The organism is Sediminicoccus sp. KRV36, from assembly GCF_023243115.1.
Classification (GTDB): domain Bacteria; phylum Pseudomonadota; class Alphaproteobacteria; order Acetobacterales; family Acetobacteraceae; genus Roseococcus.
The window spans coordinates 4,602,010-4,656,190 of sequence record NZ_CP085081.1 but is presented as its reverse complement, the minus strand read 5'-3'; the positions used below and the strand labels follow the sequence as shown (position 1 = coordinate 4,656,190).

The 54,181-nt window shown below is 65.6% G+C and carries 55 protein-coding genes, 1 pseudogene and 1 riboswitch (2 of these 57 running past the window's edge); of the genes and pseudogenes, 25 read left to right on the top strand and 31 right to left on the bottom strand.

Annotated features, from left to right (window positions below; genetic code table 11):
• From LHU95_RS22165 to LHU95_RS22150, 4 genes are all read right to left on the bottom strand, one after another.
• A protein-coding gene (locus LHU95_RS22165; protein WP_248709125.1) for a M81 family metallopeptidase crosses the window boundary here: on the bottom strand, positions 1-1,281 show its 5' portion. 231 nt of this gene lie to the left of the window's left edge; only the first 1,281 of its 1,512 coding nucleotides appear in the window; it begins with the start codon at positions 1,279-1,281; its stop codon lies off the left edge, out of view.
• Between the two features lie 569 nt (positions 1,282-1,850).
• Entirely contained in the window at positions 1,851-2,252 is a 402-nt protein-coding gene (locus LHU95_RS22160; RefSeq protein WP_248709124.1) for a DUF1398 family protein, read from the bottom strand.
• A gap of 19 nt (positions 2,253-2,271) precedes the next feature.
• Positions 2,272-2,781 (bottom strand): MarR family transcriptional regulator, encoded by a 510-nt coding sequence (locus LHU95_RS22155; RefSeq protein ID WP_248709123.1) that lies wholly within the window; start codon positions 2,779-2,781, stop codon positions 2,272-2,274.
• A 15-nt stretch (positions 2,782-2,796) separates the two neighbouring features.
• Positions 2,797-3,915 (bottom strand): pyridoxal-phosphate dependent enzyme, encoded by a 1,119-nt coding sequence (locus LHU95_RS22150; RefSeq protein ID WP_248709122.1) that lies wholly within the window; start codon positions 3,913-3,915, stop codon positions 2,797-2,799.
• 47 nt (positions 3,916-3,962) lie between these two features.
• Here LHU95_RS22150 and LHU95_RS22145 point away from each other — a divergent pair, with 47 nt between their 5' ends.
• From LHU95_RS22145 to LHU95_RS22130, 4 genes are read left to right on the top strand one after another with little or no spacing between them, the layout of a single operon-like run.
• Positions 3,963-5,054 carry a M20/M25/M40 family metallo-hydrolase gene (locus LHU95_RS22145; protein ID WP_248709121.1) on the top strand — a complete coding sequence of 364 codons (1,092 nt, stop codon included), beginning with the start codon at positions 3,963-3,965 and terminating at the stop codon, positions 5,052-5,054.
• A gap of 56 nt (positions 5,055-5,110) precedes the next feature.
• Complete coding sequence (locus LHU95_RS22140; RefSeq protein ID WP_248709120.1) at positions 5,111-7,201, top strand: acetate--CoA ligase family protein; 2,091 nt, start codon at positions 5,111-5,113, stop codon at positions 7,199-7,201.
• Positions 7,198-8,052 carry a MaoC family dehydratase gene (locus tag LHU95_RS22135; RefSeq protein WP_248709119.1) on the top strand — a complete coding sequence of 285 codons (855 nt, stop codon included), beginning with the start codon at positions 7,198-7,200 and terminating at the stop codon, positions 8,050-8,052. Before LHU95_RS22140 ends, LHU95_RS22135 begins: the two co-directional genes overlap by 4 nt.
• A gap of 10 nt (positions 8,053-8,062) precedes the next feature.
• Positions 8,063-9,238 (top strand): M20 aminoacylase family protein, encoded by a 1,176-nt coding sequence (locus LHU95_RS22130; protein WP_248709118.1) that lies wholly within the window; start codon positions 8,063-8,065, stop codon positions 9,236-9,238.
• Positions 9,239-9,269: 31 nt separating this feature from the next.
• On the opposite strand, the gene phnE (LHU95_RS22125) is transcribed toward LHU95_RS22130, so the two are convergent.
• From phnE (LHU95_RS22125) to phnC, 5 genes are all read right to left on the bottom strand, one after another.
• On the bottom strand, positions 9,270-10,100 hold the full coding sequence (gene phnE / locus LHU95_RS22125; RefSeq protein ID WP_248709117.1) for a phosphonate ABC transporter, permease protein PhnE: 831 nt from the start codon (positions 10,098-10,100) through the stop codon (positions 9,270-9,272).
• A complete protein-coding gene (phnE, locus tag LHU95_RS22120) occupies positions 10,097-10,969 on the bottom strand; it encodes a phosphonate ABC transporter, permease protein PhnE (protein WP_248709116.1) in 873 nt (290 codons plus the stop codon). Before phnE (LHU95_RS22120) ends, phnE (LHU95_RS22125) begins: the two co-directional genes overlap by 4 nt.
• 11 nt (positions 10,970-10,980) lie before the next feature.
• A complete protein-coding gene (gene phnD / locus LHU95_RS22115) occupies positions 10,981-11,982 on the bottom strand; it encodes a phosphate/phosphite/phosphonate ABC transporter substrate-binding protein (protein WP_248709115.1) in 1,002 nt (333 codons plus the stop codon).
• Between the two features lie 105 nt (positions 11,983-12,087).
• Positions 12,088-13,131 carry a phosphate/phosphite/phosphonate ABC transporter substrate-binding protein gene (phnD, locus tag LHU95_RS22110; protein ID WP_248709114.1) on the bottom strand — a complete coding sequence of 348 codons (1,044 nt, stop codon included), beginning with the start codon at positions 13,129-13,131 and terminating at the stop codon, positions 12,088-12,090.
• Positions 13,132-13,152: 21 nt separating this feature from the next.
• Positions 13,153-13,983, bottom strand: coding sequence for a phosphonate ABC transporter ATP-binding protein (gene phnC, locus LHU95_RS22105; protein WP_248709113.1), 831 nt, complete (start codon positions 13,981-13,983; stop codon positions 13,153-13,155).
• Between the two features lie 108 nt (positions 13,984-14,091).
• Here phnC and LHU95_RS22100 point away from each other — a divergent pair, with 108 nt between their 5' ends.
• From LHU95_RS22100 to LHU95_RS22080, 5 genes are all read left to right on the top strand, one after another.
• Positions 14,092-15,054: a tripartite tricarboxylate transporter substrate-binding protein gene (locus LHU95_RS22100; protein ID WP_248709112.1), complete on the top strand. Its 963-nt coding sequence runs from the start codon at positions 14,092-14,094 to the stop codon at positions 15,052-15,054.
• Positions 15,055-15,059: 5 nt separating this feature from the next.
• The gene (locus LHU95_RS22095; protein ID WP_248709111.1) at positions 15,060-15,320 is read left to right on the top strand and encodes a hypothetical protein; all 261 of its coding nucleotides are present in this window, start codon (positions 15,060-15,062) and stop codon (positions 15,318-15,320) included.
• 276 nt (positions 15,321-15,596) lie between these two features.
• On the top strand, positions 15,597-17,222 hold the full coding sequence (locus LHU95_RS22090; RefSeq protein WP_248709110.1) for a long-chain-fatty-acid--CoA ligase: 1,626 nt from the start codon (positions 15,597-15,599) through the stop codon (positions 17,220-17,222).
• Positions 17,223-17,516: 294 nt separating this feature from the next.
• On the top strand, positions 17,517-19,127 hold the full coding sequence (locus LHU95_RS22085) for an ABC transporter substrate-binding protein (protein ID WP_248709109.1): 1,611 nt from the start codon (positions 17,517-17,519) through the stop codon (positions 19,125-19,127).
• A gap of 62 nt (positions 19,128-19,189) precedes the next feature.
• A complete protein-coding gene (locus tag LHU95_RS22080; RefSeq protein ID WP_248709108.1) occupies positions 19,190-19,525 on the top strand; it encodes an NIPSNAP family protein in 336 nt (111 codons plus the stop codon).
• A gap of 123 nt (positions 19,526-19,648) precedes the next feature.
• On the opposite strand, the gene LHU95_RS22075 is transcribed toward LHU95_RS22080, so the two are convergent.
• Positions 19,649-20,398, bottom strand: coding sequence for a superoxide dismutase (locus LHU95_RS22075; RefSeq protein ID WP_248709107.1), 750 nt, complete (start codon positions 20,396-20,398; stop codon positions 19,649-19,651).
• Positions 20,399-20,523: 125 nt separating this feature from the next.
• On the opposite strand from LHU95_RS22075, the gene LHU95_RS22070 reads away from it, so the two are divergent.
• The gene (locus LHU95_RS22070; protein WP_248709106.1) at positions 20,524-21,534 is read left to right on the top strand and encodes an enoyl-CoA hydratase/isomerase family protein; all 1,011 of its coding nucleotides are present in this window, start codon (positions 20,524-20,526) and stop codon (positions 21,532-21,534) included.
• 298 nt (positions 21,535-21,832) lie between these two features.
• Here the strand turns inward: LHU95_RS22070 and LHU95_RS22065 are convergent, their stop codons facing one another.
• The 5 genes from LHU95_RS22065 to LHU95_RS22045 all read right to left on the bottom strand — a co-directional run bounded on the left by LHU95_RS22065 (position 21,833) and on the right by LHU95_RS22045 (position 27,161).
• Positions 21,833-22,741, bottom strand: a complete 909-nt coding sequence (locus LHU95_RS22065) for an EamA family transporter (RefSeq protein WP_248709105.1) — start codon at positions 22,739-22,741, stop codon at positions 21,833-21,835.
• A gap of 147 nt (positions 22,742-22,888) precedes the next feature.
• Entirely contained in the window at positions 22,889-24,313 is a 1,425-nt protein-coding gene (locus LHU95_RS22060) for an amidohydrolase family protein (protein WP_248709104.1), read from the bottom strand.
• A 46-nt stretch (positions 24,314-24,359) separates the two neighbouring features.
• The gene (locus tag LHU95_RS22055; RefSeq protein WP_248709103.1) at positions 24,360-25,346 is read right to left on the bottom strand and encodes a tripartite tricarboxylate transporter substrate binding protein; all 987 of its coding nucleotides are present in this window, start codon (positions 25,344-25,346) and stop codon (positions 24,360-24,362) included.
• A 121-nt stretch (positions 25,347-25,467) separates the two neighbouring features.
• On the bottom strand, positions 25,468-26,421 hold the full coding sequence (locus LHU95_RS22050) for a tripartite tricarboxylate transporter substrate binding protein (protein ID WP_248709102.1): 954 nt from the start codon (positions 26,419-26,421) through the stop codon (positions 25,468-25,470).
• 71 nt (positions 26,422-26,492) lie between these two features.
• On the bottom strand, positions 26,493-27,161 hold the full coding sequence (locus LHU95_RS22045; RefSeq protein WP_248711602.1) for an alpha/beta hydrolase: 669 nt from the start codon (positions 27,159-27,161) through the stop codon (positions 26,493-26,495).
• Between the two features lie 591 nt (positions 27,162-27,752).
• Between LHU95_RS22045 and LHU95_RS22040 the strand changes: the two genes are divergently transcribed.
• Together LHU95_RS22040 and LHU95_RS22035 are read left to right on the top strand one after the other, a co-directional pair.
• A complete protein-coding gene (locus LHU95_RS22040; protein ID WP_248709101.1) occupies positions 27,753-28,247 on the top strand; it encodes an Rrf2 family transcriptional regulator in 495 nt (164 codons plus the stop codon).
• Between the two features lie 23 nt (positions 28,248-28,270).
• Positions 28,271-29,362 (top strand): aminotransferase class V-fold PLP-dependent enzyme, encoded by a 1,092-nt coding sequence (locus tag LHU95_RS22035; protein WP_248709100.1) that lies wholly within the window; start codon positions 28,271-28,273, stop codon positions 29,360-29,362.
• Here LHU95_RS22035 and LHU95_RS22030 read toward each other — a convergent pair.
• The 3 genes from LHU95_RS22030 to LHU95_RS22020 form a co-directional block, all read right to left on the bottom strand.
• On the bottom strand, positions 29,349-29,975 hold the full coding sequence (locus LHU95_RS22030) for a hypothetical protein (protein ID WP_248709099.1): 627 nt from the start codon (positions 29,973-29,975) through the stop codon (positions 29,349-29,351). The two genes, LHU95_RS22035 and LHU95_RS22030, sit on opposite strands and share 14 nt — an antisense overlap.
• A gap of 135 nt (positions 29,976-30,110) precedes the next feature.
• Positions 30,111-30,800, bottom strand: coding sequence for a VIT1/CCC1 transporter family protein (locus LHU95_RS22025; protein WP_248709098.1), 690 nt, complete (start codon positions 30,798-30,800; stop codon positions 30,111-30,113).
• Positions 30,797-31,330 carry a cytochrome b/b6 domain-containing protein gene (locus LHU95_RS22020; protein WP_248709097.1) on the bottom strand — a complete coding sequence of 178 codons (534 nt, stop codon included), beginning with the start codon at positions 31,328-31,330 and terminating at the stop codon, positions 30,797-30,799. The genes LHU95_RS22025 and LHU95_RS22020 overlap by 4 nt, the downstream gene beginning before the upstream one ends.
• A 112-nt stretch (positions 31,331-31,442) precedes the next feature.
• Here LHU95_RS22020 and LHU95_RS22015 point away from each other — a divergent pair, with 112 nt between their 5' ends.
• From LHU95_RS22015 to lexA, 5 genes are all read left to right on the top strand, one after another.
• Entirely contained in the window at positions 31,443-32,633 is a 1,191-nt protein-coding gene (locus LHU95_RS22015) for an aminotransferase class V-fold PLP-dependent enzyme (RefSeq protein WP_248709096.1), read from the top strand.
• A 9-nt stretch (positions 32,634-32,642) separates the two neighbouring features.
• Positions 32,643-32,969, top strand: coding sequence for a ferredoxin family 2Fe-2S iron-sulfur cluster binding protein (locus LHU95_RS22010; protein ID WP_248709095.1), 327 nt, complete (start codon positions 32,643-32,645; stop codon positions 32,967-32,969).
• Positions 32,959-33,705 (top strand): TenA family protein, encoded by a 747-nt coding sequence (locus LHU95_RS22005; protein WP_248709094.1) that lies wholly within the window; start codon positions 32,959-32,961, stop codon positions 33,703-33,705. The genes LHU95_RS22010 and LHU95_RS22005 overlap by 11 nt, the downstream gene beginning before the upstream one ends.
• Positions 33,702-34,787: a tRNA 2-thiouridine(34) synthase MnmA gene (gene mnmA, locus LHU95_RS22000; RefSeq protein WP_248709093.1), complete on the top strand. Its 1,086-nt coding sequence runs from the start codon at positions 33,702-33,704 to the stop codon at positions 34,785-34,787. Before LHU95_RS22005 ends, mnmA begins: the two co-directional genes overlap by 4 nt.
• 216 nt (positions 34,788-35,003) lie before the next feature.
• The gene (gene lexA, locus LHU95_RS21995; RefSeq protein WP_248709092.1) at positions 35,004-35,696 is read left to right on the top strand and encodes a transcriptional repressor LexA; all 693 of its coding nucleotides are present in this window, start codon (positions 35,004-35,006) and stop codon (positions 35,694-35,696) included.
• A 92-nt stretch (positions 35,697-35,788) separates the two neighbouring features.
• Here the strand turns inward: lexA and LHU95_RS21990 are convergent, their stop codons facing one another.
• From LHU95_RS21990 to rutA, 6 genes are read right to left on the bottom strand one after another with little or no spacing between them, the layout of a single operon-like run.
• Positions 35,789-36,490, bottom strand: a complete 702-nt coding sequence (locus LHU95_RS21990) for an isochorismatase family protein (RefSeq protein ID WP_248709091.1) — start codon at positions 36,488-36,490, stop codon at positions 35,789-35,791.
• A complete protein-coding gene (locus LHU95_RS21985) occupies positions 36,490-37,638 on the bottom strand; it encodes an extracellular solute-binding protein (RefSeq protein ID WP_248709090.1) in 1,149 nt (382 codons plus the stop codon). Before LHU95_RS21985 ends, LHU95_RS21990 begins: the two co-directional genes overlap by 1 nt.
• Position 37,639: 1 nt before the next feature.
• The gene (locus LHU95_RS21980) at positions 37,640-38,488 is read right to left on the bottom strand and encodes an ABC transporter permease (protein WP_248709089.1); all 849 of its coding nucleotides are present in this window, start codon (positions 38,486-38,488) and stop codon (positions 37,640-37,642) included.
• Positions 38,489-38,490: 2 nt separating this feature from the next.
• Positions 38,491-39,354 (bottom strand): ABC transporter permease, encoded by an 864-nt coding sequence (locus LHU95_RS21975; RefSeq protein ID WP_248709088.1) that lies wholly within the window; start codon positions 39,352-39,354, stop codon positions 38,491-38,493.
• Entirely contained in the window at positions 39,351-40,436 is a 1,086-nt protein-coding gene (locus tag LHU95_RS21970) for an ABC transporter ATP-binding protein (RefSeq protein ID WP_248709087.1), read from the bottom strand. Before LHU95_RS21970 ends, LHU95_RS21975 begins: the two co-directional genes overlap by 4 nt.
• A 20-nt stretch (positions 40,437-40,456) precedes the next feature.
• Complete coding sequence (rutA, locus tag LHU95_RS21965; protein ID WP_248709086.1) at positions 40,457-41,533, bottom strand: pyrimidine utilization protein A; 1,077 nt, start codon at positions 41,531-41,533, stop codon at positions 40,457-40,459.
• Between the two features lie 553 nt (positions 41,534-42,086).
• Between rutA and LHU95_RS21960 the strand changes: the two genes are divergently transcribed.
• Both LHU95_RS21960 and LHU95_RS21955 read left to right on the top strand, forming a co-directional pair.
• Positions 42,087-43,319 (top strand): CoA transferase, encoded by a 1,233-nt coding sequence (locus LHU95_RS21960; RefSeq protein WP_248709085.1) that lies wholly within the window; start codon positions 42,087-42,089, stop codon positions 43,317-43,319.
• Complete coding sequence (locus LHU95_RS21955) at positions 43,316-44,143, top strand: CoA ester lyase (protein WP_248709084.1); 828 nt, start codon at positions 43,316-43,318, stop codon at positions 44,141-44,143. The genes LHU95_RS21960 and LHU95_RS21955 overlap by 4 nt, the downstream gene beginning before the upstream one ends.
• 27 nt (positions 44,144-44,170) lie before the next feature.
• Here the strand turns inward: LHU95_RS21955 and LHU95_RS21950 are convergent, their stop codons facing one another.
• Positions 44,171-44,743 carry an XRE family transcriptional regulator gene (locus LHU95_RS21950; RefSeq protein ID WP_248709083.1) on the bottom strand — a complete coding sequence of 191 codons (573 nt, stop codon included), beginning with the start codon at positions 44,741-44,743 and terminating at the stop codon, positions 44,171-44,173.
• 36 nt (positions 44,744-44,779) lie between these two features.
• Between LHU95_RS21950 and LHU95_RS21945 the strand changes: the two genes are divergently transcribed.
• Entirely contained in the window at positions 44,780-44,986 is a 207-nt protein-coding gene (locus LHU95_RS21945; protein ID WP_248709082.1) for a hypothetical protein, read from the top strand.
• Positions 44,987-44,999: 13 nt separating this feature from the next.
• Here the strand turns inward: LHU95_RS21945 and LHU95_RS21940 are convergent, their stop codons facing one another.
• The 4 genes and pseudogenes from LHU95_RS21940 to thiS all read right to left on the bottom strand — a co-directional run bounded on the left by LHU95_RS21940 (position 45,000) and on the right by thiS (position 49,113).
• Positions 45,000-45,605, bottom strand: coding sequence for a hypothetical protein (locus LHU95_RS21940; protein ID WP_248709081.1), 606 nt, complete (start codon positions 45,603-45,605; stop codon positions 45,000-45,002).
• Between the two features lie 128 nt (positions 45,606-45,733).
• Positions 45,734-46,864, bottom strand: a complete 1,131-nt coding sequence (locus LHU95_RS21935; RefSeq protein WP_248709080.1) for a type III PLP-dependent enzyme — start codon at positions 46,862-46,864, stop codon at positions 45,734-45,736.
• Between the two features lie 454 nt (positions 46,865-47,318).
• Positions 47,319-48,098, bottom strand: a complete 780-nt coding sequence (locus LHU95_RS21930) for an SDR family oxidoreductase (RefSeq protein WP_248709079.1) — start codon at positions 48,096-48,098, stop codon at positions 47,319-47,321.
• 34 nt (positions 48,099-48,132) lie between these two features.
• A pseudogene (gene thiS / locus LHU95_RS21925) lies at positions 48,133-49,113 on the bottom strand (sulfur carrier protein ThiS).
• 96 nt (positions 49,114-49,209) lie between these two features.
• A riboswitch (TPP riboswitch) is annotated at positions 49,210-49,320 on the bottom strand.
• 151 nt (positions 49,321-49,471) lie between these two features.
• On the opposite strand from thiS, the gene aroQ reads away from it, so the two are divergent.
• Genes aroQ through accC form a run of 3 tightly spaced genes read left to right on the top strand, consistent with a single transcriptional unit; the run spans position 49,472 to position 51,788 of the window.
• Positions 49,472-49,927, top strand: coding sequence for a type II 3-dehydroquinate dehydratase (gene aroQ, locus LHU95_RS21915; protein ID WP_248709076.1), 456 nt, complete (start codon positions 49,472-49,474; stop codon positions 49,925-49,927).
• Entirely contained in the window at positions 49,924-50,409 is a 486-nt protein-coding gene (gene accB, locus LHU95_RS21910) for an acetyl-CoA carboxylase biotin carboxyl carrier protein (protein ID WP_248709075.1), read from the top strand. The genes aroQ and accB overlap by 4 nt, the downstream gene beginning before the upstream one ends.
• Positions 50,410-50,447: 38 nt before the next feature.
• Entirely contained in the window at positions 50,448-51,788 is a 1,341-nt protein-coding gene (gene accC, locus LHU95_RS21905) for an acetyl-CoA carboxylase biotin carboxylase subunit (RefSeq protein WP_248709074.1), read from the top strand.
• 12 nt (positions 51,789-51,800) lie between these two features.
• Here accC and LHU95_RS21900 read toward each other — a convergent pair whose 3' ends face one another.
• A complete protein-coding gene (locus LHU95_RS21900; protein ID WP_248709073.1) occupies positions 51,801-52,097 on the bottom strand; it encodes an antibiotic biosynthesis monooxygenase in 297 nt (98 codons plus the stop codon).
• A 194-nt stretch (positions 52,098-52,291) separates the two neighbouring features.
• Between LHU95_RS21900 and aat the strand changes: the two genes are divergently transcribed.
• On the top strand, positions 52,292-52,960 hold the full coding sequence (aat, locus tag LHU95_RS21895) for a leucyl/phenylalanyl-tRNA--protein transferase (protein WP_248709072.1): 669 nt from the start codon (positions 52,292-52,294) through the stop codon (positions 52,958-52,960).
• Here the strand turns inward: aat and LHU95_RS21890 are convergent.
• Positions 52,944-53,465, bottom strand: coding sequence for a cytochrome b/b6 domain-containing protein (locus tag LHU95_RS21890; RefSeq protein WP_248709071.1), 522 nt, complete (start codon positions 53,463-53,465; stop codon positions 52,944-52,946). The genes aat and LHU95_RS21890 overlap by 17 nt on opposite strands.
• Positions 53,466-53,624: 159 nt before the next feature.
• Between LHU95_RS21890 and LHU95_RS21885 the strand changes: the two genes are divergently transcribed.
• Positions 53,625-54,181 carry the 5' portion of a DUF429 domain-containing protein gene (locus tag LHU95_RS21885; protein ID WP_248709070.1) on the top strand. 367 nt of this gene lie beyond the right edge of the window, so 557 of the gene's 924 nt are visible here — the first part of the coding sequence; its start codon is at positions 53,625-53,627; the stop codon falls past the right edge of the window.

Below are 54,181 nucleotides of genomic sequence, written 5' to 3'. Positions count from 1 at the left end.
CGTGCGCTGGCTGATCACCACCACGTCAATGCCGCCGAGCCTGAGCCAGGCCGTATCGCCCAGCTGCATCGCCGTGCCGGCGAAGATGCCGCGCCGGCCGGTCACCTGGCCGTCCGAGAGGGCGCGCACCTCGGCCTGCGCCGCAAAGGGCCGACTGAAGGGGTCCTGCTCGGCCGCGCGGTTGAAGCGCGCCTCGAAGCTGGCGCCGATGCCGACCGCCTTCGCTTCAGCCACCAGGGCCGGGTCATGGATCACGCCGAAGACCGCGCCCTCAACGCCCGCGCGGTGAAACGCCTCCAGCAGCCACATGGTGTTGCCGCGTCCGCCGCCGCCGGGATTATCGGCCACATCGGCGAAGGCGAGCGGCGTGGGGCTGGTCAGCGCGCGTTCCGTCGCTTCCTCCAGCGGCGTCAGCTTCGCCACGAAGCGGTCGCGCCTGGCCCAGGCGGCATCCGCCAGCTCATCGGCGAGGGCATCGGCCGCACCCTGATGGGTCGCGGTGACGATGGCGCACATGCCGTTGAAGGGCGTGTCGCCATAGGCGAAGCCCGCCATGACCGAGACATTCACGATGCGCGGATCGGCGGCTCGCCGCTCCTGGCCGAGATTGATCACCTCCGCATAAGGCCCCTGCGCCGTCAGCAGCGAGACCGTGGGCGCCACGATGGGCAGGCGCCGATGCGCGCGCACGAAGCGCTCGCCCCTCAGCAGCCGGCGCATGAGGCCAGCGCTTTCCTCACCGCGCGCGCGCATGTCCATATGCGGGTTCGTCAGGTAGCCGACATAGGCGTCGTTCAGCGCAACATTGGCATCCGACACATTGGCGTGCAGGTCATAGGTGCAGATGAAGGGGATTTCCCCCAGCTCGGCCCGCACCAGCGCCTGCACCGCGCCCTCGGGGTCGTCCAGCACGGTCGTCAGCCCCGCGCCATGCATGACGCAGAAGGCACCTTCCACTTGCCCGCGCAGCGCGCGCAAGCTGACGCGCCATTCCTCCATCAGTTTTTCGAAGAAGGCGTGCTCCACGGGGCCATTGGGCTCGGCCATGGCCAGCGTGATGGGGCGCGGCTGCCAGGGGCCGGTCGCGTCCATGGCGGTCACGAAGCCTGGCATTTCGCCCAGCGCCTGGGGGCTCGCGCTGCGGGCATCGGTCACGATCGCCTCGCCGCGCAGCAGGCAGCGATAGGCGAAATCCGCCTCGGTTGCGATGGGCGCGAAGCGGTTGCACTCGATGGAGAAACCAAGGAGGGCGATTCGTGGGCTTGAAGCGGGGGAGTTCATCGGATGCACAACCTCACATAACACGGGATACGCGCCTGCCCGCTGGCGAGCCCCATCACCTGGCAGAGCGCCGCAACAGGCGAGTCCGCCTCACCATCTTACCAACTGACTTGCGGGCTTTTGCCACGCGACCACGCTTTGGGACAAATGCGCTGCGGGCCGCATCCCGGTCAGCAAGGGCCAGCGCCCGGTCGCTGGAGTCGCCCCGCCCGCACAACCATACCCAAACCGCGAATCCAGCCCGCGCTCCGCGTACCCCTCGCGCAGCAGGTCCTGGTGCGGGACAAGCTCAGGCCGCCGCCTCACGATGAACAGCGGAAGGCAGGCAGCGAAAGCCCGTCCATGCTTCCGCGCGCCAGGGCGAGGAGACGGAATTGCGGGGACGGACCGGAATGCAGGCCTTCTTTTGGACAGGCCGAAGGGCGGGAGAACAAAACTCGCTGCGTCATTTAGGAATTTATACCATTATCCTTGAAAAAGTCAAGATTTAGGGCGATGACCTTTGGGCGCGTGCTCTCCGGTCGCGGGATTGGTATTGCGCGCCAGGCCCTGGTTCCCGGCCAGTCCGCCTATCGCGGAAAATGTTCGGTATGGGTTTCACCGGTGCGACCGAAATAGACGACGCGGCGCCCGGTGAAGGAGACGATGTAGCCCGCACAGCCCGCCGCCATCACCTTCGCGCAGAAACCCGCATAGGTGTAGCCGGGCACCTTCTGCTGCGCATCCGCGATGGCAGCGAGAAGTGCTGCGCCGTCCAGCGCCGCCGCGATGGGGCTGCGCCCGTGGCATGTCGAGAGCACAAGGCTTTCCCCATCCGGCAGGTAGTAGGTCGCCGTCGAACGGCGATAATCCACCATGTAGCTCTCGAAGCCTGCCTGCATCAGCGTGCCGACAATTTGCGGGAAGGTCATGCTGTTCTGCGCCGCGGCATCAAGGCATGCCTGGGCGATCAGGGTCAGGCGATGGTCCATCGGGGCTCCTGGCTTCTCGTCAGTTGATCGGCGTGGCGGTGAGGCCCAGCCGGTGGACCGTTTCCTCCAGGATGCGCCGCAGTGTGGCCCGGTCCGCTTCAGGCAGATGGGCGAAGCACTCGGCCTCATTCGCATCAGCCAGAGCCGCCAGATCAGGCACCAGATCCGCGCCCTGCGCCGTGAGATGAAGGGTGTGGGAGCGCCCATCCGCATGGCTCGCCCGTCGGCCGATCAGCCCTTTCGCGAGCAGCCTGTCGGCCAGCTTGGTGATGGCGCCACGTGTCATCCCCATCTCCTCAGCGAGCTGGCTGGGGGAGGGCGGCACCCGGTCGAGCAGCATGCGCATCACTGCCCATTCGGCGACGGTGACATCCCGGGCGGCCAGTTTGCGAGCGAAGCTTTGCGACACGTGGTTGGACACTTGGCGGAGCCAGTAGCCTAGATGCGCGGTCAATGCGGAAGGATTGGTTGCCATGGGAAAGCTTATGAAGTTGACAAGGAAACTAATGCGCTCCGATTTCCTAGTCAATCAGATTGCGGCTGCTCAGACCTCCACCCCCAGAAGCTCCGCATAACGCGGCGTTGCCTTCAGGCCGGTGCCGGTCAACACCACCACCGTGCTCTCGCGCGCGGCAATCTTGCCCGAGGCCAGAAGCCGCCCGAAGGCCGCCGCCGCCTGCGCGCAGGTGGGTTCCACATAGACACCTCGCCTTGCGAGCATCAGCGATGCCTCGGCGATTTCCGCCTCGCTCAGCATCACCGCACCACCGCCGCTTTCGCGCATTGCCCGCAGGCATTCCATCACACGCAAGGGCTGCGCGATGGCCGTGCCCTCGGCGATGGTGGGCTGCGCCGGCACCGGGTCCAGCCCCAGCGCCGCGCGGGCGATGGGCGCGCAATTCGCCGGTTGGGCCGCGAAGATGCGCGGCAACTTGGCAATCTGCCCGGCGCGCAGCAATTCGGAAAACCCGATGAACAACCCCAACACATTGGAACCCGCGCCACAGGGCACGATCACATTATCGGGCGCCTGGAAGCCAAAATCTTCCCAAAGCTCATAGGCCAGGGTCTTGGTGCCATGCAGGAAAAATGCCTGCCAATTGTGGCTGGCGTAGAAGATCTTCTCCGCCTCGCGCTCCGCCGCATCGGCGCAATCCTGGCGCGAGCCCGGCACCAGCGTGATGGTAGCCCCCGCCGCCCGGCTTTGTACCGTCTTGGCCGGGCTGGTGCTGGCGGGCACGAAGATCGTGGCCGCCATGCCGCCCGCCGCCGCATAGGCACTCACCGCCGCCCCGCCATTGCCGGAGGAATCCTCCAGCACGGACGTCACCCCCTGCTCCCGCAACAGGGAGAGCATCACCGAGGCGCCGCGATCCTTGAAGCTGCCGGTCGGCATGAACCACTCGCATTTCAGCAGCGCGGTGCCCTCACCCAGTGTCATTTCCACCAGCGGTGTGCAGCCCTCGCCCATCGAGATCGGCCGGGCCGGCAGGAAGGGCAGGGCGGCGGCGTAGCGCCAGATGCTGCGCACGCCGGAGGCGATGTCGTCCCGCCCGATTCCCGGAAGATCGGTCAGCAACAGCGGCGCGCGGTCATCGCCGCACCAGCGCGGGGTTTCGAGAGGATAAGTCCGGCCGGAGCGCGGATCGAGATAGGATGTCATCCCCCAAGGGTTGCGCGATGCCCCGCTTCGGGCAAGCCTCGCCCTCCATGGAACAAGAACTGGCAGCCCTCGCGGCCGATCTCGTGCGGATGGACAGCCGCAGCAGCCTCTCCAACCTGGAAGTCGCCGAGCGTATCGAGGCCGAACTCGACGGCTTCGAGATCGAGCGGCTGGACTACGTGGATGCCGGCGGGGTCGCGAAACGCGCCCTTGTGGCCCATCGCGGCGGCCCTGGCGGCCTCGCGCTCTCCGGCCATATGGACACGGTGCCGGCGACGGGCTGGACCGATGATCCCTGGAGTGGCGCCATCCGCGATGGCGTGCTGCACGGGCTGGGCTCGGTGGACATGAAGGGTGCCGTGGCCGCCTGCGTCATGGCGGCCAGGCGGGCGCCGCGCGCCACGCTGCTGATCACGACGGATGAGGAAACCACCAAGCAGGGGGCGCGCATCATCGCCGGCCAATCCGTGCTGGCGAAGCGTGCGGGCCTGGCCGGCATCATCGTGGCAGAGCCCACCAGCCTGATCCCGGTGCGTGGCCATCGCGCGCATATCGCCTTCACCGCGACGGCCGAGGGGGTGCAGGCGCATTCATCCACCGGCAAGGGGCTGAACGCGAATTGGGCGCTGATCCCCTTCCTGGTCGAGGCGAGCGCGATGTTCGAGCGGCTGCGCAGTGACCCATCCTTGCAGGATGACGCCTATGATCCGGTGTTCAGCGACTTCAACCTGGTGGTGGACAATCACGGCACAGCGGTGAATGTGACAGTGGCCAAGGCCACGGCGCGCATCAAGTTTCGCTATAGCCATCGCGTGGACCCCGCCCCTGTGCTGCTGGCGATGCGCGAGGCCGCGCGCGCCAACGGCCTGACGCTGGAGGAGGCGCATGAGGGCCATCCGCCGGAATTGCCCTTGGATCATCCCCTGGTGCGGCGGGCCTGTGCCGTGACGGGCGTGGCGGCGCGCACCGCCCCCTACGGCACGGATGCCTCGGAATTGCAGGCCATCGCGCCCTGTGTGGTACTTGGCCCCGGCAGCATCGAGACGGCGCATACGCCATTCGAGCGTGTTTCCGTGGCGGAGTTGCTCCGCGCAGTCGATGTGTTTGGTGCGTTGTTGAATGGAGATGCAAGAACCTAAGGCTCTTGCCGGGGTCCAAGGGGCGAAGCCCCTTTCTTGTTTGAGGAAACGCAAAAATGAATTTTTCATCCCTGGACCCGGTCGTGAACCCACGTTCCATCGCCATCATCGGCGCCTCCGACGAGGCCACGCGCATCGGCGGCCGTCCCATCTCCTACATGCTGCAACGCGGCTTCCAGGGCGCCATCTACCCCGTGAATCCCAAGCGCAGCACGGTGCAGGGCCTGACCAGCTATGCCGATGTGGCGAGCCTGCCCGAGACGCCCGATGTCGCCATCGTCGCGGTGCCGAGTGCCGCGGCCTTGCAGGCGGTGGAGGATCTGGGGGCCCGTGGCTGCAAGGGCGCCATCGTCTTCACCGCGGGCTTCGCCGAAATGGATGCCACGGGGGCCGCCGCGCAGGATGTGATGGTGGCGAGCGCGAGGCGGCATGGCATGCGCCTGCTCGGCCCCAATTGCCTGGGGTTATTCAACGCCGCGATCAACTTCTACGCCACGTTTTCCGCCAGCTTCGAAAGCGGCTGGCCCTTGCCGGGGCGGATCGGCATTGCGTCGCAATCCGGCGCCTATGGCACGCATTTGTATTCCATCGCGCGGGACCGCGAGATCGGCACGCAAATCTGCATCACCACGGGCAATGAGGCCGAGGTGACGCTGAGCGACGTGCTGGGCTGGATGGCGCAAAGCCCCGATGTGGACGTGATCTGCGCCTATGCCGAGGGCATTCGCGAGGGCGAGCGTTTCCTGGCCGCACTCGATCTCGCGCGCCGCAACCGCAAGCCCGTGGTGATGATGAAGGTGGGCCGCAGCGCGCTCGGCCAGGCGGCGGCGCAATCCCACACAGCGAGCATCGCGGGCGATGACGCCGTGACGGATGCGGTGCTGCAGGAATTCGGCGTGGTGCGCGCGCGCAACACGGAGGAGCTGCTGGATATCGCCTATGCGGCGACCAAGAAGATCTATCCCGTGCGCAACACGCTGGGCGTGGTGACGGTCTCCGGCGGGGCGGGCGTGCTGATTTCGGATGTGGCGGAATCCATCGGTTTCGACATGCCGGAAATGCCGCAGGCGGCGCAGGACAGGCTGCGCGGCTTCGTGCCCTTCTGCGCGCCCCGCAACCCGGTGGATTGCACGGCGCAGGCGATCAATCAGACGGAACTCATCGGCGAATTCGCCAAGGCGATGGTGGTGGATGGTGGCTATACCTCGTGCCTGGGCTTCTTCACCCAGGTGGGGGCGTCGAAGTCGGTGGCACCCAAGCTGCGCGCGCAGATGAAGGCGGTGGCGGACCAGCACACGGACCGGCTCTGGGCGCTCTCCATCATCGCCCCGCGCGACATGATCCGCGAATATGAGAAGGACGGCTTCCTGATCTTCGAGGACCCGACGCGCGCCGTGGTGGCGCTGCACGCGATGGGCCGCTTCGGCGAGGCTTTTGCCCGCGCCGAGCGTGTGGCCAGCCTGCTGCCGGAAGTGGTGTTGCCCGATCACACGCCGACGGAGGCCGAGGGCAAGCGCATTCTCGCTGCCAGCGGCATCCCGGCCGTGCCGCAACGCGCCTGCGCCGATGTGGAAGCGGCCGTCAGCGCGGCAGCCGAATTCGGCTTCCCCGTGGTGCTGAAAATCCTCAGCCCGGATATCCTCCACAAGAGTGAGATCGGCGGCGTGTTGCTGGATATCGCCAGCGAGGCGGCGGTGCGGGACGGTTTCGCCACGCTGCTCGCCCGCGCCGCCGAACGCGCGCCGGGCGCCAATATCGAGGGCGTGCTGGTCGCGCGCCAGATCAAGGGTGCGGTGGAAATGGCGCTGGGCATGGTGCGCGACCCGGTCTTTGGGCCGGTCGCCATGGTGGGGCTGGGCGGCATCTTCATCGAGGTGCTGAAGGACGTGACCTTCCGTCGCTGCCCCTTCAGCGTCGAAGATGCCGAGGTGATGATCCGCAGCCTCAAGGGCTTTCCGCTGCTGGATGGCATCCGCGGTCGCAAGCGGGCCGATGTGGCGGCGCTGGCCCTGGCCCTGGCCAACCTCTCCACCTTCGCCGCCGCCGCCGGGCCGCAGCTCATCTCGGTGGATATCAACCCGCTGCTGGTTCTGCCGGAAGGCGAGGGCGCCTTCGCCGCCGATGCCGTGCTGGAGATCGGGAAGTGATCATCGCCGAAAAGCTGCTCGCCTATCCCATTCCGGAAATCCGGCAGACGCTGCGCTGGCAGGATGTGGCGCTCTACAACCTTTCCATCGGCCTGGGGCAGGACCCGATGGATCTGCGGCAACTCCCCTTCACCTATGAGCCGGGCTTGCAGGCCATGCCGTCCATGGCCGTCGTGCTCGGCTATCCCGGCTTCTGGCTGAAGGCGCCCGATACCGGCGTGGATTGGGTGCGCGTGGTGCATGGTGAGCAATCCCTCACCCTGCATCGGCCCCTGCCCACCAGCGGCGAAATCATCGGCACCTCCCGCGTCACGGGCCTGGTGGATCGCGGCCACGGGAAGGGCGCGCTGATCTATTCCGAGCGCGTGATCCGTGACGCCATGACCGGCGAGAAGCTCGCCACCGTGGAGATGACCACCTTTGCACGGGGGGATGGCGGCTTCGGTGGCGCGGCGGGCCTGGTGAAGGCCCCGCACCCCGAGCCCGAGGGCACGCCGCACATCACCCTCGATTTGCCGACCCGGCCGGAACAAGCCGCCTGGTACCGCCTGAATGGCGATCACAACCCGCTGCATATTGATCCGGGCGTCGCCACCAAGGCCGGCTTCCCGCGCCCCATCCTCCACGGGCTCTGCACCTTTGGCGTGGTCTGCCACGCGCTGATGCAAAGCCTGTGCGATTATGGCACCGCCCGCTTCGGGGGGATGGATCTGCGCTTCTCCTCGCCCGTTTATCCGGGGGAGACGATCCGCACCGAAATCTGGCATCGTCCGGAGGGCGCGACCTTCCGCGCCCGCGTGGTGGAGCGCGATGTCGTCGTCGTTAGCAACGGCGCCTTCCGCTTCGCCTGAGGAGAACCCCATGCAGCCCATCCCCCGCATCGCCGAATTCCACGCCGAGATGACCGAGTGGCGGCGCGACTTCCACGCCCATCCCGAAATCGGCTTCGAGGAGGTCCGCACCAGCGGCATCGTGGCCGAAAAGCTGCAATCCTGGGGCATCGAGATCGAGCGCGGCTTCGGCAAGACCGGCCTGGTCGGCATCATTCAGGGCCGCCGCCCCGGCAACCGGAAGATCGGCCTGCGCGCCGACATGGACGCGCTACCCATGCCGGAACTCAACGAATTCGTGCATCGCAGCACCATCCCCAACCGTATGCATGCCTGCGGCCATGACGGCCACACCACCATGCTGCTGGGTGCCGCGCGCTACCTGGCCGAGACGCGCAACTTCTCCGGCACCGTCCACCTGATCTTCCAGCCGGCGGAAGAGGGGCTGACGGGGGCCGCCGAAATGCTGCGCGACGGACTGTTTGAGAAATACCCCTGCGACCAGGTCTTCGGCATCCACAATTCCTATGACCTGCCGCTCGGCACCGCCGCCATCCGCCCCGGCACGGTGCTGGCCGCGGTGGATTACTTCAACCTGACGCTGACCGGCCGCAGCAGCCACGCGGCGCAGCCGCATCGCGGGCTCGATCCGCTGCCCTGCGCCGTGCAGCTCTACACCGCGCTGCAAAACCTGGTGAGCCGCCGCATGGACCCGCATGACACGGTGGTGCTCTCCGTTGGCCGCTTCAACGCCGGCACCTCGCAGATCGTCATCCCCGAAACCGTGGAGATGAGTGGCACCATCCGCACGCTGAAACCCAGCACCCGCCGCGCGATGGATGAGCTGTTCCACCAGACGCTGCACGGCCTGGCCGCGGCGCATGGGGTGGAGGTGGCGCTGGATTACCGCCGCTCTTACCCGCCCACAATCAACACGGTGGAGGAAGCCTCAGCCTTCGAGGCGGCAGCGCGCGACGTGGTGGGGGATGACCTCATCATGACCAACCTGCCCTCGCTCACCGCCGGTGAGGATTTCGCCTATTACCTGGAAAAGGCGCCCGGCGCCTTCATGCTGCTCGGCCAGATGACACCGGAGCATGGCGATGTGCCCGTGCACAATGGCCGCTACGACTTCAACGACGCCCTGCTGCCCATCGGCGCCAGCTGCTTCGCGCGGCTGGTGGAACAGCAACTGGGCGAGGGATAGACGGAGGGCGCTGATCGGCGTTCCTTCCGTTTCAGCGCGCCCCGATCAACCGGCGTCGCAGCTTGCCTGACATCCAGTCGATCACGGCAACCATCAGCACCATCAGGATGATGATGAACGCCACCTCATCCCAATGCCGAACGCGGATGCGTTCCGCGATCTGCAGTCCGATGCCGCCAGCGCCTACCACGCCCAGGATGGTGGCTGAGCGCGTGTTGCTCTCAAAGAAATACAAGGCATGGCCGAGCAAGACGGGGGCCACCTGAGGCAGGATGCCAAATCGCATGACGAGGGTTGGCGATCCCCCCGCCGCGGCAATCCCCTCAGCCTGCTTTTTTTCTGCGTTCTCGATGGCTTCGGCATATAGCTTGGCCAATACGGCAATGTCTGCGGTCGCGATGGCGAGTACGCCGGCCAGCGGCCCCAAGCCAACCGCACGCACATAGGCCAGCGCCCAGATCAACTGGTCCACGCCACGAAATCCGTCGAAGACGCGGCGCAGCGAGAAGCGGAACAGCGTATTGCTCACGACATTGTTGGCACCCAGGAAACCCAGCGGCAGCGCGATGAGTGCTGCGATGAAGGTGCCCAGGAATGCCATGGCCAGGCTCTCGGCGAGGCCCTGGAGAATTTCCAGCCATTGCTCACCCGGCGACGGCGGGATCATCAACCGCGTGATGACAAGAAGCCCGTTCAGGCCGTTCCACATGCGTTGAGGCGAGACATCAAACCACCAGAGTGTGCCAAACAACCAGGTGAGAAAGGCCAAACCCCCCAGTATGCGCAGCCCGCGGACCTGCGGCGTGGGACCAAAGGCGAGAGGCACCCGCTGCTGCCACGCAGTGATTTCGGCGGGGGTCATGCCACTGCCTCGATGATTCGCCGGCGCAGTCGCTCAGAGATCAGGTCAATCATCATGACGGCAAGAATGACCAGCAGGATGATGGCGCTGATCTCCTCGTAATAGTTGAAGGAGATCACCTTGTAGAGTTCCTCGCCGATGCCGCCCGCGCCGACGAAGCCGATGACGCTGGCGGAGCGCAGATTGATCTCGAAGCGCAGCATCGCGTAGCTGAGCAGGTCGGGCAGGGCGGCGGGCAGCACAGCGAAGCGGCAAGCCTCACTCCAGGTGCCGCCGGCGGCGCGAACGCCATCCCAGGGACGCATCTCCACATTCTCCATCGCATCGGCGAAAAGCTTCCCCAATGCGCCCGCCGTGTGGAGCGCGATGGCGAGGATGCCGGCCAGAGCCCCAACGCCGAAGGCCCACACAAAGATCAGCGCGAAGACGATCTCGGGCACGGTGCGGGTGGCTTCCAGCAAACGACGTGAGGCCTGGAAGGCCCAGGCCGGCGCACCCAGGTTTCTGGCCGCGGGGAAGGCCAGCAACAGCGCGGCCGCCGCTCCGCTGAGCGTCGCGAGGGCCGCCATCTGCGCCGTCTCGAACAGCAACAGCGCCCAGGCGTCGAGGCGATAGAACCAGAAAGCGAAGCTACCTTCTGTATCGACGCCAGCGAAGAGTTTCTCCCATGCGAGGGAGGGCGCGATACGCAAAAAATACTCGCCGATGCGTGGCAAGCCGGCAGCGAGCGAGGCGGGATAGAATTCACTCGTTCGGGCTGCCAGCAACAGGCAGGCGGTGAGAATGGCGAGGCCTATCACCGTTGCCACCCGGCGCTGGCGGCGCAGATCGCGAAAGGCGGCGTCCTGGATGCAGATGCCAGGACTCATTGGGCCCACCATCAGGAGCGCCGCCGGCGTGCCGCCGCTTCCTCGCGGCGCATTTCCACAAAGACCTCGTAGTCGCTGTGCCGCACTTCGCGAAATCCGGCACCGGTGCCGCGCGCGATCTGCTCGAAGACTTGCGGTTTGGCGTGCGGCAGCGCCAGGTAAAAGCGGATGATATCCTCGCGGAACCCGCCCGGCAGATCGGTTCGCATCGCCAGTGGCCCATTCTGGATGGGACGCGACTGCCAGATGATTCGAACATCGGACATGCGCAGCATGCCCTTCTCGACCATGGCGCGCATATTCCCGCGGGTGTAGCCCTCATTGACGTCGCCGATGCCGGAGGCCCAGGTCACCGCCGCATCATATTGGCGTTGCAGCATGGCGACCACGGCCTGCTCATGCCCGCCACCAAAGCCGGTACGGCCGAAAAATTGCCCGGGCTCGACGCCGACGCCCGCTCGGCGCAGCTCGAAGCGCGGGATAAGATAGCCCGAGGCAGAGTTGGGATCGGCCCAGGCAAGGCTGCGCCCGCGCATCTGTTCGAGGTTGCTGATCCCGCTGTCGGCACGCGCCAGCATGACAGAGACGTAGCTGGTGGAGCCATCCACCTGCTCGCTGGTCAGAATGGGTTCGATGCCGCCATTCGTATCAATCCAGGCTGCGGCGTAGATGGAGGGACCAAGCCCGGCAAATTCGATCTGCCTGGCGGAAAGCGCCTGCATGACGCCCGCATAATCGCTGGCTGGCATCAGCCGCACCGGCACATGGAACGTCTCTTCCAGCAGGCGGCGGAGCCCATCGAAGCGGCCGAGGCGATCCGCCTCATTCTCGCCGCCCATCAGGCCCACGCGGATGACCGGCACCTGCTCGGCCCAGGCGCGGCGGCCAGGTTCGGGCATGGCATGGGTGCCATCGCCCGTGCGGCGCGGACGCCATTCCTGCGCCGCGACCGAGACTGGCAGGAGGGAAGCTGCACCCACCAGGATGCGGCGGGTCAGATCAGTGTGGTTCATTGCAGGCAGCCTCGAACATCAGGGCCGCGAAGCGACCGGCACGCCCTGGCAGGTCCCACGCCAGTAGCGATGCGGTCGGCTTCCAGCGCGAAGCATGGGAGCACTCTAGGAGCGTCTGCGGCGCTCGGCCGCCTCTTCCCGGCGCATATCCACCAGGAACTGGAACTGGGCATGCGTCACTTCGCGATAGCCCGTGCCGCCGCCCCGCTCGATCTGCTGGTAGATCGCCGGATGCGTCTTGGGCAGTGCGAGGTGGAAATTCACGATGTCATCCCGGAAGCCGCGCGGCAGGTTGGTGCGCATGGTGATCGGGCCGTTGATGATCGGCTCGCTCTGCCAGATGATGCGCAGGTCGCGCATGTTGAGCATGCCCTTGTCCACCATGGCGCGCAGGTTGCCACGGCTGAAGCCCTCGTTCGGATCGCCCTGGCCTGAGGCCCAGGTCATCGCCGCGTCGTATTGGCGTTGCAGCACGGCGACCACCGCCTGCTCATGCCCGCCGCCAAAGCCGGTGCGCGCGAAATACTGCCCGCTCTCCACCCCGATCCCCTGCCGACGCAGAGCGAAGCGTGGAACCAGGTAGCCGGAGGTGGAATTGGCATCGGCCCAGGCCAGGCTGCGGCCGCGCATCTGCTCGAAATTCGTGATGCCGCTGTCGCTGCGCGTGACCATGACGGCGATATAGCTGATGGAGCCGTCGCGCTCCTCGGCCACCAGCACCGGCTCCACGCCGCCATTCGTATCAATCCAGGTGCCGGCATAGACCGAGGGGCCCATGCTGGCGAACTCGATCTGTCCGGCGGAGAAGGCTTGCAGCACCCCGGCATAATCGCTGGCGGCAAACAGGCGCACGGGAATCTGGAAGGTTTCCTGCAGCAGGTTCTGATAGGCGCCGAAGCGGCCCATGCGGTCGGCCTCGTTCTCACCGCCGAGCAGGCCGATCCGAATTTGCGGGACCTGCGCGGCCCATGCCTTGCGGCCTGGGCTTGGCATGCTGACATCGGCATCCAGCGTGCGGCGCATGCGGGCACCGGTGGCGGCTTCCGGCGCCAGTGTGGCAGGCGCGGCACGCGGCACCTGGGCGGTTGCGAGGCCGGGCAGCGTGCTGGCACCGAGGGCCAGCGCGCCGAGGTAGCGGCGATTCATCATCTTTGGTTCTCCTGGGATTATTTAGGCCATTGCCGCCTGGTGCGGCGCCGAATAGGCGTGGCTGGCATTCACCGCGGCAGCTGCTTCCGCTTGGAATTCCGCCTCGGTGATGCCGTAGATCTGGGTGATGCGCGCCGCATCCAGTTGGCTCGGTGCGCCGTCGAAGACCACGCGGCCGTGCTGCATGGCGATGACGCGGGTGCAGTATTCGCGTGCCGTCTCCAGGTGATGCAGGTTGACCAGCACGGTGATGCCGTCGCGGCTGTTCACCTGGGCCAGCGCATCCATCACGGTGCGCGCGTTGCGGGGATCCAGGCTGGCGATCGGCTCGTCGGCCAGGATGATGCGCGGCTGCTGCATCAACGCGCGGCAAATGGCCACTCGCTGCTGCTGGCCGCCCGAGAGTGTATCGGCGCGCTGCAGGGCCGTGCTCAACAGGTCAAAGCGCTCCAGCGCGGCCAGTGCCATGGCGCGTTCCTCGGCCGAGAATTGGCAGAAGAGCGAGCCGAGGCGCGCCAGCATTCCATGGCGGTGGTTCAGCCGGCCGATCAGCACGTTCGTCAGGACATCGAGGCGCTGCACGAGATTGAACTGCTGGAAGATCATGGCACAGCCGGTGCGCCAATCACGCAGCGCCCGGCCCTTGAGTGCCGTCACGTCACGGCCTTCAAAGATGATGCGTCCCTCGCTGGGCTCTGCCAGGCGGTTGATCAGGCGCAGCAGGGTGGATTTGCCTGCGCCGGAGCGGCCGATGACGCCCACGAACTGGCCTGCCGGCACGGAGAGATTCACACCGTCAACGGCCTTCACATCACCAAAGCGGCGTGTCAGACCTTCAATATCAAGCATCATCAGACCCCGACTGCTGCGAGGCGGCGTAGAAGTTCTGTATGACACCCGCATGACGGTTGCGCGAAAGCCCTGTTATATCCGCCTCAATGCCAAAAAACGGAGGATCCCATGCCACCACGCCGCGTCCTGCTGGCCACACCCAGCCTGCTCGCCCTTCCGGCCCGGGCGCAGGAGGGCTTCCCGAGCCGGGCCCTCGCCATCGCTTCCGGCTATGCGCCTGGCGGGGTGACCGACGTCACGAGCCGCGCTGTAGCTGCGCGGATGGAGCGGGAGCTGGGTGTCCCCGTCGTCATCGAGAACCGTGTTGGTGCGGCGACGGCGGTGGCCAATACTCACGTCGCGCAGGCGCGACCTGACGGCTACACACTGCTGATGGGGACCTCCACCCTGGCCATCAACCCGGCCTTGCAGCCGAACCTGACGCCGCGTGAGCCGATGCGTGAACTGGTGCCCGTCGGAATGGTGTTCCGTACGGCCTTCGCGCTGCATGTGAGTCCTGCCGTACCGGCCCGCACGACGGAAGAATTCATCGCCTATTGCCGGGCCCATCCCGGGCGGGTGAATTTTGGCTCCAGCGGGACCGGCGCCGTCAATCATCTGGCCCAAGCACTTCTGGTGGCGCGCACCGGCATTGACGTAGTGCACATCCCTTTCCGTGGCGGCGCCCCGGCGCTGCTCGAGCTGCGCGCTGGCCGCATCCAGGCGATGTTCCAGGCCCTGCTTGAAGCCCTGCCGACCATGCGGGAGGGGGCAACGCGTGGGCTGGCCATCTCCTCGCGCGAACGTAACGCCCTGGTGCCTGACCTGCCCCCCGTCGCTGATGCCGTGCCCGGCTTCGAGGCGGTGTTCTGGCAGGCCCTGTTCGCACCGGTGGGCACACCGGAGCCTGTCCTGGCTCGACTGGGTGCCGCTTTGCGAACCGCCACGGAAGATGCGACCCTGCGGTCGCGCATGGCGGAGCAGGGGGTGGATATCGTCACCGGCGATGCAGCTTCCGTGCGTGACCTGTTGGCTCGTGAGACCACCATGTGGGGCGAGCTGATTCGCGGTGCCAGCATTCGACCGGAGTGATCGTCATGCGCTTAACCTTGCTGGGTCTCGCTGTGCTGCTGGGTGCCTGCGGCTCGGTGGATACCTCGCCCGGCTCTTCCGGTGTGCCGGACATGCCGTTCGGCCAGCCCGGCTTTGAGCGCGGCTTTCAATCCACGACGGGCGGCCTCACGCTCAACCGGGAATTGACGCCGAACGACCCGCGCCGCTTTGACCTGCCGCCGAGCAACAACCCCCGCGCGTTCAACGCGCCGCCTCCCGGGGATCCGCGCCGCCTGGGTTGGTAGCGCGGCACTGCCAGCTTTTCCCACTGCGCAAGGCTCTGGGGTGGCTGATCCCTGGCATTGACGCCTGCCAGCGCTGAGACGTTCTTCCCCAAGCTCGATGACCGCCTCATCGCGGCCGTCCTCGCTGGCTGGATTGGCCTCGTTCCATGCCACCGCATCGCGGAACAAAGCCGCGCCAATGCGACCATAGGACGCAGTCTCCGAGCAAGCTGAGCAATGGACGCGCCCACCCGCCTTGCGTCAGGATGCACCCATAAGACCAACAGGGAGGACAACATGCTGGGCCTGATGCAGGAGCACCCGCTGCTCGTTTCTTCGATCCTGCGGCACGCGGCGCGGCATCACCAGGGGGCGAAGATCGTCTCGGTGGATGCGGAGGGTGCCATCACCCGTGATTCCTGGCCCAGGCTGGAGCACGGGGCGAAGCGCCTGGCCCAGGCGCTGATCCGCCTCGGCGTGCGCCCTGGCGATCGGGTGGCGACAATGAGCTGGAATTCGCGCGCGCATCTGGAGGTGTATTACGCCGTCTCCGGCATGGGCGCCGTATTGCACACGGTCAATCCGCGCCTCTTCGCCGATCAAATCGCCTATATCCTGGAAGACGCTGCCGATACGGTCGTCTTTGTGGACCCTTCCGTGCTGCCGGCGTTGATGGCTGTCGCGGAGCGTCTGCCCAAATCCTTGCGTGCCGTGGTGCTGATGGGGCCCGCGCCGAATACGGCGCTGCCAGTGCCAGTGTTGGACCAGGAGGCACTGATTGCCGCCGAGTCCGGAGACTACGAATGGCCGCAGCTCGATGAGCGCAGCGCCTCGTCACTGTGTTACACCTCCGGGACAACGGGCATGCCCAAGGGCGTGCTGTATTCGCATCGCTCCACCGTGCTGCATGCGATGTCTGCGATCCAGGCGGATGTCTTCGCCCTTTCGGCGCGCGATGTCGCGATGCCGGTGGTGCCGATGTTCCATGTGAACGCCTGGTCGATTCCCTATGCCTCGGCCATGGCGGGGAGTTCGCTTGTGCTGCCCGGGCCGAGGCTCGATCCGGCCAGCCTGTTCAGGCTGTTCGAGGAGGAGGGCATCACCTTCTCGGCAGGCGTACCGACCATCTGGACCCTGCTTCTGCAATGGCTGCGGGCGGATCCAGCACGGAAATTCAGCATCCCGCCGCGGCTGGTGGTCGGCGGCACTGCCCTGCCGGTGGCCATCACCACGGGCTTCCTGCGCGAATATGGCATTTCCATCCTGCATGCCTGGGGCATGACAGAGCTGAGCCCGCTCGGCAGCCTCAATTCGCGCAAGGCGGAGCATGCGGACTGGGACGAGGCCCGCTGGCTTGCCTATAGCCGAAAGCAGGGAAGGCCGCCCTTCGGTGTGGATTTCCGCGTGCTGGACAATGGGGGCAAGCCAATCGCGCGGGATGAGGTGGCCTTTGGTGAGCTGGAGGTTCAGGGCCACTGGGTGGCCGGCAGCTACTTCAATCATCCAAATGATCCGGCCTTCAACGCGGATGGATGGTTCCGCACCGGCGATGTGGTGACGCTGGACGCGCCAGGCGTCATCGAGATCGTGGACCGCGCCAAGGATGTGATCAAATCCGGTGGCGAGTGGATCAGCTCCATCACGCTGGAAAACCTGGCCCTGGCCCACCCGGATGTCGCTCTGGCAGCCGCCATCGGCGTGCACCACGCCAAATGGGATGAGCGTCCACTGCTGCTGGTGGTGCGCAAGCCAGGCACGGAGCCGACACCCGAAAGCATCCTCGCCGTGCTGGATGGCAAGGTGGCGAAGTGGTGGATGCCGGACCGGGTGGAATTCGTCGAGACCCTGCCGATGACCGCCACAGGCAAGCTGTGGAAGGCGGAGCTGAAGCGGCAGTTCAAGAATTATTCGCTGGAGGGGTAAGCGGCGCGGCCAGCGCCAGCGATCCGATGGGCAGCCATGCAGTATCCGTCGCCTCCATCGCGGTCTGCGCCAAATCGGATGGAACCTGGGAGGGCATGGGCAGCCTGGCTTGTGGCGCGGCCGGTCCGGCCGCCCCTGGCGGTCCGGAAAGCGGGCGTTGTGGGGCTGAATTTGATCTTCCTGCCGCTTTTGCGCGCAGCGGGATGAATCCGGCCCTGTTGGGCAGGCATATGCCCTCTTGTGTGGCGCGGCCCAGGCTGTTGCGATGTCTCCCTTGGATCAAGGAGACGCTTCATGAGGTTCATGCTCAAGGCGACAGGGCTCGGCCTCGCCGCCGCCCTGCTGGCCCTTCCGGCCATCGCCCAGCAGGCACCCCAGCGGGTACTGCGCATCGCGATGACGGCGGCGGATGTCCCGACGACCACGGGCATGCCCAATAATGGCTTCGAGGGGATGCGCTTCCTCGGCTATCCGGTCTTCGAGAGCCTCGTCCTCTGGGACCTGTCCCGCGCCGACCAGCCAGCCCCGCTGCGCCCGGGCCTCGCCACCTCCTGGCGGCAGGACCCGGCCGATCCGCAGACCTGGCTTTTCACCCTGCGCGAGGGTGTGCGCTTCCATGATGGCACACCCTTCAACGCCGATGCGGTGATCTGGAACCTGGAGCGCTATTTCAACAACCAGTCGCCGCAATTCGAGGCGGCGGGGAGCGCCATCACCCGCGCCCGCATTCCGATCATGGAGGGCTACCGGAAGGTGGATGAGCGGACCATCGCCTTCCGCACCAACCGTGTCGCCTCGTACTTCCCCTACATGGCGGTCTATATTCTGTTCACCAGCCCGCAGAGCTTCGAGCAGGGTGGGCGCGACTGGGCACGGGTCGCCGCGCTGCCGCCAGCCGGCACTGGCCCCTTCCGCCTCAGCCGCTTCGTGCCGCGGACCTCGGCGGAACTGTCGAAGAATGAGCAGTACTGGGACACAACGCGCATCCCGCGCGTGGACCGCGTGGTGCTGCTGCCCATGCCCGAGCCGACGACGCGCCTTGCGGCACTTCGCTCCGGCCAAGTGGATTGGATCGAGGTGCCGCCGCCCGATGCCATCCCTTCGTTGCGCCAGGCTGGGTTCAACATCACGACGGGTAGCTATCCCCATGTCTGGCCTTATCTGTTGCAAACGGGCGGCAACAGCCCGCTTGCCGACGTGCGGGTGCGCCAGGCGCTGAATTACTGCGTGGACCGCGCGGGCCTTGTTCAATTGCTGAACGGCACGGCTGAGCCCAGCGTCGGCTGGCTCAAGCCCAATGATCCGAATTTCGGCACGCCCGAAAATCGCTACAGCTTCGATGCCGCGCGCGGCCGCCGTCTGCTGTCGGAGGCGGGCTTCAACGCGCAACGGCCGCTCGCCTTCAAGGTGATGATTTCGACCTCCGGCTCGGGCCAGATGCTGCCCTTGCCGATGAATGAGTTCCTCCAGCAGAACCTGCGTGATGCCTGCGGCGTCAATCTCAGCTTCGAGGTCACCGAATGGAACACGCTGCTGGGCGCGGTGCGCAGCACGCCCGGGGCGCCGATCCTTGCGGGATCGCTCGGCATCAACGTCTCCTCGCCGTCGAGCGATCCAAGCGTGGCGGCGCGCTACTTCCTCCAGGCTTTTGTGCCGCCCAACGGCTTCAACTGGCCGCAATGGAATGATCCGGCCTTCGAGGCGGCTTTCGCCCAACTTGAACGCGCGACCAATGAAGGCGAATTCAACGCAGCCTATGCGCGGGCCCATGCGCGCCTCGTGGACAATCCCCCCTGGCTCTACATCGTGCATGACTTGAATCCACGGGCCATGCATCGCCGGGTGCGCAATTTCACCAGCGCGCAATCCTGGTTCCAGGATCTGGTGCCGGTGGAGATCCAGTAGGTTTACAGTCCGCGCAGGTCAGCGATGATGGCGGCGTTCCATTCAAACCAAGGAAACGCCACATGATCGTTGATCTGCGCATCTATACCTGCCTGCCGAACCGCATGGCGGATTTCGTCAAGCTCTATGAGGAGAAGGCCTGGCCGCTCCAGCTGAAATACCTGGAGAATTGCCTGGGCTGGTACACCACCGTCGAGGGCGAACTGAATACCGTCGTCCATCTCTGGGGCTACAAAGACCAGGGCGACCGCGAGCACCGCCGCGCCGCCATGGCGGCCGATCCGGCCTGGGGCGCTTACCTGAAGGGCGCGGCCGAGGGCGGCATGCTGATCAAGATGGAAAACCGCATTGTGAAGGAAGCGCCGCACTTCACGGCCTTCAAGGCGAAGAAGGGCTGAGCGGCGCCGCTGCTGAAATTCTCGGCGCAAACACGAACGTCCTGTGTCTCGGCGCAGGATTCTTGCCAGGGGTCATATCCCTGCAAGCGGTCGAGGTGAGGGGGCAAAGCCCCCTCACCATGTTCAGACCCGCAGCGTGCCGGCCATCGCAGCGGCGTAGCGCTCGCTGATCTTTTCCCAATTCAGGATGTTCCACCAGTTGCCGACATACTCGTTCCGGCGATTCTGGTAGCGCAGGTAGTAGGCGTGTTCCCACACGTCATTGCCCATCAGCACGCGCTGACCATCCATCAATGGATTATCCTGGTTTGGCCGCGTCGCGATGGCGAGTGCCCCGGAGGGCGTCACCGTCACAAAGGCCCAGCCCGAACCGAACACGCCCATGCTGGCCGCATTGAAGCGATTGCGGAACTCGCCCCAGCCGCCCAGGTCGCGGGTGATCGCGGCCAGGAGGTCGCCCGTCGGCTCGCCGCCCCGGCCGCCCATGATGTCCCAGAACATGGAGTGATTGGCATGGCCGCCGCCATTGTTGCGGATGGCGCCACGCACGGCTTCCGGCACGCGGGAGAGATTCATCAGAAGCTCATCCAGCGGCATGGCTGCAAAGGCATCCTGGCCGACCAAGGCCCGGTTGAGATTGGCCACCTGCGCGCCATGATGAAAGCGCCAATGCAGTTCCATGGTGCGCGCATCGATCGAGGCCTCATTGGCGTCGAACGCGTAGGGCAGCGGTGCGTGGGTGAAGGGCCCTGTGGGAGCAGGTGCCGGGGCTGGAGCGGTAGCGGGTGCCTGGGCTTGGGCGCGTTGGGTCAAAGCGCCCAGGCCAAGGGCGGCCGCGCCCAGCAGCAAGCCGCGGCGATGAATGAATGCCATGGTGATTTCCTCCTCGGGGGGTCTTGGTATCTGCAAACTGATGCCACAGGGCCGGTTCCGCAAGGCTGCTGGACAGTCACGCCCCCCCGCGCTACCGCGCAAGCAGGATAAACTGAGGAAACAACATGACCGAAGCGAGCCTGATCCTGAACCGCGAGGGCCATGCCGGCACCATCCTGATGAACCGCCCGAAGGCGCTGAACGCGCTGGATATTGGCATGATCCGGAACTTCGCCTCCGCCATCGCGCAATGGAAGGATGACGCGGCCGTGAAGCTCGTGCTGCTTGAGGGCGCGGGGGGGCGGGCTTTTTGCGCCGGCGGCGATGTGCGCGCTGTCCGCGCGGCGGCGGTGGCCGGCGACCGCCCGCCGGTCGAGGCCTTCTTCACCGAGGAATATGCGGTGAATGAGGGGATTGCATTATTCCCGAAGCCCTGGGTCTCGCTCATTGACGGTGTCTGCATGGGCGGCGGTATTGGCCTGGCCATCCATAATGGCCCGCGCGTGGTGAGCGAACATGCGCTGCTGGCCATGCCGGAAACTGCCATCGCACTCTTCCCCGATGTCGGGACCAGCCACATCCTGCCCAGGCTCCCCGGGAGCATCGGCACCTGGTTGGCCCTGACCGGCGCGCGGCTGACAGGGGCCGATTGCGTCCATGCCGGCCTCGCCACGCATTACGTGCTGCGAGAGCATTTTCCAGCCTTGCGCGCGGCCCTAGTTGAAAGCGGTGATGCCAGTGTGGTGGAGCGCTTTGCCGCCCCATTGCCCGAGGCGAGCTTCGCACCGCATCGTGCCGCCTTGGATCGCTGCTTCGGGCAGGACAGCGTTCTGGGCATCATCGGCGCCTTGCAGGCTGAAGGGACGGAATGGGCGGCCGCGCAGGTGAAGATCCTGCGGCGCATGTCCCCCACCAGCCTGAGCGTATCACTGGAATTGCTGCGCCGGGGGGCGGGCATGAATCTGCGCCAATGCCTGGATGAGGAACTCAAGCTCACCCGCAGCGTGGTGCATGACCATCCTGATTTCTGCGAGGGGGTGCGCAGCGTGCTGGTAGACAAGGATGGTGCGCCGAATTGGGCGCCCGCCAGCCTGGAAGCGGTGGATCGGGCGGCGGTGCTCGGGCTGTTCAGATAGCATCCGATCACACGGGCGGCTTCGCCCGGGTGTGAATCGGCTGCGGATGTGTATCCGATCACACGGGCGGCTTCGCCCGGGTGTGAATCGGCTGCAGATGTGTATCCGATCACACGGGCGGCTTCGCCCGGGTGTGAATCGGCTGCGGATGTGTATCCGATCACGCGGGAGGCTTCGCCTGCGTGTGAATCGGCTGCGGATGTGTATCCGACACACGGGCTGCTTCGCCTGCGTGTGAATCGGCTGCGGATGTGTATCCGATCACACGGGCGGCTTCGCCCGGGTGTGAATTGGCTGCCTACATGCTTCCGGCCAGCACCAGGACCACACCGGAGACGACAAGCAAAGCGCCTTGCACATCCTTGGCTTTCAGCTTCTCGCCGAGGAAAAACCGGCTGAACAGCAGGGTGAAGACAATCTCCACCTGGCCCACCGCCCGCACCAGCGCGACCGGGGCCAGGGCAAAGCCCATGAACCAGCAGGAGGAGCCGGCCGCGGAGAGCGCCCCCACTTTGGCGCTATCCCGCCAGCTGCGGAACACGGCGCCGATCTGCGCAGGCTCGCGCAGCAGAAGCCATCCGCCCTGCATCACCGTCTGCATCATGTTGGTCAGCACGACGGAAAACAGTGCCTTGAGCAGTGGGTCCGTCCCCGGCAATTCCATATTGGCCTTGCGCACGCAAATCGCCGTCATGGCAAAGCAGAAGCCTGCGCCAATGCCGCATATGGCGGCGGGTTGCAGGGTGGCGCGCCAGAGATCGGCCGGGCGCATTCCGCGTCCTGCGAGGGAGAGATACATCACGCCACCGACGCTGATCGCGATGCCCATCCAGGACAGGATCGGCAGCAACTCCCCCAGGACGACCATCGCGATGATCGAGGCCTGCACCGCCTCCGTCTTGGAATAGGCGGTACCCACGGCAAAGCCGCGCGGCCCGAAGGATGCGATGAGAAGGTTGGTGCCAAAAATCTGCGTGATGCCAGCAAGGGCGCAGAGCAGCAGGAAATAGGGTGTTGGCATCCCGAAGCTGCCACCAAAGCTGAGCCAGTAGCTGCCCAGGATCAGCAGACCGAAGGGCACGCCGTACAGATAGCGCACCACCGCCGCGCCATTGAGCGAGAGCTGTCCCCGCAGGCGCTGCTGCAGCGCGGTGCGCCAGGTTTGAAACAGCGCGGCGGTGACTGTGATGGCAACCCAGAGCGGCAAGTGGCTATCCCGATAGCGGAAGGACGACAGCATGGCCTCTGGTAGCAACAGAGGGAAGCGAGGGTGCTCCGCCAAATCGTGCGCGTCGGTTGTGGTGGAGCGATGCGGCAGAAGGCCAATGGTCCAGGGCCCATCAGACGCTCAACTCTATCCTCGCGGATAGCGCGCCTTGCCCCAGCCAGGATCTTCCACCGCCAGATGGGCGAGGCCTGAGCGCCGCAACATCTGCGCTGTCTCTGCCTCTGCCGCTGCCACGATCTCCGCCTCATCGAGATGCGCCAGGCGGCGGCCTTCCATCAGCACTTCTCCGCCGATCACCACATCACGCACATCGGCGCCCGTGGCGAAGCAGACCACGCGCCAAACCGGCATATTTGCTGGCGCCATATGGGGGGCTGTCAAATCCACCGTGATGAGGTCCGCGCGCTTGCCCGCTTCCAGGCTGCCGATCTCGCGCTCCATGCCGAGTGCGGCGGCAGCATCCACAGTGATCATTTCCAGTGCGCGCCCGGGTGGCAGGAGGCTTTCATCGCGTGCGGCGCGCTGGGCGTAGCGCATCGCTTCGAAGGCATGGCGGAACAGGTCCCCACTGCGGTCGGGGGCCGTGCCATCGCTTGCGATGGCCACGTTCACGCCGGCATCAAGCAGGCGCACCACGGGGCAGAAGCCACGCACGGCGGCGATGGCCGTCGGGTTGTGCACCACATGCGCGCCGGTCCGCACCAGGGTCGCGATATCGTCATCCGTCAGATCGGTGCAGTGGGACAGGAAGGCATCCGGGCCCAGCAGGCCGAACATCGCATCGGCCATGGCGATGCTGTTGCTGCGATGCCCATCCTGGTGAAAGCGAGCCTTGAACCTCGCGCCCAGCTCCCGCACCGCGCGGCCTTGCGCCTTGATTTCGGAGACCTTCAATGCGTCATGCGCGGCCTCACGATAGACGGGCATGAAGGTGCAAAGCCGCATGCGGCCGCGATCATGCAGCCGCTCGAACAGCAGCCCCATGACCTCCAGCTGATCCTCGAAGCGGATCGCACGAATACTGCCATCTTCCGACACGTAGTCGTGCGGGAAGGGCGGGCGGCGTGGGCCTACCGCCATCATGTCGCGAATGCCGATCTCCGCGATGGCACGCGCGCGGGCTTCGCCCGCTGCGGGGCTGTCGAGCCGCATGACGCAATCGCCACCACCCAGCACCGAGACGCCGGTGGTGACCCCCGCCTTGAGCCGTTCCAGGCCCACGAGCCGTGCTTCAGCATACCAGAATTCCGCCGGAGAATGGGCGCTGTAGATGATCCGGCACGCCTCGCTCCAGGCCGCGCTGTCGCCATTGCCGAGCGTCTTGACCAGGCCGTGGCCGGCATGGGCATGGGTATCAATCAGCCCAGGGAGCACGGCCTTGCCGCGCGCATCCATCACGCGCTCGGGTGATGGGAATTCTGCGGCGATCTCCGCCGCTGTGCCAACGGCCAGGATGCGCCCACCACGCATGGCGACGGCGCCGTCGGTGATGACGCGGCGGGCGGCGTCGAGCGTGATGACAACGCCGCCGGTGACGATCAATTCGCTCATCCGCGCGCCCGTGCTGCGCTGCGTTCGTCGCCGTTGCGCGGCTTAATCATGAGACATCGATCTGCAGTCCTTCACGTTGGATCACACCACGCCACTTGGTGATTTCAGCCTGGACGAAGTTAGCGAAATCCTCAGGCGTGCCCGGCATGGGAACGCCGCCCATCTGGGCGAAGCGCGCCTGCGTCTCACTGGTGCCAAGCATCAGGTTGATTTCCGCATTCAACCGGTTGAGGGCTGGCGTCGGCACGCCGGCCGCGGCGAACATGCCAAACCAGGTGCTCACATCGTAATTGGCCAATTCGGGCATGGTCTCACGCAAGGCGGGCAGCTCCGGCATCTGGGCGCTGCGATCCGCGCTGGTGACGGCGAGTGCCTTCACCTGGCCGGCGCGAATCTGCTGCACGGAGGTTGTCAGATTGTCGAAGCTGAACTGCACATTGCCAGCGATGAGGTCGATCATCAGCGGCCCGGCGCCACGGAAGGGCACATGCGTCGCCTCCGTCCCGGTCAACTGGTTGAACCAGACGCCGGAAAGATGCGGCGATTGCCCGACACCCGAGGAACCATAGGCCAGCCGCCCGGGGTTGCGCTTCAAATGGGCTACGAATTCCGGAACCGTATTGGCCGGGATGCTCGGGTGCAGCAGCAGCACATTCGGGCCACGAATCATGTTGCCCACGGGCTGCAATTGCTCTGGCCGGTATTGCAGATTGCGGAACAGTGAATACGCGATGCTTTGTGGGCCAATATTCCCCGAGAGCAGCGTATGTCCGTCCGCCGGCGCCCGCAGCACTTCAAGTGTGCCGATGGTGCCACCCCCGCCCGACCGATTTTCCACAACAACCGTCGAGCTGAAGCGCGATTGTAAATGCGCCCCCAACATGCGGGCCATGATGTCCGTCGTACCGGCAGGAGCAGCGGGAACGACGATCCGCATCTGCTGGGTTGGCCGCCATTCGGCCTGGGCCAACGCCGGCGCTGCCAGCACGGCTGAGGGAAGCGCGAGAGCAATGCGGCGGGTGATGTTTGTCATGGCGGGCCTCCGTTCATTTTGCGCAAGCCTCGCCGGATTCAGGCGGCAGGGGAAGAGGTGCCGTCTCAGGCGCCAGAAGCCGCGATGTGGCTGTCCCTGGTGCGGCGCCTTGCCGGCGCAGTCACTCGCGCCAGGGATGTTGATCCCAGAGAGCCTGGTAGTTGGCGCGCAGCGCGACGAGTTCCCCCAGATAATCGGTCGGCGCCAGAAAGCGCAGCGGCAAATTCTGTTGCGCGGCACTGGCCTGGAAATCACTGTCAGCGACCGTGCGCTGCACCGAAAGGGCCAGCCGTGCGAGGACGTCCGCCGGCAGGCCGGCGGGGGCGGCCATGCCGCGCATCGAGCCTTCCACCACGTCGAACCCCAATTCGCGCAGCGTCGGCACATCGGCCAACGGCGCCCATCGGCTGGCGCCCATCTGGGCCAGGGGCCGCAAGACGCCCTGGCGCATCTCGGCAATCCCCTCGGCCACATTCATCACCGCCACAGGGATCGCGCGGGACATCAGATTTTGCTTGACCTGCGCCGACCCGCCGAACGGTACGTGCAGGAAGCGCGCGCCGGATTTGCGCTCCAGCGCCAGCATCGCCAGGTGGTCATCCGAGCCGACGCCGGTGGTGCCGTAGCCGATGCTCTCCGGCTGGGCGCGCGCCGCGGCGAGGAGAGCCGTGAAATCGCGGATGGGCGAATCTGCGCGGACCCAGATGCCGCCCGGATCATCCACGATGTTCCCGATCAATGAGAAATCCTCGAGCCGGAAGCGGGTGCGTCGCTCGATCGGCAGAGTCACGATATGCGGCGTATTGATGAAGCCGATGGTCAGACCATCCGGCCGCGCCCGCGCAAGTTCCGTGAAGCCGATTTCGCCACCCGCGCCAGGGCGATTCATCACCACCACAGGCTGGCCGAGGTCACGCTCCATGAACCGCGCGATGGTGCGGGCGGCGAGATCCGTGCCGCCACCGGCCGCGAAGGCGACGATCATGGTCACCGACCGGTCCGGCCGCCATTCCTGGGCCCTTGCGGGACTGACGAGCAGGGCAGGCGTCGCGAGCAGGCTTCGGCGGTGCAACATGGAGGGGCTCCGGTCAAGAAAAAGCCGGCCGCTGCATGGCAGGGCCGGCTGATTTGGGCGAATGCGCAGGCTTAGTCGGCAGCGAGCGCCATCCGGCTACGATTCAGCACGGAGAGGACATGGTCCTCCGCCATGCCGCTGATGGTCTCGACCTGTTCCGGCGTGAAGACATGGCCAGCCTGTGGGATGGTACGATAGTCAATCGTCACACCCTTCTGGGTGTTCAGCTTATCCACCAGCTTTTGCACGCTATTCACAGGAACAAGTTCGTCATCCTCGCCATGCAGAATCATGCCCGAGCAGGGGCAGGGAGCGAGGAAGCCGAAATCATAATGGCTGGCCGGCGCGCTGATGGAGATGAAGCCACCCATTTCCGGGCGGCGCATCAGCAATTGCATGCCAACATATGAGCCAAAGGAATAGCCGGCAGCCCAGAGCATGGAGGCGTTGGGGTTCACCGTCTGCAGAAAGTCCAGCGCGGCGGCGGCATCGCTGATCTCGCCAATGCCGCCATCATAGCGGCCCTGGCTCTTGCCGACGCCACGGAAGTTGAAGCGCAGGACGGAGAAGCCCATCGCCTGGAACTTGCCGTAGAGGCTGTGAACCACGCGATTATTCATCGTCCCGCCATGCAGCGGATGCGGATGCAACAGGAGCGCCACGGGGGCGTTGGGGCGCTTGGCGTGGTGATAGCGACCTTCGAGGCGGCCATCGGGCCCGGCGAACATGACTTCAGGCATCGTGTCCTTGTGTCCGTTTCTTCGGTTGGGCGGCGCGGAAGGGCCGGGGTGCTGCCCCATCCACGCTGCCGAATTAGCGGCCAAACCCCGCACCTGACCTTGCCTCTGCCCGTCTTCCCGCCCCTTGCCGGGGCGTGAAAGAGGGGCAGAGGCAGGCCCGCATGGGCAATCTCGTTACGCTGCTCCAACGCGGCAGACACGCTTGACGTGCGCCTCGCTCACCGCCAACCTGCCTCTTTGGGCGAATGGATCACCCGCAGGGGAAGACTTACGGTCCCGACCGAAACATAAAACCTGGCCGGAAAACAAACACTTCGAGAGCTGCTTCGGCTTTTTCCGAACCAGCGGGTGCATCATACGCATTCGTGAACGGCTTTCATAATGGATTCACACGGCGGATTGCATGGCTGGGTCCGGCATGTTGCATGGCGGGCTGGACCGGGTGCGGAATTTCCCCCCTGCGCCCTTTTTTTGTTGCAGACTGGATGGATCGCTTTGAGCCATCCAAACAAGCGGGATTAAGAGCGACCGCAGGGCAACGCGTCGCCGACGCGGTATTGCACAGCGAGATTAAAGGAAGGAGTGGGGGCGATGCGCCTTTCAACGCGCGGCCGCTATGCCGTGATGGCCATGGTGGAATTGGCGGCCCGTCAGGAGCGCGCGGCCAAGCCAGCCCCTGGAAAAAACCCCGCACCGGTCAGCCTGGCTGAAATCGCGGCGGCGCAAATGCTCTCGCTGGCCTATCTGGAGCAGCTGTTCGGCCCGCTGCGTCGCGCCGGTTTGGTGGCTTCCGCGCGGGGCCCTGGCGGCGGGTATCGCCTTGCCCGATCCGCCAGCCAGATTTCCGTGTCCGATATCGTGGATGCGGTGGATGAGCCAATCCGCGCCACCCGCTGTGACTCGGAGGGCGAGGATGGCGGGCCTGGCTGCATTGGCGGCCGACGCTGCATCACCCATGACCTTTGGGCCGAGTTGGGTGAGCAGATTCGACTTTTCCTGGAGGGCGTCACCCTCGAGGATGTCGTGCAGGGTGAAGTCCTCGGCCGTGCCACAGCCCCCCGGCGCCGGGAATTGACACGCGTCTGATCCAACGGAAAAGGCACGGTGAGATGACCGTGCCCCTTGATCTTGATGCCAATGCCACGGAGGCGCTTCGCCCTGCCGCGCGCGAATCGCTGCTGGCCACTTTGGCGTTGGGCGGCAATGCGTCGTCCATCCATGGCGGCGGCCGGGCCGCCCGCGGGATGATCGAGGCAGCGCGCAGGGCGGTGGCCCAGCGCTTTCATGCGGCGCCCGGCGATGTCGTCTTCACGTCGGGGGGCACGGAGGCGAACGCGCTGGCCATCCACGGTCTGGGCGGCGGTCGCCGGGTCTTGCTGGGGGCCACCGAGCACGCGGCGGTCCGCGCCGCTGCCTCTGACGCTGCCCTGATCCCTGTGCATGCTGACGGAACGCTGGTGCTGGAGGCCTTGTCCAGGCTCCTGGCCGAGGCCGGCCCCGCGCTGGTCTGCGTCATGGCCGCGAATAACGAATCGGGCGTGCTGCATCCCCTGGTCGAGGTCGCGGCGCTCTGCCGGGCGCATGGCGCCCTCCTGCATGTGGATGCCGTGCAGTCGGCCGGGCGGCTTGGTCTGGATGCGGGTAGCCTCGGGGCCCACAGCATCGCCATCTCCGGCCACAAGCTGGGCGGCATCCCTGGCGCCGGCGCGCTGATCCTCGCCCCGGGGCTTTACCTTCCCCCGCTGATCGCCGGTGGTGGGCAGGAGCGCGGGCGGCGGGGTGGGACCGAGCCACTCCCTGCCATCGCGGCCCTGGGCGGCGCCTTGAGCGAAGCCTACGACGCGCCACGGATGACCCGATTGCGGGATGCGATCGAGAAGGGGCTCGAGGCGCTGGATCCGCGGATCGTGATCGCGGGTCAATCCGCGCCGCGCCTTCCCAATACCAGCCTCGCCATTCTGCCCGGCGTGCCGGCGGAGACCCAGGTCATCGCCCTGGATCTCGCGGGTGTCCGGGTCTCGGCCGGAGCGGCCTGTTCCTCGGGCAAGGTCGCGACCTCGCATGTCCTGGCGGCCATGGGATTTGGCGCTCATGCCGGCTCGGGCATCCGCATCTCCCTGCCCTGGAACGCGCCCGATGATGCACCGGCGCGCTTCCTGGGCGCCTATGCGGCGATGCTGGCGCGGCTCAACCGAGGATGATGTTGCGTTCCGCCAGCAGGGCCCCGGGCTCGATCCGCTCGGCCGGCTGCGGCCGCAGCAGGACCATTTCCCGCGCGGCGGGCGCCAGGCGGTTGAAGAGGACATCGGAGGCATTGCCCGGCTCCCCCTCGACGTAAAGCTGGGTGACCAGTTCGGGCCGGCCGGGGGCGTCCACCAGCACATGGATATGCGGCGTGCGCCCCGGATAGGTCACCGGGCGGATGGTGCGGAAGGCGAAGCCGCCATCCGGGCCCACCACCATGCGGCCGCGGCCCTGGAAACCAGGGTCCCGCAGCGCTGCGCGGTCGCGCGGATGGCGGTAGACGCCGCGCGCATCGCATTGCCAGATCTCGATCCGGGCGCCCGCCAATGGGGTGCCGTCCAGTGCCAGCAGGCGGCCGCGCAGATGGGTGACGACCCCCTGGGCCTGAGCGGCTTCGCCCGTCATGCGAACGAGATCAGTGTCGGCATCGCCCGACCAGTCGGTCGGATAGAAGGGGCCCGTGGTTTGCCGCGGGGTGGCACCCGGCAGCTGCGCGGCGGCGCAGGCCGGCAGGGCGAGGAGGGCGGCTGAGAGATGACGGCGGCCGATCAGGCGGGGCGTTGTCTGCATGTGCCTTGATGGAGCCATGGGCACCTGCGGGTCCAATTTCGAATTGCAACGGTTGGCCAGGCAGGGTCTGGCGGGCCATAGGGGACATGCCGCCAGCTAGGCGTGGCTGCGGCAGGGCGACCTTGTTGGATGACGCTAAACCGCCCGCCCCACCCAGGCACCCACCGCAGCCGTCACCCCCATGGCGATCAATCCCCAGAGCATGACCCGCATGATGCTGCGCCCAGCCGGCGCGCCGCCGGCCCAGGCCGCCAGCCAGCCGAGCGCGGCCAAACCCAGCACTGTGGCGCCGCCTACCGCCACCAGCACCACGTCAGGCGGTGCCAGCAGGGCGAGTAGGATCGGCGGCAGCCCGCCCGCTGCAAAAGAGGCGGCCGAGGCCAGGGCAGCTTGCAAGGGGCGGGCGCTGGAGACCTCCGTGATCCCCAGTTCATCGCGCAGATGCGCACCCAGCGCATCTTTCGCCGTGAGTTCGCGCGCCACCTCCATCGCGAGCTCTCGGGAGAGGCCGCGGGCGCGGTAAATCCCGGCCAGCTCGACCAGCTCGGCTGCGGGGGTGGCCACCAACTCGGCGGTTTCCCTGGCGATTTCGGCCATCTCAAGATCAGCCTGCGAGCTGACCGAGACGAATTCACCCGCGGCCATCGAAAGTGCGCCGGCCGTCAGCCCCGCGATACCGGCCAGCAGCACCGCCCCCGGCGCAGGGCTCGCTGCCGCCACGCCAACCACTAGGCTGGCCGTGGAAACCAGCCCGTCATTGGCGCCCAGTACCGCGGCTCGCAGCCAGCCAACGCGATCCAGCCGGTGAGATTCACCCTGCATCATTTTGCATCGCCGCCGGGAACCATACGCTCCAGCGTGTGGTCCCGCAGCACATACTGGTGGAAGATGGCCGCTGCGGCATGCAGCCCGGCGAGCGCGACCAGGCCGTTTGCCGCCAGCTCATGCGCGCCGCCCAGGAACTCGGCGAGGCCGCGATGGGACGCAAGGGGCGACGGGAGGCTGAACAGCCAGAACAGCGAAATTCCCTGCCCGCGAGTCCATAGGGCGGCAAGGCCAAGTGCCGGGGCGGCCACCATGGTCACGTAGAGCGCCACATGCGCGAAATGCGCGAGCCGCGCCATCATGGGCGCCATGGGCACAGGCGCCGGGTGGGGTGCCAGACCTCGCCACAGGATGCGCAAAAGGCTCAACCCGAAGACCAAAAGCCCGAGCGAGCCATGCAGGGTCATGGCCCAGCTGCCTCCGGGACCGTCCTCCACCAGCGCGCTTGCGGCATAGGCGGCGGCGATCAGCAGGGCGATCAGCCAATGCAGACCGAGGGTGATCGGGTCGTGGCGCTGGCGGGCGGGCATGGTGATTCTCCATTCGAGGACGTCCCTACAACGCCCGGGCCGGCCATGCGTTGACCTGGCGCAACGATGCGCCTTGCCGAACAGGCCCGCCTGGGCCACCTCTAGGGGCACCATGCGCCCAAACCGCCCGATCTACCTGGATCACCATGCCACCACGCCGCTCGATCCGCGCGTGCTGGCTGCCATGCGCCCGTGGTGGGAGGAGAATTTCGCCAACCCCCATTCGGTCGAACACGCCATGGGTCGGGCGGCGGATGAGGCGGTTGAGGAAGCGCGGGCGCATCTGGCGGAACTGATGGGCGCTGAGGCGCGAGAGATCATCTTCACCTCGGGGGCGACGGAATCCAATAATATCGCCATCAAGGGCGCGGCGCGCTTTGGTGCCGAATCTGCTGGCAGCGATCACAAGGCTCCCCGGCGGATCATCACCCTCGCCAGCGAACATAAATGCGTCCTCGAATCCGTGCGCGACTTGGCAGCTGAGGGGTTTGAGCCCGTGATCCTGCCGGTCCGGCCCGATGGGCTGCTGGACCTGGATGTGCTGCGCGACGCCTTGCGGGAACCTACCCTGCTGGTCTCCGTCATGGCGGTGAACAATGAGACGGGGGTCGTGCAGGACCTCGCCGCCATCGGCGCGCTGGTGAAGGAGGCCGGCGCGCTGTTTCACACGGATGCCGCGCAGGCGGCCGGGCGCATTCCGCTCGATGTCGGTGCCATCCGGGCCGACCTGCTTTCGATCTCCGGGCATAAGATGTACGGGCCGAAGGGGATTGGCGCGCTGTATGTCCGCCGGCGGCCACGTGTGCGTCTTGCGCCGCTTTTCAGCGGAGGCGGGCAGGAGCGCGGCTTGCGCAGCGGCACTTTGCCGGCACCCCTGCTGGTCGGTCTTGGCGAGGCTGCGCGCATCGCCGCGGCCGAGGGCATGCTCGACGCCGGGCGTATCGCGGGCCAGCGCCAGCGCCTGCTCGATGGCCTGCAAGCGGCCATCCCTGGCCTGCGCGTGAACGGCTCGATGGAGGCCCGCGTTGCCGGCAACCTCAACCTGACCTTTCCCGGCGTGGCGGCGCAATCGTTGCTCGCGGCGCTGCCCGATCTTTGCCTCTCCACCGGTTCGGCCTGTTCCTCGGCCGAGATCGCCCCCTCCTACGTCCTCGGCGCGATGGGAATTCCCGAAGCCGAGGCTCGCGCCACCTTGCGGATTGGGCTGGGGCGCTTTACCTCGCCCGCCGAGATGGACCGTGCGGCCGCCCTCATCGGCACCGCTTGGCAACGCCTTGCCTCAACCCAAGCTGCCGCGGAGTAGTATCAGATCATGCCGAAGATGATTTTCATCGAGCGCGACGGCACGCGCCGCGAAGTCGAGGCGGCCCTGGGCCTCTCCGTGCTGGAGATTGCGCACCGCCATGGCGTGGATATCGAGGGGGCCTGCGAAGGCAGCCTCGCCTGCTCCACCTGCCATGTGATCGTGGATGGCGCTTGGTTCACGAAGCTTGTGAACCCCACCGAGGATGAGGAAGACATGCTCGACCTCGCTTTCGACCTGCAGGAGACCTCGCGGCTCGGCTGTCAGATCATCATGACCGAGGCGCTGGATGGCCTGGTCGTGAAGCTGCCCGCCGGCAGCCGCAATGCCGGCTGATCCGCTCGATTTCGGCGCGCCCGGCGGATTGTTCCGGCGGCTGCGCGAGGCCTCGGGCGCTGACTGGGTGGGCTATACGTGGCACCCCTTCGTGCGCCAGCTTTCCGCCGGCACGCTGCCGCTGGCCGCCTTCCAGCATTACCTGATCCAGGATTATTTGTTCCTGATCCACTTCGCCCGCGCCAAGGCGCTGGCGGTGGTCAAGGGCGAAAGCCTGAAGGCGATGCGCGACAAGGCGGCCGCCGTGCTTGCCATCCTGGATGAGACGCTCCTGCATTTGAAGTACTGCGCGGAATGGGGGCTTTCCGAGGCGCAGGTGACGCAGATCCCGGAGACGCTGGAAACGGTCAGCTATACCCGCTGGGTGCTGGATCGCGGGGTGGCCGGGGATATCCTCGACCTGGAAATCGCGCTTGTCCCCTGCACGGTGGGATATGGTGAAGTGGCGCGGCGCATCATGGCTGATCCGGGCCGGATGGTGACGGGAAACCCCTACCAGTCCTGGATCGAGAGCTATGCGGGTGAAGGCTACCAGGCCATGGCGGCTGCGGCGGCGCTGCGCATCGACGCACTGGGAATCAGCCACGGGGGGGAGGCGCGCTTTGCCACCCTGCTGCGAGATTTTTCCATGGCGGCGCGGCTGGAGCAGGGTTTTTGGCAGCAGGGGCTGAACGCTGCGCAAGTCGCGTTGCCCCGTGATTCCGATCGGGAAGTGCGGCTTCCCTCGGCCCGATGAAAATCCTCGTCGCCATGTCGGGCGGCGTGGACAGCAGCGTCGTCGCAGCCCTGCTGCATGAGCAAGGGCATGAGGTGATTGGGGCCACGCTCCAGCTTTATGATCATGGCGCGGCCGTTCAGAAGAAGGGCGCCTGCTGTGCGGGTCAGGACATCCATGATGCGCGCAACGTGGCCGAGCATCTGGGCATCCCGCATTACGTGCTGGACCGCGAGCAGCGCTTTAGGGAGGCGGTGATCCAGGATTTCGCCGATAGCTATGCCCGAGGCGAAACCCCGATCCCCTGCATTCGCTGCAACCAGACGGTCAAGTTCCACGACCTGACCGAACTCGCCAGCGATCTGGGTTGCGACATGCTGGCGACGGGCCACTACGCGCGCCGCCTGGACGGGCAGGACGGCGCCGAACTGCACCAGGCGGCCGACCCCGCGCGTGACCAGAGCTACTTCCTCGCCCACACGACCCGTGCGCAGCTGGCCCGGACGCAATTTCCGCTTGGCGGCTTTGCCAGCAAGGCTGAGGTGCGGGCGCATGCGGCCCGATTGGGCGTGGCCGTCGCGGACAAGCCCGATAGCCAGGATATCTGCTTCGTGCCCGCTGGCAGCTACGCCGACGTGGTGGGCAGATTCCGCCCCGAGGCGCTGGAGCCTGGCGAGATCGTGGATGAGTCCGGGAAAGTGCTGGGCCAGCATCGCGGGTTGGCACGCTACACTGTCGGGCAGGGTCGCGGGCTGGGACTTTCGCGACGCGAAGATGAGGAAGCGTTGTTCGTGGCCGCTCTCGATGCGCCAAGGCGGCGTGTTGTGGTGGCGCACCGTGCGGCGCTTGCCCAGGCGCGGATTCGCGTGGGCGACGTGAACTGGCTGACGGCGCCGATGTTCGGCGCATTTCGGTGCGAGGCAAAGCTGCGCGGGCGCGAAGCACCGGCGGCGATGACGGCGGAATGGGATGGCGTTGACTTGACGCTGGCGCCGGATGCCCCGTGCATCGCAGCACCTGGACAAGCAGCGGTGCTGTATCAGGCTGGTCGAGTGATTGCCGGCGGATTTATTCGCGGTGAGCCGCCCGAGCGCGCGGGCTAAGCAAATTCGTCTTGCCCCGGTCCGGGGCATTCCAGCTCCGTAGCGCATCGGCGGCGCTTGGGCGCTGCGCCTGCAATCGGCCCTTGGCGATTTGCCTTCGCAAAATCAGTTTGACGAGGGAAGAAGAATGTTTGTAGAACAAAATCCGAGTTTCTGATTTGTTCTCTGGAGGCGCTCACGGGCGCGTCCAGAAGCTTCCCAAGAAGGTTTCATGAAATGCTGACGCGCAAGCAGCTTGAGTTGCTAATGTTCATTCAGAGCCATCAGCAAGCCACCGGATTTTCTCCGTCGTTTGACGAAATGAAAGTCGCACTGTCTCTGAAGTCCAAATCCGGAATCCATCGCCTGATTTCAGGCCTTGAGGAGAGAGGGTTTATCAAGCGGCGTGCCCATCGAGCGCGCGCCCTCGAAATTGTACGTTCACCTCTCCAGTATTCTGATATCCTGAATAATTCTGGAAATAAAAAAGAATACAATTCATCTTACGTACAACTCGTTGGTGGAATTCCTAGGGAAGCGGAGATAAGTGCGACGATGATTCCGCTGCTTGGGCGTATCGCAGCAGGTTTACCAATTGAAGCAATTTCTGATCACGAAATGCTAACAGAGATTCCCTCCGATATGCTGATCGGTAAGGATTGTTACGCCCTTGAGGTAAGTGGCGAATCTATGCGCGATGCAGGCATCCTGGACGGTGACACGGTTGTTATCCGGCGCGGCGACTCTGCAGATAACGGAGATATTGTTGTCGCTCTCATTGATAAAACAGAAGTAACTCTAAAAAAATTCAGAAAAAAAGGTAATTCTATCGCTCTTGAACCAGCAAATAAAATGTTCGAGACACGAATTTTTGGGCCAGATCGCGTTGAAATACAAGGTAAACTAGTAGGTCTTCTCCGAAAGTACTAAATGGTAATTTTGATATTTTCTATAGGGCGATTGTCATAAAGAATTTTATTGATTGTGATTTCGAATTTTCCGATAGGTTCAGCACCAACCGTTTAGAGGATGGTGGCTAGGCCGTCCGCAGGACTGCGTCCGGGTAAAGCGGAAAACGCTTTCAGCACGTCAACAACGGGCAGGACATCCGCATATTTCACCGCCATGTCGTAGAGGCCGGCGAAATGTGGGCTCTCGTGCCGGTCCGCCACGCATTCCTCCGGAACGATCATGCGATGCCCGCATGAGAGGCCTTCCACCACCGTGGCACGCACGCAGCCTGACGTGGACCCGCCAGTCACGACCACGGTATCGACCCCGTGGAAGGTCAGCAGCGAGCGCAGATTCGTCTCGAAAAAGGCTGAGGCCATGCGCTTGCGGATCACAATGTCCGTCGATGCGATCACCAAGCGCGGATCAAGCTGCGCGCGCTCCGAACCCTCGTGGATATTCTGCAGACTATCTGGCGTGTTGGTGCGGGTGCCCCAGATCCCGCAATCCTCGCCACCCTCCAGATAGGCGACATAGGTCCAGATGACGGGAAAGCCCTTCTCCCGGCAGAGCGAGGCCAACGCGTTGATGTGCTCGCATTGCCGGGGGTCCGTCTCATAGGCCGTGGCTGGGAAGGCCGCGACATCGGTATAGGCGCGCTGCGGGTCCACATTGACCAGCGCCGCGCGCCGACCAAAGCCGAAGCGCGGCCGCTGCGGGCCGGCGCACAGGGCTGCGAATAATTGCCGCGCGGTGAGGTGGCTTTCGATCATCAGGTCGCCAGGAACTCGTTCCACTTCTCAGTATAGTATTCCAGGTTGGCCGGGCGTGTGTTCCACACATAGACATTCGCCGCGCGCTGCGCGAGCGAGCCTCCATCCCGCCCCTCTCCGCCATAGACCGAGCGCTGCAATTCGGGGCTGAGAAATTCGGGATAGGTATCCACCGAGGAAAAATAGCCGATCTCCGATTGCCGCGCGCCAGGAAAGCCCGAGGTCCAGTAGTTCAGCCATTCATAGGCCAGGTCCACATCGCGACAATTGGCCGAGATGCCATAGCCATTGCACCAGGCGCGATATCCTTCCTTGGCCACCGCATAGCGCATGGGAATCCCGCGCGAAGCGACCTCCACTGCCACCGGCCACCAGGCATCGGCGATCCAGACCTCCTCCGAGGCCATGAGGTTCACCAACTCGCCATAGGAGCGCCAGAGGGCGCGGAAATGCCCCTCGCGCTTCTTCTCCTTGAGGAAGCTGGTGACGGTATCCACCTCGGCATTGGTGAGGCCCGTGGGGTCGGTGGTGGCGGGCAGCAGGCCCAGCGCCTTCATGCCCAGCGCCGCATCCAGCATGCCCAGCCAGTCAATGCCGTAGAGCGCCGCGCGGCCCCGCCAGCGCGGATTGAACAATTCCCCCCAGGAGAGGGTGTTGTTCTCGGCCGGCACATGGCGTGCGTTGTAGCCGATGGAATCCATCTGGAAGAACGCGGGCAGGAACGTGATCTGCGAGCGTTCGGGATTGAGATACATGGTCCGCCCTGGATTGGCGCCGAGGCCGAGCGGCGAATCGGGCGTGGCTCGCCCCTCGCGCATCAGCGGATGCAGCCGGTTCCAGTTGGGGATGCGGGAGACGTCAATCGGCCGCAGCAGGCGCTCGCTATTGGCATAGGCGGCGAAGGGGCTGTCGGTCGTCACGCAATCCACCTGGGCGGTGCGGATGCGGTCCACCCGCGCCTGGGTGGAGGGGTTGATCCACGGCCGCGGCGTGGCGCCCGTGCGGCGCTGGAACTCGCGCAGGATGGGCTCGCGCATGTCATAGCTGGCGCCCGAAAGGCTGAGCGTCCGGCTTTGCGCGGCGGCGGGATTGAACAGGGCGGGCGCAGCCAGGCCTGCCCCCAGCATCAGGCGGCGGGGTATGGTCATCTCATGTCCCTTTCGTGGTGAGGCGCTGCGTACGGCGCAGGAGAGCAAGCCCCGCCACGCAGCCCAGAATGGCCAGCAGCGAGGTGAGGGTGGTGGCCGTGCCGATGGCGTAGAGCTCCGGCGTCAATTGCCGGTCCAGCTGCGCCATGACGGCCAGCGGCAGTGTCATATCCGCGCCTGTCGTGAACATGCTGCGCGGGAATTCGTCATAGGAGAGCGAAAAGCCGAACAGCGCGGCACCCAGCACGCCCGGCAGCACGATGGGCAGGGTGATTCGCCTGAAGGTGATGATGCGCGTGGCGCCCAGCGTCAGCGCCGCCTCCTCCAGCCGGCTGTCGAAGCGGTTGAAGATGGCGAGCATGGTCATGAAGCCGAAGGGCAGCGTCCAGGTGACATGGACGATGAAGCCGGTGGTGTTCCAGGCTGGCTCGATCTCCAGGATGCGCGCCAGCAGTGCGAAGCCGAAGCCGACCAGCAGGCCAGGCGCCATGATGCCGAGCAGCAGCAGGTAGAAGAAAGCATTGTGCCCGCGGAACCGCCCGCGCATCGCCTGCGCCGCCATCACGGCGAGGATGCAGGTGGTGAGCGAACAGGCCGCCGCCAGCATCACCGAGCGCAGCAGCGGCGGCTTGAAATCGCTCATGATCGAAGCGTCCCACAGCTCCCGATACCAATGCAGCGAGACGCCGTTCATCGGGAATGTGGTGCCGCCCGTCGGCCCGCTGAAGGAGAGCAGCGCGAGCGTAAACACCGGCAGCCATTGATAGAGCAGGAAGCCGATGGTCAGCGCCCCCAGCAGCCAGCCCGTGACGCGGGAGCGAGTCTTCCACCCGATGCTCAGCGCCCCCATTCTTAACGCCCCAGCCGGCGGATATCGGCGACGCGCATGGCCAGCCCCACGCCGACCAGCATGCACAGCATGAGCACCACGGCGACAACGGCCGCCCCCCGCAACTGCGCGCCCTCGTAGAAATTCATCACGAGGTTGGGCAGCAGCGCGATCTTGTTGCCGCCGATCCATTGTACCGTCGCAAAATCGGCCATGACGCTGAGGAAAACCAGCACCTGGCCAATCACCACGCCGGGCAGCGTCAGCGGAAAGATGATGCGCCAGAACACCACGCCGGGCGGGGCTTTCAGCGTCATCGCCGCCTCGCGCAGCGCCATCGGGATTTGCGACAGCATGTAGACCACCGGCCCGCTCGCCATCAGCGTGTAGAGCGAGACCTGAGCCATGGAGATGCCTGTGCGGGAAAACAGGAACACCTCGATCGGGCGATCAATCACGCCGAGCCCCATCAGTCCCTGGTTGATCACGCCATTGACGCCAAGGAAGGGAATCCAGGCGATGGCGCGGATCAGGGCGCTGGTCCAGAAGGGGATGATGAAGGCCAGAAACAGTGCCGTCCGCCAGCGGGCGCTCTTCAGCTTTACCACCAGGAAATAGGCGATGCAGTAGCCAAGCACTCCGGTGATCGCCATCAGCATCGCCGCATGGCGCAGGGTGGTGGCGATCAGGTTCAGATAGGTCGGGTTGCTGAAGAAGCGGATGTAATTCTCGAAGGTCAGCGGGCTCGCCGTGGAAAAGCCCCGCCCGCCCCAGAGCGATACCCAGACGATCAGCAGCGCGGGCATCACCACCGCGCCGAACATCCAGAGCCCGGCCGGCACCGCGAGCCAATAGGCCGCCGCTGATCCGGGCCGGATGCTGCTCATGCCGGCGCGCCCTCATGCAGCACGCCCGCTTCCAGCGGCCAGCCAACCTCACAGGGAGCATCAGCGGCGATGAAGGCGGGCTCCGCACCGAACTGGTCAAGCTTCATCACCTCGCCATCCGGGCGTCCCAGGATATAGCGGCGCACTGAGCCGAAATATTCCACCGCGCGGCATTCGGTGATGACGCGGTTGGGCCATTCGCCGGGGGGGCCAGGGCGCAGCCTTTCGGCCCGGACGGAGAAGGAGGCAGCGCTGCCCAGCGCGGGCGCGGCGCCCAGCGCTGGAAGCAGGAAGTTGCCGGATGGCGTCGCCACCCGGACCGCATCGCCCTCGATGCCGGTGACCTTGCCACGGAACACGTTGTTCCCCTGCACGAACCCGGCGACGAAGGGCGTGCGCGGGCGCTGCAAAATCTCCTCCGGCGGGCCTTGCTGCTCGATCCGCGCCTGGTTCATCACCACCACATGGTCGCCCAGCGAGAAGGCCTCATTCTGGTCATGCGTGACCCAGATGAAGGAAATGCCGGAGCGCCGTTGCAGCGCCTTAAGCTCGATCATCACCGTCTCGCGCAGGCTGTAATCCAGCGCGCCGATCGGCTCATCCAGCAGCAGCAGCCGGGGCTCGGTGATCATGGCGCGGGCAAGCGCCACGCGCTGGCGCTGGCCGCCCGAGAGGCTGGCAGGCTTGCGCTCGGCGAAGGCAGTGATCTCGAAGGCGGCCAGCACCTCGGCCACGCGGCGGGCGATGACATCCTTGGGGCGCTTCTGCATCTCCAGCCCGAAACCGACCTGCTTGGCCACGGTCATGTGCGGAAACAGCGCGTAATCCTGGAACATCATGGCGATGTCCCGCTCCCAGGGTGGATCCTGCGTGACCTCGCGCCCGCCGATCAGGATATCGCCCGCATCGGGCTCCTCCAGGCCCGCGATGCAGCGCAACGTCGTCGTCTTGCCGCAGCCGGAGGGGCCGAGCAGGCAGACGAATTGCCCCTTGCCCACCTTCAGCGAGACGCCATCCACCGCGACGAAGCCGCCGTAGCGCTTGCGCAACCCGCGCAGCTCCAGATCAAGCTGTGTGGTCATGGCGCCATCCGGCACGCCGCTCAGGCCGCTTGCGCGATGTGCTGGCGGGATTGCATCAGTGGCTGGATGCGCGTGCCGAATTGCTCCATGCCGATGAGGTAGTCATCGAAGGTGAGCATCACGCCCTGCAAGCCCGGGATGGCCGCCAACTCATCCATCTGCCGCGCGACCGTGGCGTAGGAGCCGATGAAGCGAAGCATGGTCGTGGGTTCGCGCAGTGAGCGCACCATGCGGCCGACCGTGGAATGGGCCTCCGCCTTCACATCCGCCGCCGCCTGGCCATCCCGCCAGGCGAGGGCTTCGAGGTCTGTGCCGGCGACGTAGTGTTCCCACTTGGCCATCGCCGCCTCGTCGGTTTCGTCGGCGATGATCATCATCAGCAGCACGGCGCCACAGGCGCGGCCAGAGGCGGCAGTGGCTGCCATAAGGCGCTCGGTATGCGGCCGCACCTGCGATACGTCATTCACCCCGCCAGCGCTGATGAAGTTGTAATCGGCGTATTCGGCGGCGAATTGCATGCCGCGGCCGGATTGCCCGGCGGCGATGACCTGCAAATCCCCTGCAGGCTTCGGGCTGACGCGGCAATCGCTCATCTGGAAGAAATCGCCCTTGAAGTCGGAGCGGCCGCTGGACCAGAGGTCCTTCATCACCTGGACGTATTCACCGCAGTAATCGTAGCGGCGGGCGAAATGCACCTCACCGGGCCAGATGCCCATTTGCTCATACTCGGCCTTCTGCCAGCCGGAGACGATGTTCACCCCGAAGCGGCCCGGCGCGATGGCGTCAATCGTCACCGCCATGCGCGCCAGCACGGCCGGTGGGATGGTGAGCACGGCGACGGACGCAAAGAGCTTGATGCGCCGCGTGATGGAGGCGAGGCCCGCCATCAGCGTGAAGCTTTCGAGGTTGTGATCCCAATACTCGCTGGGGCCGCCAAAGCCGCGCAACTTGATCATGGAGAGGGCGAAATCGAAGCCGTACTGCTCCGCCTTGAGCGTCACCTCGCGGTTCAATTCGAAGGTCGGCATGTATTGCGGCGAGGTGGTCGAGATCAGCCAGCCATTGTTTCCGATGGGAAGAAAGACGCCGATATCCATCCAAACCGCTCCTGAGGCCGCGAAGTCAAGTTTGTGCGGCACAACCAGGACGAGCAACCCAAAAGCGCTTGCGTATGCGTGAAAATCAAGCAAACAGAGGCTGCACCAGAGAATAACGCAGAAAATATACTCAGAAAGCCCATAAAATGAGCGATTCCAGCAATTCTTCCATTCGTAAGATGGGTTGGCGCGGTATGCGTGGCGCCGTTGCCTGACGTGCCCGCCGCTTCCAGTTCACCTGATGTCTGTGGTGGTGCTTCGGCAGCGCTCATAACCCGTGCGATGGCGCCGACCAGGCCGAGCTGAGCGCATCCAGGCTGATTGCACCAAGTGTTTGGTCCCGGACGCGCCTATGGCGCCGCTACGGGCTGCCAGGCCAAGCCTTGCCGGATTTCGCCCAGCTTCTTCGTGCACGGTTCAGCGCCCATGTCGCGCCTTCTCCGCGCCCGAGCAGGCCTGTCGCAGGAGCCATCGGCGCCGCTCCCCTGATTGACCCTTGGCAGTCAGGCCCATAGCGTCACCCTGAAGTTTCGCCGAGGGGGAATGCACAGAAATGCTCACGCGGCGCGATTTCGATGCGGCAGCTCAGGGCGCCCTGGATGGCTTGCGCGTGGTGGATCTCTCGCGCCTCGTCGCCGGAAACATGCTCACCAAGATGCTCAGCGACCAGGGTGCCGAGGTCATCAAGGTGGAGCCACCGGCCGGGGACTCGCTGCGCGCCTGGAAAGTCGGCGGCGTGGAGACCTCCTGGAAAACCTGGTGCCGCAACAAGCGCAGCATCTGCCTCGATCTTCGCCAGGGGGACGCCATCGCCGTGGTGAAGCGCCTGGTGGAAACAGCGGCCGTCTTTGTCGAGAGCTTCCGCCCCGGGGTGCTGGAGGAGATGGGACTCTCCCCCGAGGCGTTGCATGCGACCAACCCGCGCCTCGTCATCGTGCGCGTCTCGGGCTGGGGGCAGACCGGGCCCTTCGCGCACAAGCCGGGCTTCGGCACGCTGGTGGAGGGTTATTCAGGTTTCGCCGCCATCAATGGCTATGCGGACCGTCCGCCCGTACTGCCGCCCATGTTCATGGCCGATGCCTATGCCGGGCTGATGGGCGCGGCTTCCACCCTGATTGCCCTGCGTCATGCGGAGCGCACGGGCCAGGGCCAGGTGGTGGATCTCTCATTGTTCGAGCCGATCTTCTCGGTGCTGGAGCCGCAGATGGCAAATTACCGAATTTCGGGAAAAGTGAAGCCGCGCACCGGCAGCCGCAGCACCAATACCGCACCGCGCAATGCCTACCAGACCAAGGATGGCGGCTGGGTCGGCTTGTCCAGTTCCACGCAGGCGATCTTCGTGAAACTGATGAAAAGCATCGGCCGGCCGGAGCTGGTCGAGGACCCTCGCTTCCGCACCAATTCCGACCGTATACGCCATATCGAGGAGATTGATGGCGTGGTCCGTGACGCCGTGGCGCAGCTGGATATGGCCGAGGCGTTGGCGCAATTCGACCGCGATGGCGTGACGATCGGCCCGATCATGGATGTCGCGGGGTTGGAGGCGGATCACTATGTCGCCGGCCGCGAAGCGCTGATCGAAGTGCCCGATGCGGAAATGCCGGGAGGCTGGCTGCCCATGCATGGCGAGGTGCCTCGGCTTTCCGCCACCCCCGGCATCCTGCGCAACCCGGCACCCAGGCTGGGCCAGGACAATGACGCGCTGCTCGGCCCGTTGCTGGGCAAGGCGGAACTTGCCCGGCTGCGCGCGGCGGGCATCGTGCTTGATCAGGAGAAGCGGGCATGACCCGAATTTGGCGTTCCATGCTTTACGTCCCGGCCAATGTCCTGCGCTTTGTGGAGAAATCCGCGACCTCCGGCGCCGATGCCATCCTGCTCGATCTGGAGGACAGCATCCCGCATGAGCGCAAGAGTGAGGCGCGGGCCGCGCTCGCCACCGCCATCCCGATCGCGCGCGCCGGCGGCGCGGATGTGCTCGTGCGGGTCAACCGCCCGCTGCGCCTCGCTGTGGGTGATATCGAGGCCGCAGTCGCCGCCGGCGCCGATGGTATCCTGCTCACGAAGGTGCTGGGGCCCGATCACGTCCAGCTTGCGGCCGAGTTGCTGACCGGGGCGATGCGCATCATCCCCATGGTGGAGACGGCGGCTGCACTGCGCGCCCTGCACGAGATCGCCCGCGCCTCGCCGCGCGTCGCAGGGCTGCTGATCGGCGCCGAGGACCTGGCCGCTGAATGTGGTGCCGCGGCGGATGATGAGATCATCGCCATGGCCAAGCGGCAGATGGTGCTGGCGGCCGTGGCGGCCGGCGTTGCACCGCTCGGCACGCTCGGCACCGTGGCGGATTATCGCGATGCGGAGAAAATCCGCGCCCTTGTCACCCGGTCCAAACGCGCGGGGATGGTCGGGGCAAGCTGCATTCACCCCTCGCTGGTGGCCATTCTCAATGAGGGCTTCTCGCCCAGCGCGGCGGAGCTGGATCTGGCCCGCCGGCAGATCGCGGCGGGTGAGGATGCGGCGCGTGAGGGACGCGGCTCCTTTGTGGTGGATGGGATGATGGTGGATGAACCCATCCTGATCCGCGCGAGGCGCATTCTGGCGCAGGCGGGCTAGGCCAGAGGCAGGCGGCGGCGATGCACCCTATTTGCGCGTGAGCGTGACGACGTAGCGGCACCAGTCCGTGCCGCAGGGGTTGTTAAATTCGCAGTCGCGGGGCGTGGCCAGATCATAGGCCAGGACGTCGCCGGGGTGGAGTTCGGTTTCCTGTGTTCCTTCCCGGATGAGCAGCCGCCCCGCCAGCACCCAGACCACCTGGCCGCGCAGGAAACGGTAGGAGGCGGCCGGGTACGCGATATGGGCGCCAGGCGGCAACTCCACCTCCACCAACTCCGGCTCCGTGCCGGATGGCGAGAGGGCGCGGCGCCGATAGCCTGTTTCCGGATCGGTCCAGCGTTCCTGGGTTGCGGCACGGGTCACGCGGCTGCCCCCGGCATCCGCCTCGGCGCGGGCGAGCAAGGCCGAGATGGTGAGGCCCAACGCCCCTGAAAGCCGGCCCAGAAGTGCTGCCGTGGGACTCGCTTCGGCGCGCTCGATCTTGCTGATCATGGCGCGAGAGACGCCGGATTCAGTGGCCAGCGCGGCGATAGACCAGCCGCGCGCTTCGCGCTCACGCCGGATCCGTTGCGCCAGAAGATGATCCAGGGATAACATCATATTGGACATATCGCCACTTTAGTGGAAAATTCAGCCATGACCGCAACAGGGCATAATGGCGGGCCGCCGCTGGAAGACGAGGGCACAGCCTGGCGCAGCTGGGTCTGGAAGCGGGCTCACAAGAAAGCCTGGAAAACGCCGCCACGCGAAGTGGCGCTGCGCCGGCTCGCGCGGGCCGAAGAGCTGGGGATCACCTACAAGGAATACACGCTCGAGATCCTCGAGCGTGGCAAGTATCGTTGAGGGAGCGGGCGCTTCATCTCACTGGCCGCTCACGCGGCATGCGCGGCTGCACACGCTGGTAGCCCTCAGGCACGGCAAAGCGTGCCGGGTCCTGGGCCTCATATCTAATATGCGTTGCTTCCAATCCGCCGGTGATCCCGGCGGGTCCGCCCGCGGTGACCTGGCTGCGCAGCATGATCCCATCGGCGCTGAGGCAAATGCGCCCTTCCTGGCCGCTGCCTTCATAGCGCCAATCCGTGCAGGCCGTACCGGCGATGCGCTGCGTTCCCTCCTGGGTGAAGCGCGCCCCGGCCGGCGGCCCGAGCTGGCCCTGCAGCACGCGCGGCGGCATCTCCATGATCCGCTTGGCTTCCTCGATGACGATGAAGCCGGTCCCAGCACGGTGATCGGCAACGGACCAGCCGACGCCCGGGACATCCGCCCTCAGCTTCGCCGCGGCGGCGAGCCACGCCATGTCCAGCGTCGTGGTGGCCTCACTGCTGACGATCCGATAGGTCACCACGACATCCCGCGTTGGGATCAGGCTTGGTCCAGTCTGGGCGCTGATGGAGGGTGCCGCCAGAAGGCCAAGCCCGGTGGCGAGCACTATGAGCAGGTTCGTGGCATGGTTCTGGAGCATTGTGCGGGAAGCTTATGCTGGCCAGGGATGTTGCGCCACATTTGGCTCGGCCAAGCCCCGCATGGAAACGCAGCTAGCCGGATTCTGCCGACTAGCGTGGAACTGGGGGGCGCTGCCCCCCAAGCCGATCAGATATAATGCTCTTCCAGCGGATCGAAGCCATTGAACTTCTGGCTGGCATAGGTCGTCACATAGGCGCCAGTCGCCAGAAGCTCCACGCGGTCACCGGCCGTCAGCGCCATGGGCAGCCGGTAGTTGCTCTTTTCGTAGAGCGTGTCCGTGCTGTCGCAGGTGGGGCCAGCGATGGTGACCGGGCCCTCGGGGCCGCCATCATGCAGGGTCTGGAAGGCGTATTTGATGGACTCGCCCTCCGTCTCCGCCAGCCCGCCGAAGCGACCGATGTCGAGATAGACCCAGCGGACCGGATCATTCTCGGCCTTGCGGCTCACCAGCACGACCTCGGACGAGATCACGCCCGCATCGGCCACCAGGAAGCGGCCGGGCTCGATCACGATCTCGGGGATCGCATTGCCGAAATGCTCGACCATGGCGCCCATGATGGCGGAGCCGAAATCGTCGATCTCGGGCACTTCCGCCTTGTAGCGCACCGGATATCCGCCGCCGAGATTGACCATGCGCACCTTCACGCCCGCCTCGACCAGGTCGGTGAAGAGCATGGCGACCTTCGCGATCGCCGCCTCATAGGCCGCGGTCTTGGTCTGCTGACTGCCGACATGGAAAGACAAGCCAAAAGCGTCGAGACCCATCTGGGTGGCCTTGACCATCAAGGCCTTTGCCATCTCGACCTCACAGCCGAATTTCCGGCTGAGCGGCCATTCCGCGCCGTCATTGCCGACCAGGATGCGGCAATAGACGCGGCTACCCGGCGCAGAGCGCGCAAGCTTCTCGAGCTCCATCTCGCTGTCGAACGCGAACATGCGCACGCCGGCAGCGTAGGCCGCGGCGATATCGCGCTCCCGCTTGATGGTGTTGCCATAGGAGATGGCGGCCGGCTCCGCGCCAGCAGCCAAGCACATCGAGACCTCCTGGAAGGAAGCCGCGTCGAAATAGGAGCCTAGACCCACCAGCCGATCCAGGATCGGCGCGGCCGGATTGGCCTTCACGGCGTAGTAGATGCGTGCGAGCGGCATGGCTTGCCGCAGCCGGCCGAAATTGGCGGCAACCCGATCCACATCCAGCACGAGGCACGGCGTGGGCGGCTGGTTGGCAGCAAGGTAGCGAGCGACCTTCGGGGTCATCGCGCGGTACTCCACATAAATGTGGAACCAACCCCATTCAGGGGTGGCCCCAGATTGACGAAACGGTCGAACGAACCAGCGACCAGAAGAAGACCGCGAATCTCTTCGCGGGGTTGCCAGAACGCTTGACGTCGTTGCGTAAACCTTGCGCCGCGGTGGCAAGCCTTATTGAGGGGCTCAGCTCCGTGGGCCTGGGGCCAGAGGCACGTGCGTACTGCGTCTTGTGGTGGGGGTGTAGGCGCTGCTTCGCGGCGATGCAAGCGAGTTTCGTAGGCTAAGCGAAGTTTTTTCGCGTGTCCCCCCCGGGGGCGCCGGAAACCCCGCCGAAAGCCCCCCGGGTGCTCAATGGGAAATGCCGGAAAGCCCCCAGGGATGGCAGGAGTGTTTCCGGCGCGGGGCAGGAATGCGCGCAGTGCATTCACGCGTGGCCGGAGGTGCTTATCCCCCGCGCCGCCTACAAGGTCCCAGGGTAGGAGCCGCCATCCAGCAGGATGCTTTGCCCCGTGGTGAAGCCCGCATGCGCCGAGCAAAGGAAGGCGGCGAAGGCGCCGAACTCCTCGGCCGTTCCGAGCCGCCCGGCCGGAATTCCGGCCACGGCACGGCGTTCCAGCTCCGCCACGTCCGCCCCGCCGCCCTTGGCCACCACATTCCAATTGCCGCGCACGCGATCCGTGTCGAAAGGGCCTGGCAAAAGATGGTTGATCGTCACGTTATTGGCCGCCACCCGGCGCGCCAGCGAAGCCAGGGCGCCGGTGAGGCCGGCCCGCGCACCATTGGAGAGCTCCAGCCGGCCGATCGGCATCTTCACCGAATAGCTGGTGATGTTCAGCACGCGCCCAAAGCGTCGCGCATTCATCGCCGGCAATACAGCGCGGATCAGCGCGATGGGCGTCAGCATGTTCGCTTCCACGGCGCGGCGCCAATCGTCCAACTCGAATTGCGAAAACTCACCCTGCGGCGGGCCGCCCGCATTGGTGATCAGGATATCAGGTTCGGGACAGGCGCTGAGCAGCGCGGCCCGGCCGGCCTCGGTCGTCACATCGCCCTGGACGGTGGTGACAGCGACGCCGGTCTCAGCGCGGATCGCCGCTGCGGTGGCTTCCAGCGCATCGCTGCCGCGCGCCGAAATCACCAGCGAAACGCCTTCGCGTGCCAAGGCAAAGGCGCAACCGCGTCCAAGCCCCTTGGAGGCCGCGCAGACAATCGCTGTGCGGCCCTTGATGCCGAGATCCATCCTGTTCTCTCCCTCTGCTGGCGGGGAGGCTAACCTAGCGGATGAGCCCCGTCATGGGGCTTGAGGCATCCGCCCTGTAGTCGCGTGGCATGCGCCCGGCGAGGAAGGCCGCCCGCCCGGCGATGACGGCATGCTTCATCGCGCCTGCCATGCGCACCGGATCCTGGGCGTGGGCGATGGCGCTGTTCAGCAAGACGGCATCGCAGCCAAGCTCCATGGCGAAAGCCGCTTCGCTCGCCGTGCCGATCCCTGCGTCCACCAGGACGGGCACCCGCGCTGCCGCCTTGATGGCGCGGATCATATAGGGATTCACGACACCCATGCCGGAACCGATCGGCGCGCCCAGCGGCATGATGGCCACGCAGCCCATTTCCTCCAGCCGCTTGGCCGCCACAGGGTCATCGGCGCAATAGACCATCACTTCAAAGCCATCGCCGATCAACGCCGCCGCCGCCTCGAAGGTCGCGGCCATGTCAGGGTAGAGAAAGGGCGGAGGACCCAGAACTTCCAGCTTTACCAGATTCCAGCCCCCCCCTTCGCGCGCCAGGCGCAATGTGCGGACGGCGTCCTGCGCGGTGAAGCAGCCGGCGGTGTTGGGCAGGTAGGTGTAGCGGTCTGGCGGCACGAAATCCTGCAGCATGGGGGCGTTGGGATCACTCAGATTGACCCGCCGCACGGCAACCGTGACGATCTCCGCCCCACTGGCAGCAATGCTGTCGCGGGTCTCCTCCAGCGATTTGTAGCGCCCCGTTCCGACGATGAGGCGAGAGTGAAAGCGCCGGCCGGCGACTTCCCAACTGTCTTCGGTCAAGGCTCAGCCACCCCCGATGAAATGCACGATCTCGATGGCATCTCCATCGGCGAGGCGCGTGGTCGTGTATTGGGAACGCGGCACGATTTCCAGGTTGCGTTCGACGGCAACCTTTCGTTCGGCGAGGCCGATCCTGGCCAGAAGATCTGTAACCGAGCTGCCTGGCGCAACCGCCAATGGCTCGCCATTCACCGTCAGGGCCAGGCCGGTATCATTTGGTTCCAAGAGGCTGGACATGGCGCGCGTCATCCCGAAGCAATGGAGGAGCCTTGCCCGGACGGGTGGATGGCGAGGCCCGGCGAACGGTCCCCTGCCCATCCCTTCGCCGGCATGACCCGGATCAGGTTCGAAGGGTCACCGCAGCCCCGCGGTATCTCAGCCCTTTGGATGAGGGCACCCCTTGGTGACTGAAACATAGGTCGCGGGCGGGCTTGCGGTCAATCATGGACGCCCGGGCACAGCCTGGTACGGCCCCGCCAGCTTCGGGGCCCGCGCTTGCCGCTGGAGTGGCATGCATGCTAGCCCGACACACTTCTGTATTTTGTGGCCATCCGGAACACCCATGAATCTCATCGCCGTCTTCAACGGCCCGAATCTCAATACACTGGGCACGCGCGAGCCAGAGAAATACGGCACGGCGACGCTGGATGATGTTGAGAATCTCTGCGCCGAAGCGGCCGAGGAACTCGGCCTTGCGATTGATTTTCGCCAGTCCAACATGGAGGGCGAATTGGTCTCCTGGATTCAGGAGTGCCGGGGGCGTGCCGCCGGGATCGTGATCAATCCTGCTGGCTACACCACAACCTCGGTTGCCATTCTCGACGCGCTGATCGCCGTCGGTCTTCCCGTGATCGAGGTCCATATCACCAATATTCATCGGCGCGAGGAGTTCCGGCAGCACAGCCTGGTCTCCAAGGCCGCCACCGGCGTGATCGCTGGCCTGGGCGTAGCGGGCTATGCGCTCGCGCTGCAGGCGATGGCGAGTCTCGTTGGCGGAAATGAGGATGAAGACGAATGACCAGCGGCATTCAGTTTGACGCGGACGCCATCCGCAAGCTGGCGGATATCCTCCGCGAAACCGATCTGACGGAGATCGAGCTCTCGGAGAAGGATTCGCGGATCCGGGTCGCCCGGATCATTCCGGCAGCACAGCCGAATTACTACGCGGCTCAGCCCGCGCCCACACCCATGCCCATGCAGGCGCCGATGCCGGCCGCAACGCCTGCGGCCGCCCCGGCCGATCCAGAAGCGATCGACCTGAAACATCCGGGCCTGGTGACATCGCCGATGGTGGGTGTCGCCTACCTCTCACCCGAGCCGGGGGCGGCGCCTTACATCAGCCTCGGCGCCAAGGTCAGCCAGGGGCAGACCGTCCTTCTGATCGAGGCGATGAAGACCTTCAACCAGATCAAGGCGACACGATCCGGCACGGTCACGCGGATCCTGGTGGATGCGGGCACGCCCGTCGAATATGGCGAACCGCTGGTGCTGGTGGAGTAGCCAATGGCTCCCGCCGCCCGCTACCCGAGGGCCAGACATTGAAGAAAATCCTGATCGCCAATCGCGGCGAAATCGCATTGCGGGTGCATCGCGCCTGTCAGGAAATGGGCATTCGCACGGTTGCCGTCCATAGCACAGCCGATGCCTCGGCCATGCATGTGCGCCTGGCCGATGAGAGCGTCTGCATCGGCCCTGCCTCGGCGCGCGACAGTTATCTGAACGTGGCGGCAATCCTCTCGGCCGCGGCCATTACCGGTGCCGATGCGATCCACCCTGGCTATGGCTTTCTCTCTGAAAATGCGCGTTTCGCCGAAATGGTGGAAGCCCATGGCCTGACCTTCATCGGACCCAGCGCGGATCACATCCACATGATGGGAGACAAGATCTCCGCCAAGGATGCGATGCGTAAACTCAATGTGCCGCTGGTGCCGGGCTCGCCCGGAGCGCTGGAAAGCTTTGAGGAGGCCCGCGCAGTCGCCGAGGTGATCAAATACCCCGTGCTGATCAAGGCGGCCGCCGGCGGCGGCGGGCGCGGCATGAAGGTCGCGCGCTCGGCCGAGGAGTTGGAAGAGGCTTGGCAGGTGGCTCGCACCGAAGCCAAGGCCGCCTTCGGCAATGACAGCGTCTACATGGAAAAATACCTCGATCGGCCGCGCCATATCGAGTTGCAGGTGCTGGCGGATACCCACGGCAATGTCGTGCATTTCGGCGAGCGCGACTGCTCCTTGCAGCGCCGCCATCAGAAGCTTGTGGAAGAGGCGGGGTCACCCGCGCTGACCGGTGCGGAGCGGGATGCGCTGGGTGCGCAGGTGACGGCGGGCCTCAGGCAGATTGGCTATCGCAATGCCGGTACGCTGGAATTTCTGTATCAGGATGGGCAATTCGCCTTCATTGAGATGAACACGCGGCTTCAGGTGGAGCATCCGGTGACGGAGATGCTGTGCGGCGTGGATCTCGTGCGGGAACAAATCCGCATCGCGGCCGGTGAGAAGCTGGGCTACGGCCAGCAGGATGTGACGTTCAACGGCCATGCCATCGAATGCCGGGTCACCGCCGAGGATCCTGAAACCTTCGCCCCCTCCCCTGGCAAGGTGACCACCTATCACGCGCCTGGTGGGCTTGGCGTGCGCGTGGATAGTGCGCTGTATTCGGGGTATTCCGTGCCTTCGCATTACGACAGCCTGGTCGCCAAGCTCATTGTCCATGCGCCAACGCGCCCTCAGGCGATTGCACGCATGCAGCGCGCCCTGGACGAGATGGTGGTGGATGGCATCCGGACCACGCTGCCCTTGCATCGCCGCATCATGGCCGATGCGGAGTTCCAGTCGGGCGACTACACGATCCATTGGCTGGAGCGTTTCGTCGCGCGCGGCCTCTGAACAGGATGCTGCCTAATCCAACGCGGCGACGGTGGTCATGGCGGGTGGGGCCTCCAGGCATTCATGCGTTAAGGCCAGGAACCGCCGCGTGCGATCGGTCGCCAGGTGATGCATCGCGGCCACTGGATCGACCCATCTTTCGATGAGGGTCAGTGCCTCGCGTTCGGCCTTATCCACCTTGTATTCAAAGGCCAGGCACCCCGGGTGGCGGCGTGCGGCAGCGGCGAAACGCGGGAGGGCGGAGAGCAGATGCTTGCGCCGGTCCGGCCGGACGCGGCCTGTCAGGGTGACGGTGATGTTCGGTCCCATCGATGAATCCTTGGATTGCCCAGAGCTACGATTGGCCTGCCATGCCGGATGCGTCGCCCAGGAGATTTTTTGCCCGGACGAGAGGGCTTCGATCCGGCGCAGACAAGCTGCTAGGGTGAGGGCGTGCAAACCTGGGCCAACGCCGTTCCGCCCTCTCTACCGCCGCTGCGCCCAGCGGTCATGGAGCCGCGCTGATGTCGCGGCGGCAGATGGAAATCACGCCTGAGCTCATGCTTCGGGCCTATCGCATTGGCCTGTTTCCGATGGCGGAAAGCCGGGATGCCCGCACGCTCTACTGGCTCGATCCTGAGCAGCGGGGCGTTATCCCGCTGGAGGGCTTTCATCTCTCGCGGCGACTTGCGCGGCGGGTCCGGCAGGCGCCTTACCGGATCACCGCCAACCACGCCTTCGCGGCGGTGATCGCTGAATGCGCCGCGCCGCGGCCAAGCTCGACCGATAGCTGGATCAACGCCGAAATCCGCGCCTTGTTCCTGGCGCTGCATGGCCAGGGGCACGCGCATTCCATCGAGGCCTGGGAGGGGGAGCGCCTGGTGGGCGGGCTCTACGGTGTCTCGCTCGGCGGGGCGTTTTTCGGTGAGAGCATGTTCAGCCGGGCAGATGATGCCTCCAAGATCGCGCTGGTGCATCTGGTGGCGCGGCTGCGGCTGGGTGGCTTCACGTTGCTCGATGCGCAATTCCAGACGGCGCATCTCGCGCAATTCGGCACGGAGGAGGTGCCGCGCGCCCTTTACAAGCAGATGCTGGCGGTGGCGGTCGAAACTCCCGCCCGCTTTATCGCCGAACCGGATGCGGCGTTGCTGGCTGCGGAAATTGAAGCCTTGCGCTCTACACCATCCGAATAAGCGTCCCATCCCGCCGGACCGCCTGATGGAAAATCACGGCGCAGATATGGGCGGCAAGAAGCGCCACGATGGCGAGGCCGAGCCACTGGTGCATCCACAGCAGGATATTCGCCAACCCCTCCCAGCTTGGCATGAATTTCGGCAGGTTGATGAAGCCGAGATAGGCCGTGGCGCCCTGCATGGGAAAGCCGAAGGCATTGGTGGTGAAGAAGCCCAGCAGCGGCTGCAGGATCAGGGCGCCGTAAAGGGCGTGGTGCACGCCGGTTGCGGCCATGCGCATGGGGGCCGGCAGGCTCGCTTCGACCGGCACGGGGTTGCGGATGCGATACCACAGCCGCAAGCCCGCCACGATCAGCAAAGTGAGGCCCGCGCTTTCATGAATGGCGTAGAAGCCCATCTTGCTGGAATCCTTGACGTGGCCGATCACGAAGCCGGTCGGTAGCGCAATCAGGATCAGCGCCACGGTGATCCAGTGAAACCACTTCGCCAACGGGGTATAAGCCATGCATGCCTCCATCCGTGCTGCGGCCCCAAGCCCGGAAGAAGGGCCGTGGCCGCTGTTGCGCGCCAAACAGCGGCCAGAGTGGTTTCATGCAGGGCACGCCCGCTCCGGCCTTCCGGGCATCCTGGCATGCGAATGATAGCCGCGCACGCTGATTGGTCCATGGCGCCCGGAAAGCGCTGGGCCGCCATTGCGCAGCGCCATGCGGCGGGTTGGCGCATGGAGGCGCCCCGCCTCGTCGGCCAGGTCACGCATTTCGCAGAAGCGCTGCGGGCCGAAGGTGTGCCGGCTGTGTTGGGTCTCGACCTGCCACTGGGCGTGCCCCGGCACTATGCCTTGCAGCGGCGCGAGGCTGGCTTCGTCGAGTTTCTGCTGGGCCGCGCAGGCGATGCGCGCTTCTTTGCCGTGAACGAAACGCTCGCCACGGTCAGCCTCGACGCACCCTTTTATCCCCAGCGTGGCGTGAAGGGCATGACCCGTGCGTCCCACGCAGCGGCGCTCGGCTTGCCGGATGCCGACGCCCTGCACCGCTGGTGCGACCGGGCGACCGCCAAACGTCCCGCCGGCGCGCCGCCCTTCTGGACGCTCGGGGCCAACCAATCCGGCAAGGCCGCCATCACGGCCTGGCGAGATTGGCTCGCACCTGCCCTCGCTGCCGGCGCGCCGCTAGACTTGTGGCCCTTCGCTGGCGGGCTGCACGGGTTGCTGCGGACGGGCAG

Excerpts from the sequence above, each read along its gene's own strand:
- accB (WP_248709075.1), top strand. The coding sequence starts at position 49,924 with ATGACCAGCGGCATTCAGTTTGACGCGGACGCCATCCGCAAGCTGGCG.
- LHU95_RS21980 (WP_248709089.1), bottom strand. The coding sequence starts at position 38,488 with ATGGGGGCGCTGAGCATCGGGTGGAAGACTCGCTCCCGCGTCACGGGC.
- phnD (WP_248709114.1), bottom strand. The coding sequence starts at position 13,131 with ATGATGAATCGCCGCTACCTCGGCGCGCTGGCCCTCGGTGCCAGCACG.
- phnC (WP_248709113.1), bottom strand. The coding sequence starts at position 13,983 with ATGATGCTTGATATTGAAGGTCTGACACGCCGCTTTGGTGATGTGAAG.
- LHU95_RS22055 (WP_248709103.1), bottom strand. The coding sequence starts at position 25,346 with ATGACAAACATCACCCGCCGCATTGCTCTCGCGCTTCCCTCAGCCGTG.
- phnD (WP_248709115.1), bottom strand. The coding sequence starts at position 11,982 with ATGAACCACACTGATCTGACCCGCCGCATCCTGGTGGGTGCAGCTTCC.
- LHU95_RS22020 (WP_248709097.1), bottom strand. The coding sequence starts at position 31,330 with ATGCCCGCCCGCCAGCGCCACGACCCGATCACCCTCGGTCTGCATTGG.
- LHU95_RS22035 (WP_248709100.1), top strand. The coding sequence starts at position 28,271 with ATGACCGTGCCCCTTGATCTTGATGCCAATGCCACGGAGGCGCTTCGC.
- LHU95_RS22060 (WP_248709104.1), bottom strand. The coding sequence starts at position 24,313 with ATGAGCGAATTGATCGTCACCGGCGGCGTTGTCATCACGCTCGACGCC.
- LHU95_RS22070 (WP_248709106.1), top strand. The coding sequence starts at position 20,524 with ATGACCGAAGCGAGCCTGATCCTGAACCGCGAGGGCCATGCCGGCACC.
- LHU95_RS21945 (WP_248709082.1), top strand. The coding sequence starts at position 44,780 with ATGACCGCAACAGGGCATAATGGCGGGCCGCCGCTGGAAGACGAGGGC.
- LHU95_RS22025 (WP_248709098.1), bottom strand. The coding sequence starts at position 30,800 with ATGATGCAGGGTGAATCTCACCGGCTGGATCGCGTTGGCTGGCTGCGA.
- LHU95_RS21930 (WP_248709079.1), bottom strand. The coding sequence starts at position 48,098 with ATGGATCTCGGCATCAAGGGCCGCACAGCGATTGTCTGCGCGGCCTCC.
- LHU95_RS22150 (WP_248709122.1), bottom strand. The coding sequence starts at position 3,915 with ATGACATCCTATCTCGATCCGCGCTCCGGCCGGACTTATCCTCTCGAA.
- LHU95_RS21935 (WP_248709080.1), bottom strand. The coding sequence starts at position 46,864 with ATGACCCCGAAGGTCGCTCGCTACCTTGCTGCCAACCAGCCGCCCACG.
- LHU95_RS22005 (WP_248709094.1), top strand. The coding sequence starts at position 32,959 with ATGCCGGCTGATCCGCTCGATTTCGGCGCGCCCGGCGGATTGTTCCGG.
- LHU95_RS22100 (WP_248709112.1), top strand. The coding sequence starts at position 14,092 with ATGCCACCACGCCGCGTCCTGCTGGCCACACCCAGCCTGCTCGCCCTT.
- lexA (WP_248709092.1), top strand. The coding sequence starts at position 35,004 with ATGCTGACGCGCAAGCAGCTTGAGTTGCTAATGTTCATTCAGAGCCAT.
- LHU95_RS22095 (WP_248709111.1), top strand. The coding sequence starts at position 15,060 with ATGCGCTTAACCTTGCTGGGTCTCGCTGTGCTGCTGGGTGCCTGCGGC.
- LHU95_RS21890 (WP_248709071.1), bottom strand. The coding sequence starts at position 53,465 with ATGGCTTATACCCCGTTGGCGAAGTGGTTTCACTGGATCACCGTGGCG.
- LHU95_RS22030 (WP_248709099.1), bottom strand. The coding sequence starts at position 29,975 with ATGCAGACAACGCCCCGCCTGATCGGCCGCCGTCATCTCTCAGCCGCC.
- LHU95_RS22145 (WP_248709121.1), top strand. The coding sequence starts at position 3,963 with ATGGAACAAGAACTGGCAGCCCTCGCGGCCGATCTCGTGCGGATGGAC.
- LHU95_RS22010 (WP_248709095.1), top strand. The coding sequence starts at position 32,643 with ATGCCGAAGATGATTTTCATCGAGCGCGACGGCACGCGCCGCGAAGTC.
- LHU95_RS21940 (WP_248709081.1), bottom strand. The coding sequence starts at position 45,605 with ATGCTCCAGAACCATGCCACGAACCTGCTCATAGTGCTCGCCACCGGG.
- phnE (WP_248709117.1), bottom strand. The coding sequence starts at position 10,100 with ATGACCCCCGCCGAAATCACTGCGTGGCAGCAGCGGGTGCCTCTCGCC.
- LHU95_RS22040 (WP_248709101.1), top strand. The coding sequence starts at position 27,753 with ATGCGCCTTTCAACGCGCGGCCGCTATGCCGTGATGGCCATGGTGGAA.
- LHU95_RS21960 (WP_248709085.1), top strand. The coding sequence starts at position 42,087 with ATGCTCACGCGGCGCGATTTCGATGCGGCAGCTCAGGGCGCCCTGGAT.
- LHU95_RS21970 (WP_248709087.1), bottom strand. The coding sequence starts at position 40,436 with ATGACCACACAGCTTGATCTGGAGCTGCGCGGGTTGCGCAAGCGCTAC.
- LHU95_RS22130 (WP_248709118.1), top strand. The coding sequence starts at position 8,063 with ATGCAGCCCATCCCCCGCATCGCCGAATTCCACGCCGAGATGACCGAG.
- LHU95_RS21950 (WP_248709083.1), bottom strand. The coding sequence starts at position 44,743 with ATGATGTTATCCCTGGATCATCTTCTGGCGCAACGGATCCGGCGTGAG.
- rutA (WP_248709086.1), bottom strand. The coding sequence starts at position 41,533 with ATGGATATCGGCGTCTTTCTTCCCATCGGAAACAATGGCTGGCTGATC.
- LHU95_RS22140 (WP_248709120.1), top strand. The coding sequence starts at position 5,111 with ATGAATTTTTCATCCCTGGACCCGGTCGTGAACCCACGTTCCATCGCC.
- aat (WP_248709072.1), top strand. The coding sequence starts at position 52,292 with ATGTCGCGGCGGCAGATGGAAATCACGCCTGAGCTCATGCTTCGGGCC.
- LHU95_RS22045 (WP_248711602.1), bottom strand. The coding sequence starts at position 27,161 with ATGCCTGAAGTCATGTTCGCCGGGCCCGATGGCCGCCTCGAAGGTCGC.
- aroQ (WP_248709076.1), top strand. The coding sequence starts at position 49,472 with ATGAATCTCATCGCCGTCTTCAACGGCCCGAATCTCAATACACTGGGC.
- LHU95_RS22075 (WP_248709107.1), bottom strand. The coding sequence starts at position 20,398 with ATGGCATTCATTCATCGCCGCGGCTTGCTGCTGGGCGCGGCCGCCCTT.
- LHU95_RS21900 (WP_248709073.1), bottom strand. The coding sequence starts at position 52,097 with ATGGGACCGAACATCACCGTCACCCTGACAGGCCGCGTCCGGCCGGAC.
- LHU95_RS22080 (WP_248709108.1), top strand. The coding sequence starts at position 19,190 with ATGATCGTTGATCTGCGCATCTATACCTGCCTGCCGAACCGCATGGCG.
- LHU95_RS22085 (WP_248709109.1), top strand. The coding sequence starts at position 17,517 with ATGAGGTTCATGCTCAAGGCGACAGGGCTCGGCCTCGCCGCCGCCCTG.
- LHU95_RS21990 (WP_248709091.1), bottom strand. The coding sequence starts at position 36,490 with ATGATCGAAAGCCACCTCACCGCGCGGCAATTATTCGCAGCCCTGTGC.
- phnE (WP_248709116.1), bottom strand. The coding sequence starts at position 10,969 with ATGAGTCCTGGCATCTGCATCCAGGACGCCGCCTTTCGCGATCTGCGC.
- LHU95_RS22160 (WP_248709124.1), bottom strand. The coding sequence starts at position 2,252 with ATGGACCATCGCCTGACCCTGATCGCCCAGGCATGCCTTGATGCCGCG.
- LHU95_RS22050 (WP_248709102.1), bottom strand. The coding sequence starts at position 26,421 with ATGTTGCACCGCCGAAGCCTGCTCGCGACGCCTGCCCTGCTCGTCAGT.
- LHU95_RS21955 (WP_248709084.1), top strand. The coding sequence starts at position 43,316 with ATGACCCGAATTTGGCGTTCCATGCTTTACGTCCCGGCCAATGTCCTG.
- LHU95_RS21975 (WP_248709088.1), bottom strand. The coding sequence starts at position 39,354 with ATGAGCAGCATCCGGCCCGGATCAGCGGCGGCCTATTGGCTCGCGGTG.
- LHU95_RS22015 (WP_248709096.1), top strand. The coding sequence starts at position 31,443 with ATGCGCCCAAACCGCCCGATCTACCTGGATCACCATGCCACCACGCCG.
- LHU95_RS21985 (WP_248709090.1), bottom strand. The coding sequence starts at position 37,638 with ATGACCATACCCCGCCGCCTGATGCTGGGGGCAGGCCTGGCTGCGCCC.
- mnmA (WP_248709093.1), top strand. The coding sequence starts at position 33,702 with ATGAAAATCCTCGTCGCCATGTCGGGCGGCGTGGACAGCAGCGTCGTC.
- LHU95_RS22090 (WP_248709110.1), top strand. The coding sequence starts at position 15,597 with ATGCTGGGCCTGATGCAGGAGCACCCGCTGCTCGTTTCTTCGATCCTG.